Below are 57,671 nucleotides of genomic sequence, written 5' to 3' on the forward strand. Positions count from 1 at the left end.
AGTTACGGCACCGAAAACGCAACGTCAAATCCGCATGTCAGGAGCGGTTTGGCCCTGCATCGCCACAGGTCAGAGAGCTGCGCGACAGCGGGCTTGCCGACGAATTACACGAATGTGACTCACGGCACGCCGATTTTCACGCATCGACGCGACGAACGCCGGCGAAGTTGCGCTTGCCGCGGCGGACCACCAGCCACTGTCCGTGCAGGTAGTCGGCATCCGCCGGCTGCCAATCCTCGGCCGAAACCCGCTGGTTGTTGACCGACGCACCGCCCTCTTTCACCGCGCGACGAGCCGCTCCCTTGCTTTCGCACAGTCCAGTGGTCACCAACAAGTCGACGATCGTCGTGGGTGCGCCGGGCGCGAGCTCGGCGACCGAGGCCTCGCGCAATGCCGCCCCGAGCGTCGGTTCATCGAGGTCGGTGAGTTCGGCGCGGCCGAACAGCGCCTGGCTCGCGAGCTCGACTGCCTTGGTGTTCTGCTCGCCGTGCACCAGCGTCGTCATCTCCGCGGCGAGTCGCCGTTGCGCTTCCCTGGCATGCGGGCGGTCCGTGGTCGCGGTCTCGAGTTCGGCGATCTCCTCGGCCGACAGGAACGTGAACCAGCGCAGGTACCGGATGACGTCGGCGTCGGCGGTGTTCACGAAGTACTGGTACCAGGCGTAGGGGCTGGTCATCTCGGGATCGAGCCACAGGCTGCCGCCACCGGTCGACTTGCCGAACTTCTTGCCGTCCGACGAGGTCACCAGCGGCACCGTGAGCGCGTGCACATGCTCGCCGTCGAGCCGGCGGTTCAACTCCACGCCGGCGATGATGTTGCCCCACTGATCGGAACCGCCCACCTGCAGCGTGCAGCCGTACTCGCGGCGCAGATGCACAAAGTCGTTGGCCTGCAACAACATATAGCTGAATTCCGTGTACGAGATGCCCTCGCCCTCCAGACGGCGGCGCACGGTGTCGCGAGCGAGCATGACGTTGACCGAGAAGTGCTTGCCGATATCGCGCAGGAAGTCGATCGCGCCGAGTTGGCCGGTCCAGTCGAGATTGTTCGCCAGGACCGCGCCCGTGCCCGGACCCGCCGGATCGTCGGCGATGTCGACGAACCGTTCGAGCTGCGATCTGATCCGCGTCGCCCACTCGGCGACCGTGTCCGAAGCGTTCATCGTCCGCTCACCCACATCGCGCGGATCACCGATCAATCCGGTGGCACCGCCGGCCAGCACGATCGGGCGATGACCGGCCCGCTGAAAGCGCCGCAGCGTGAGCAGCGGGACGAGGTGCCCGGCGTGCAGGCTGGGCGCCGTCGGATCGAACCCGGCATACAGCGTCACCCGACCGGCCTTGGTGGCGTCCTGGAGCGCATCGAGGTCCGTGGACTGCGCGATCAGTCCCCGCCAGGTCAGCTCGTCGACGATATCGATGGTGTTGTTGTCGGTCACGTACTCGATTTTCCCGCACCTCCCGCGACGGGTGCACGAGGGCTACGTCGATAGGCAGAAACCGCTCCGGACTCCGGCGACCACAGCCGCCAGGGCCGATCCGCCGCGACACTGATCCCGACCCGTGGGCCGCTGGCCCAGCGCACTTCCCCACCTAGCTCCAGCCGCACCCGCGAATCGGACTCGAACAGTGCGGTCCCATAGTCCGACAACAGGATTCCCAGTGCGCTGCCGAAATTTCCTGGGCCGGATGCGAGCTTCGTGTCGGCACGGCAAGCAGGTCTGCGGCGCCGTACCGTCGCGCCTCCTTCAATGACCTCGCCGGCGCGCAGCAGTACCGCGGCCGCGGTCCCGTCCGGACCACAGGTGACGTTTGCACACAGATGCATGCCATAGCTGAGGTAGACGTACAACCGGCCCGGCGGACCGAACATCACCGCGTTGCGGCGGCTCGGACCGCGATAGGAGTGCGCAGCGGGATCGGGCCACGGGCCGGCCGGATCGGAACCGTAGGCCTCGACCTCGACGATCCGCAGCACCACCTCGTCGACTCGCACGATCGCACCGAGCAGGCGTTGCGCGGCCGTCAGTGGATCGACCGCCAGCAACTCCGCGTCCGACATCTGCCAACCGCGGTTAGGACTCGTCCTCCGGACCGGGAGCCGACCGGCCGCGCGCGAGGTAGTCGTCGTGCTGAACGTCGTCGGTCACGGCACGCGCCTCGTCGGCGAGCAGCGCGGGTATCCCCGACTCGATCGGGTAGGCAACGCGCAGCCGCGGGTTGTACAGGACCGAGTCGCCGCCGTCCGCCACGAGCAGCAGCGGGCCCTTGTCCTGCGGGCACGCGAGAATTCCCAACAACGCGTCGTCGACTACCGTGCCCGATTCCACTGCAGCGTGTCCCTTCGATCGATCGTCTCGATGTCCATCCGACGTCTGCCGTCTGCGACGATCCGCACCTTACGTCAGCCGGCCACACTCCCGGTCATCAGTTGCTTCGCCAAATCCTCGGTGAGCTCGCGATACGCGCCATCGGCCGGGTCGTAGTACCAGCAGTTCGGCCCCGGCTCGGGCAGGCCGAGCGCCTTCAGTGTCGCCGCGGACGGCCGGAACGACGAGCCGACGTAGATGCTGTCGACGACCTGCACGACTCCGGGCCGCTGCGCCGGGATCAGTCCGCGCAACGTCTGGGTCACCAGCTCGGAATCGAGGGAGGCATTTGGTCGCAGGGCCACCGCGGCGACCGCCAGTTCCCGATCCTCCGGGCCCACGCCGTAGGCCACCGAGAGGTCGACCTGCGGCAGCTCGCCGAGCGCGTCGACGATGGGTTGCGTGAACACTGGGCCACGCGGCGACTTGATGACGGTGTCGCGCGCGTCCACCAGCCAGTAGTCACCGTCGGAATCGCGCCAGAACAGGTTCTCGGTCGGCACCCATGCATCGCCAGGCGCGAAGACGCCTGCCATGCCACCGGGCGGCAGCGGAGCATCATTGGGGGCCTTGCCCAGCAGCAGGCCAACCTCGTTGTCCTCGCAGCGGCGCACGAATCCGTTCTCGTCCTCGATGAGCCTGCCGGTCAGCGCGTCGTATGCGGCCAGCGCGACCGCGGCGGTCCCCGGGACGGGTCTGCCCTTGCAGCCGACCTTCGTGCCGCCGACATTCGCCAGTACAACGTCACCCTCGGTGGACGCGTAGAACTCGAGCACCCGGGCAGGCTTGAAACGATCTGTTGTGCGTTGCCACAGTCCGACGGGCATGCCGGAACCGATGAACAGCCGAACCGGATGACTGCGCTCGAGCCGAAACGAATCGGAGTCGATGATCTCGCGCATCATCGTCCACGTGTAGGTCACCACGGTCACCCCGTAGCGATGCACCTCTTCGGAGAACAATGTGGGATCGAGCTTGCGCGACAACGCGATTCGCGAACCGCCTGCGACAGCGCCACCGATGCTGACCAGCAGTCCGGACGAATGGTGCAGCGGCGCAAGGCAGTAGACGGTGTCCGCGCTACCCAGGTTCGCCGAGCTCGCGGTCCCGAAGGCCGAGAGCGCCCAGCGGTAGTTCGTCACGTTCTTCGCCGCCAGCCGGGGGCCGGACCCGCTGACCAGCACGAAGGCGAGATCACGGGCCAGGCCCCGGTCCGGCCGGTACCAGCCGGGTATACGCACCGTTTCGGGATCGATCTGCTCGAGGTCGATCAGCTGCTCGTTCGTCGGCAGGCTCAGTTCACGTTCGTCACCACCGCCGAGCACGAGGACCTTGCGCGCCACTGCCGCCGCGGCCTCGAGATTGTCGGGATCGGAGACGATGGTGTCGATCCCGGTGAGTTCGGTCGCCGCGGCCAGGTCGCTACCGGGTGCCAACAGCACCGACACCGCGCCGAGCCGAGACAGCGCAGCAACCGCGGCGAGTGCGCTTGGACGTGTCTCCATCAGTACGCCGATGTGCTGCGCGGGGCGCACACCGGAATCGATCAGGCCACACACCACATTGTCGATCCGGTCGGCAACCGCCTGATAGCTGTGCGCGCGGTCCTCGAAGAGGAAGCACACGCCCGACGGTGCGCGTTTGGCCTGCTCGGCCAGCATGCTCGCGAACGAGATTCGGGTGCGCGGCTGAATCTGCCCGAGCCGGAACAACCGTGGCAGCGCCCGACTCGCCTCGCCGGTCAGGTCGGCGGTGCCACGGAACGCGCCGCCGGCCAGTCCCGCGATGCCCCGACCGACGTCGGCGCCGACCGCCACTGCCGACGCCGCGGTCTGCATGACGCGCAGCCCCGCCGACAGCGGCGATTCGTTCCGGTTGCTGCGCTTCTTGTAGTCCATTTCGTGAATGTGGACGGGCAACTCGCCCATTCCCTCGCGCCAGCGCACCCACTCGGCGACGCCCGGCCACGTCTGCTGTGCCGCGACACTGCCGACGACGAGCCCGAAATGCCCTGCACGCAAAAGTGATTCATAAACGTCGGCGCGGGGCGCGGCTTCGCGGATACCGCGCACGGCACGTGGCTGACCGATGTCGTCAACCTCGCCGACGAAGGCCAGGATCGGGCAGGTGATGTCGGCGAGGCTGACGAGTTGATCGTTGATCGTGAACCCGCCCGACATCATACGGTTGTGCACGACAAACTGCTTGAGCAGCTCGACGATTGCCGGACCCGCCCACGGCAGCCAGCCCTCGCGCTCGATGAACCGGCGCTGCGCCTCCTTGTGCAGCAGCGCGTCGCGATCGTGCAGCTGCCGGATGAAGTCGATCCGGGACTTGACCGTTTTAACCGGGTCGAGGAGCTGGAACCCGGTGCGGGCCATCCAGTCGGTGACGGCAATGCGATTGAACACGTGATCGGCGAAGAATTCGGCGCCGCGGGTGGCCACGCCGGCGGGTATACCCAGCGGCAGGCCGGCGATGATGTCGACTGGGCTGCCGAACGTGATCACGCTGGCCAGATTCTTGGTGTGCCGGCTGGCGGCAGCTTGGTAGGCGAACATGCCACCCTGCGAATAGCCACCCAGATGCACGTCCCGGCCGGTGATCTTGCGGACGCAGTCCACCGCCTCGTTCACGGCGACCACGTGGTCGGCCAGGGTGCGATCCCAGCCGCCCTCGTCGATGGCAGGCGAGCCGAAATCGACCACCCACAGTTCGATGCCCTGGTCGTGGAGAACACCCGCCGCACCGCGGTCCATGGTGACGTCGAAGACGTCGGCGGACATCATCATCGGCGGAACCATCACGACCGGGGGCCGCTTGCCCGGTGCCTCATCCGGGTAGTAACGGCGCAACCGGTACATCGGCCGGTGCTCGACCAGTTCGAACGGCGATGACGTCTGTCCGGTGTCGAGGCCGCCGAACCTCAGCACCTCCAGGCTGTTCTGTGCTGTAGCAACGATGCGCTGCAACGGCATCGCCAGCGCCGCGGTCCTCAAATCCACCGAAACTCCCCACCATTCGCGCGTTGTCCGGCACCGCCCGTATGTACCGACCGGGCTGCGTTCACCCAAGCTACCCGCTACCGGATCACGCCAACCAGGTTCGCAGGCGTGTTGCTGCGGCCCGCACCTCACCGAGCTGGGCCGCGACCTGCACGCCGGCCGTTCCGCCCCGCGCGTCGCGGGACGCGATCGACCCCGGCACGGTCAGCACCTCGCGAACGGCTCCGGTCAGCGCCGGGTCGATCGCGGCGAACTCGTCGTCGGTGAGCTCGGCGAGCCCAACCCCGCGCTCCTCGGCCTTGCGCACGCACGCACCGGCTGCCTCGTGCGCGACCCGGAACGGTACCCCCGCCCGCACCAGCCATTCGGCGATATCGGTGGCCAGCGTGAACCCGGCCGGCGCCAGCTCGGCCATCCGCGCGGTGTGGAAGGTCAGCGTCGACACCAGCCCCGCGATCGCCGGCAGCAACAGCTCGAGCTGTGCCACCGAATCGAACACCGGCTCCTTGTCCTCCTGCAGGTCACGGTTGTAGGCCAAGGGCTGCGCCTTCAACGTGGCGAGCAGGCCGGTGAGATTGCCGATCAGCCGGCCCGCCTTGCCGCGGGTGAGCTCCGAGACATCCGGGTTCTTCTTCTGCGGCATGATCGACGATCCGGTGGACCAAGCATCGGCGAGCGTGACGTAGCCGAACTCGGGTGTGCTCCAGAGGATGACTTCCTCGGCCATCCGGCTGAGGTCGACGGCGATCATCGCCAGTACGAACGCCGCCTCGGCGGCGAAGTCGCGCGACGAGGTCGCGTCGATCGAGTTCGCGGCAGACCCGTCGAAGCCGAGTTCCGCGGCGATCGCCTCCGGGTCCAACCCGAGCGACGAGCCGGCCAGTGCACCCGAACCGTACGGCGAGACCGCGGCACGTTTGTCGAAGTCCTGCACGCGTTCGACATCGCGCAGCAACGGATGAGCATGCGCGAGCAGGTGGTGCGCGAGCAGCACCGGCTGCGCGGCCTGCAGATGCGTCTTGCCCGGCATGACGGCGTCGGGATGCGATGCCGCCTGGATGGTGATCGCGTCGACGACGTCGAGCACACCCGCGGCGACGCGACGTACCGCGTCGCGCAGCCACATCCGGAACAACGTCGCGACCTGGTCGTTGCGCGACCGACCGGCCCGCAGGCGGCCGCCGAGTTCCGCGCCGACGCGCTCGATCAGTCCACGTTCCAGCGCGCCGTGCACGTCCTCGTCGGATTCCGCCGGCGCGAACGCCCCGGACTCGACATCGGCGGCGAGCCGGTCGAGGCCGTCGAGCATGCCCGTCAACCCCGCGTCATCGAGCAGGCCGGCCTTGTGCAGGACCCGGGCGTGCGCCTTCGACGCACGGATGTCGTACGGCGCGAGGACCCAGTCGAAATGCGTCGACTTGCTCAGCGCGGCCATCGCCGCCGCCGGGCCCGACGCGAACCGCCCACCCCACAGGGCGCCGGTGACGGTCGCGCCGGGCTGCTGCCCGCTCGAACTCACAAGCCCAGGTCCCGCTTCGCAGCGATCTTCGACGACAGGCCGTGCAGCTGCACGAAGCCCTTGGCGAGCGACTGGTCGAAGCTGTCGCCCTCGTCATAGGTCGCGAGGTTGAAGTCGTATAGCGACTGGTTGGAGCGCCGGCCGTTCACGACAGCGCTACCGCCGTGCAGCATCATCCGGATCTCACCGGTGACCCGCTGCTGGGTTTCGGCGAGGAACGCGTCCAGCGCCCGCTTGAGCGGCGAGAACCACAGGCCGTCGTAGACCAGCTCGCCCCAGCGCTGCTCGACCTGGCGCTTGAACCGCGCCAGCTCGCGTTCGACAGTGACGTTCTCCAGCTCCTGGTGCGCGGTGATCAGCGCGATCGCGCCCGGCGCCTCGTAGACCTCGCGGCTCTTGATGCCGACCAGCCGGTCCTCGACCATGTCGAGGCGGCCGATGCCGTGCCGCCCGGCGCGGGCGTTGAGTTCCTGGATCGCCTCCAGCACCGAGACCGGGCGACCGTCGATCGCGACCGGCTTGCCCTTGTCGAAGGTGATGACGACCTCATCGGGCGCCTGCCAGTTCAGCGTGGGATCGGAGGTGTAGTCGTAGACATCCTTGGTCGGGGCGTTCCACAGGTCCTCGAGGAACCCCGTCTCGACGGCGCGACCCCACACGTTCTGGTCGATCGAGAACGGCGACTTCTTGGTGACGTTGATCGGGAGGTTCTCCTCCTCGGCGAATGCGATCGCCTTCTCCCGAGTCCACGCATAATCGCGGACCGGCGCGAGCACCTTCAGGTTCGGCGCGAGCGCACCGATCCCGACCTCGAACCGGACTTGATCGTTGCCCTTGCCGGTGCAACCGTGCGCCACCGTCGTCGCGCCGTGGTGCTTCGCGGCCTCGGCGAGGTGTTTGACGATCAGCGGGCGGCTGATCGCCGAGACCAGCGGATAGCGGTCCATGTAGAGGGCGTTGGCCTGAATCGTCGGCAGGCAGTACTCGTCGGCGAACTCGTCGCGGGCGTCGATCACGACCGACTCCACCGCACCGCAGTCCAACGCACGCTGGCGCACGACGTTCATGTCCTCGCCGCCCTGGCCGAGATCGATCGCGATTGCGACCACCTCCGCGCCGGACTCCTTACCGATCCAGCTGATCGCCACGGAGGTGTCCAAACCGCCCGAGTAGGCGAGGACGACACGTTCGGTCATTATTGCTCCAGCTCCTTCTTCGATGTCCGATGTGCAGACGCACTCAGACGAGTTGTTCGATCTTGGCGGCGAGCTGCGCGCCGCTCAGAGGTTCGCGCGCAATCACCAAAATGGTGTCATCCCCGGCAATCGTGCCGACAACGTCGCGCAACGATGCCCGGTCCAACGCGCTGGCCAGGTAGTGCGCGGCCCCGGGCGGGGTGCGCAAGACGGCGAGATTGCCGCTCGCGTCGGTCGACACGAGCAATTCGCCGAGCAACCGGGAGAGCCGGTCGGTGCCACCCGACACGCCCCGCACCGGACTGCCGTCCTCGGGAACCACGTACACGCCCATTCCACCGTCGGGAGCGCGTAGCTTGACCGCGCCGAGCTCGTCGAGATCCCGCGACAGCGTCGCCTGGGTGGTCTCGATCCCATGCTCGGACAGTAGCCTGGCCAACTCGGTCTGGCTGCGCACCGCGTTGGTGGACAGAATTTCCACGATGCAGGCCTGCCGGCCCGCGCGTGTCGTCGCCGGCTGCGATGCGACGGCGAGCGCGGCCTGCTCGGGTTCCGAGGCCCCCGCTGCGGTGCTCACGACGCGCCCCCGGCCTTGTCCAGCAGCCAGACCAGCAACGCCTTCTGTGCGTGCAGCCGGTTCTCGGCCTCGTCCCAGACGACGCTCTGCGGACCGTCGAGCACCTCGTCGGTGACCTCCTCGCCGCGGTGCGCGGGAAGGCAATGCAGGACAACGGCCTTCGGGTCGGCGCGGGATAGCAAGGCCGCGTCGATCCGGAACGGCCGGAACGGCCGAACACGATCGAGACCGTCGTTCTCCTGTCCCATCGAGGTCCAGGTGTCGGTCACCAGCACATCGGCACCGTCGGCGGCGGCGTCCGGATTATCGGTCAGCACGATCTTCGCGCCCACCTCCGCCGCCCGTTGCCGCGCCGCCGCAAGAATCCCTGGGTGCGGCGCAAATCCCTGCGGCGCCGCGATGGTGACGTCGATCCCAGCCGTTACCCCACCGAGCAGCAACGAGTGCGCCACGTTGTTCGCCCCGTCGCCCAGGTAGGTCAGGCGCAGGCCGCGCAGCTCGCCCTTATGCTCCCGCAGGGTCTGCAGATCGGCGAGGATCTGGCACGGATGGAACTCGTCGGACAACGCATTGATCACCGGAATCGTTGTGGCCGCAGACATCTGGTCCAGCCTGCGCTGACCGAACGTCCGCCACACCACCGCGTCGACATAACGCGAGAGGACCCTGCCGGTATCGGCGAGCGTCTCCTCGCGACCGAGTTGGGTGGTGCGACCATCCACCACGACCGCGTGCCCGCCAAGTTGCACGATGCCCATCTCGAACGAGAACCGAGTACGGGTCGAGTTCTTCTCGAAGATCACTCCGACGCCGCGCGGTCCTTCGAGCGGGCGGCGCGAGAACGGTGCCGCCTTGAGTTCCGCGGCGAGATCGAGGATTTCGGCCTGCTCGGCCGGCGACAGATCGTCGTCGCGGAGGAAGTGCCGCAGCTGCCTCTTACCGGACACGTCACTCACCTTCCTGCAGTGCAACATCGAGTATGGCGGGCAGGGCCGCGACGAAACCCTCGGCCTGTTCGTCGGTGAGCACCAGCGGTGGCGCGAGCCGAATCACGTCCGGCGCCGGCGCATTCACCAGATAGCCGGCCTCACGCGCCGCAGTCTCGACCCGGGCCGCCTTGGCGTCGGTGAGCACGATGCCGAGCAACAGACCCGCCCCGCGGACATGGTCCACAAGTGGATGACCGAGCGCTTCGATCCCGCTGGCGATGGACTTGCCGAGCGAGTCGGCGCGCGAGAGCAGGTCTTCCTTCGCGATCGTGCGCAGCACCGCCAACGCCGCCGCCGCGCACACCGGGTTCCCGCCGAACGTGGTGCCGTGTTTGCCCGGTGCGAACAGTTCCGCCGCGGCGCCGGTCGCGATGCACGCCCCGATCGGCATTCCGCCACCGAGTCCCTTGGCCAGGGTGATCACATCGGGAACGATGCCGACCGCTTGATGGGCGTAGAACCAGCCGGTCCGAGCGATCCCGGTCTGCACTTCGTCGAGGCACAGCAGCGCTCCCCGCTCGGACGTAATCCGTCGCGCCGCAGCGAGGTAGCCCTCCGGCGGCACGATGACGCCACTCTCGCCCATGATCGGCTCGAGGAACACTGCGGCGGTATCGGCGTCGACCGCCGCATCGAGCGCTGCGAGATCGCCGTACGGGATGTGCTGCACGCCGGGCGGCATCGGCTCGAACGGCGCCCGCTTGTCCGGCTGGCCGGTGAGCGCGAGGGCGCCCATCGTCCGGCCGTGGAACGCCTTCTCGGCGGCGACGATCTTCGGGCGACCCGTCAGTCGCGCCAGCTTGAAGGCAGCCTCGTTGGCCTCGGTGCCCGAGTTGCACAGGAACACCCGACCGCTGACCTCCGCGCCCAGATGTCCGAGCAGCTGCTCGGCAAGTTCGATCGCCGGTTCGCTCGCGTAAAGGTTCGACACGTGACCGAGAGTGGTCATCTGCGTGGTCACCGCGTCGACGATCGCGGGATGGCCGTGTCCGAGGATGTTGACCGCGATGCCGCCCAGCAGATCGAGGTATTGCTTGCCGTCCGCGTCGTACAGCACGGCACCCTGGCCGCGGACCAGCGCGACCTTGGGGACGCCGTAGTTGTTCATCAGTGCGCCGGACCAGCGCTGCTGCATGAGTTCGGTGGCGCTCATCGCACGGCTCCCTGTGATTCGATCCGAACCGAAAAGTCTTTTGCTGTAGAGATTTCCGGCTCCGGTGCCGGTTTGACCATGGTGCCGATGCCCTGCCCGGTGAACAATTCGAGCAGCACCGAATGTGCCACCCGGCCGTCCACCACATGGGCGGAAGGGACCCCCGCCTCCACTGCGCGCAGGCAGGCTTCCATCTTGGGCACCATGCCGGCGTCGAGGCGGGGCAGGAGTTGGGTCAGTGCCGCGGTATCGATCTCGGTCACCAGCGACTCGCGGTTCGGCCAGTCGGTGTAGAGGCCTTCGACATCGGTGAGCATCAACAGTTTCGCCGCCCCGATGCCGGCCGCGAGCGCGGCGGCGGCGGTGTCGGCGTTGATGTTGTGCACCACGCCGTCTGCGTCCGGAGCGATTGTGGAGACGACCGGAATACGCCCCGCGGCAATGAGATCAAGCACGGCACCGGGGTTCACGGAGGTGACGTCGCCGACCAGGCCGATGTCGGTCGCCTCGCCGTCGACGAGCACCGTGCGACGGGTCGCGGTGAACAGATGGGCATCTTCACCGGTGATGCCGACGGCATACGGACCATGCGCGTTGATCAGACCGACCAATTCGCGACCGACCTGTCCGAAGAGCACCATCCGCACCACGTCCATCACCTCGGGCGTGGTGACCCGGAATCCGCCGCGGAATTCGCCGGCGAGACCGAGTCGCTGCAGCATCGCGCTGATCTGCGGCCCACCACCGTGCACGACGACGGGATGCACGCCGACCGTGCGCAGCAACGCCATGTCGGCGGCGAAGGCACGCTTGAGTTCGTCGTCGACCATGGCATTGCCGCCGTATTTGACGACCACGATCTTGTCGCGCAACTGTTGCAGCCACGGCAGCGTTTCGGCGAGCACCCCGGCCTTGTCGGCGGGTGTCAGGGCGCCGAGAGCGGTGGGGCCGGTCGACGTCATGACGAGTACGCCGAGTTCTCTTCGACATAGCCGTGCGAAAGATCCGTGGTCCGGATGCTCGCCGAGGCGTCGCCGACGCCGAGATCGATCTCGACGTGAATGTCGGCGCCGGACAGATCCACCTCGCGCGCCCCCGGTGCTCCCATGCCGTCGACACACACTGGAGAACCGTTGAACTGCACGATGATTCGTAGCGGATCCAGTTCGACCGGTGCGATCCCAACGGCGGCGAGCACGCGGCCCCAGTTCGGGTCGGATCCGAACAGTGCCGTCTTGACCAGGCTGTCGCGGGCCACAGTCCGGGCGGCGACCAGGGCGTCGTCTTCGTTGGCGGCGCCGTTCACTGTGATGCGCACCCGCTTGGTGACACCTTCGGCATCGGCCATCAACTGTTCGGCGAGATCGTCACAGACCGCGAACACGGCAGCGTCGAGGTCGTCCTGAGCCGGCGCGATGCCGCTGGCGCCGGACGACATCAGTACCACGGTGTCATTGGTTGAGCAGCTGCCGTCCACGTCGAGCCGGTCGAAGGTCAACCGCGTCGCCGCCCGCAGAGCACGGTCGAGTTGTTCGGCGCTCGCGACTGCGTCGGTGGTGATCACGCACAGCATGGTGGCCAGCGACGGCGCGAGCATGCCTGCGCCCTTGGCCATTCCGCCGACATTCCACTTGCTGTCGTGGTGCAGCGCGGCTTCCTTGGGCACGGTGTCGGTCGTCATGATCGCGTACGCGGCATCGGTTCCGCCGGAGATACCGCCCGCGAGTTCGTGCACGATCTCGGTGAGGCCCGGCACGACCTTGTCCATCGGCAGCCGGTCCCCGATCAGACCGGTCGAGCAGACCACGATCTCGCCGGCTCCGGTCTCGGTTCCCCAATTGCTCAGTGCCGCAGCGAGTTCCTCGGCGGTGCGGTGGGTGTCCTGGAATCCGCCCGGCCCGGTGCATGCGTTCGCGCCACCGGAGTTGAGCACAACGGCGCGCAGCCGCCCCGCTGTGAGCACCTGCTGTGACCACAGCACCGGCGCGGCCTTCACCTTGTTGCTGGTGAACACCCCGGCCGCAGCGTATTCGGGACCCTCGTTCAGCACGAGCGCAAGATCCGGCTTGCCGCTCGCCTTGATGCCGGCCGCGATTCCCGCTGCCCGGAACCCGAGCGGAGCGGTCACGCCCTGGGTGCGCAGCAGCCGTCCACCCGACACCGTGCGCCCCGCCTCGCCGGCCGGATGCTCGGTATTCACTGCGGTCACGGCGCCACTCCTACAGTCGAAAGGCCGTCGGTCTCGGGGTAGCCGAGCGCGATGTTCATCGATTGCACCGCGCCTCCGCCAGTGCCCTTGGTCAGATTGTCGATCGCCGCGATCACGACCAGCAGTCCCGCGTCGGCGTCCACGGTCACGCCGATCGCGGCCGAGTTCGATCCGATCACCGAGCCCGTCCGCGGAAACACCTTCTCCGGCAGCACCTGCACGAACGGCTCATCCGCGTAGGCCTTCTCGTAGACCGCGCGGGCTTCGGACTCGGTCACCGTGGTCGTGGCGGTGCACGTCGCCAGGATGCCGCGCGGCATCGGCGCGAGCACCGGGGTGAACGAGACGGCGACGTCGGTGCCAGCGATCGCGGACAGGTTCTGCCGAATCTCGGGGGTATGCCGGTGTACGCCACCGACCCCATAGGCGCTGACCGAGCCCATTACCTCCGAGCCGAGTAGATGCGGCTTGAGCGACTTGCCCGCTCCGGAGGTGCCGCTCACCGCGACGATGTTCACCCGGGGTTCGATGATCCCGGCGGCCACCGCGGGCGCCAACGCGAGGCTGCATGCGGTCGGGTAGCAACCAGGCACCGCGATCCGCGTTGCGCCGCTGAGCTTCTCGCGCGCACCCGGCAGCTCGGGCAGGCCGTAGGGCCAGCTCCCCGCGTACTCGCCGCCGTACCACCGATCCCACGCGGCGGGATCGGTGAGCCGGAAGTCCGCGCCGCAGTCGATTATCACTGTCGAGTCCGGAAGCTGCTGTGCGATCGCGGCCGAATTCCCGTGCGGCAGCCCGAGGAACACCACGTCGTGACCCAGCAGCTCGTCGATGCTCGTCGGCGCGAGCACCCGGTCGGCGAGCGGTACCAGATGCGGGTGGTGCTCGGCCAGCGTGCTGCCCGCATTCGAGCCCGCAGTCAGTGTGCCGATTTCGAGTCGGCCCTCGCGATAGGCGGGGTGACCGAGGAGCAGACGCAGGACCTCACCACCGGCATAACCACTCGCGCCGGCGACGGCGACGCGCAGCGCACCACTACCATTTCCCATGCGGTTGATTATGCACCATGATGCAAGCTCATTCATAGCCGGTTATCGGTGGCAGCCGCGCCGCATTCAGTCGTCGCGGGTCGCGAGCATCCCGAGCACCTCATCCGAGGCGTAGAACGGTGCGAGCCGCACGCGGATCAATTCGGCGAGGCGCCCATCCGCTTTGGCTGCGGCGACGATCCCCGGCGCGTGCCGCTGCACCTCGGCGACCAGGTCGTCGGATGAAACCCCGGCCTCGCCAAGCAGCGCCGTGACGGTCTTCTCGCCGTACCGGGCGAAGAACACGTCGACCCACTCGACCACGACCGCATCGATATAGGCCGCGTTCCGGCTGGTCACCGCCAACTCGGCGATCAGACCGATCAATTCGGTGAGCTCGGTGCGACTCAGGTACTCACGCAGCACCGACATCGGCTCCTCGGCCTGCAGATCCCAGACCTGCATGGCGGCATCGGCCAGCGGAGCGTCGCGAATCAGTTCGAGCGTCGCGCCGTTGAGGCGGCGCAGCGCGTACTGTGCGCCCTTTCCTGCGACGTCGCCGAGAAACTGGTCCGACACGTTCTTCACCCGCGACACCGCACCCATGCCGAGGGAGAACATCGAGCCCATCCCCGGCACTTTTTCGGCGAGTGCGCGGTTCTGCGCCACGATGTCGCCGACGATCTTGTTGAAGAAGCTCGTCGCCACACTGGCGACCAACGGGCTGTCGGTGAGCCGGTCGAGCGCGTGCTCATGCAGGGTGTGCATGCTCAGCACCGTGGCGACGAGCGCGTCCACCTGTTCGCGATCCACCACGTCACCGAGCCGGTGCTCGTCCGCGGCGTCGAGGTCGTAGAGCGCGCCCGCCCATGCGTCCGCGAGATCGACGGGCAACGCGCTGCCCCCGACGAGATCGATGATGGTGCGCACCGTGGCGACGACGTGTTCGCGGTCGAGTGCCTGTGCCACGGTCACCGTTTCGGCGATCCGCAGGGCCTCGCGCACGTCACGGTCGACCACTGCGGACAGGCGCTCGCCATCGAGTTCGGCGAGGTGGAACGCGACCTGCGCGTCGAGTAGGCGCTCGGCGAGCTTGCGGGTCGAATCGTCGGCAGGAAACGCAACGGATGCGGGCATGGGCGTGAGCCTAGGCAATCGGTCGCCGGTGTGGCGGACCGAGCCGCGCGATCCGGCCCGACCGGTCAGGCCCGGATCGCCGCGCCCACCGCGTCCGCGGCCGCGGCGACGGCCGCGTCGCGGGCGGCGCTTGCCTCGTCCTCGGTCAGCGTCCGGTCGGCCGCGCGGAACCGCAGCGCGAAGGTGAGCGACTTGCGGCCTTCGCCGATCTGCGCGCCCTCGTACACGTCGAACAGCTGCAGATCCTCCAGTAGTTCGCCGGCGCCGCTGCGCAACGCGGCCTCGACCGCCGCGGCAGGCACTGCGCGCTCGACCACCACATTGAGGTCCTGCAGGACCTCCGGGAAACTCGACACCACCGGCGCCGGGCGCGTCGCCGAGATGGGCAGCGCATCCAGATCCAGTTCCATGGCACAGGTCCGTGCGGGCAGGCCGATCCGCTCCAGCACGGCGGGGTGCAATTCGCCGGCGTATCCGACGACCGCGCCGTCGACGACGAGTTCCGCACAGCGGCCCGGATGCCACGGGAGGTGGCTCACGGATCGCAACTCGAGTTCGACGCCGGCAGCACGAGCAACGGTCTGCGCAGCCGCGATCGCGTCGGCGGCGTCGGCGGCGCGGCCGGGGCCCCACGGCCCGCGCGGCTCACGCAGGCCGATCAGCACCGTGCAGACGTGGACAGGCTGGTCGGGCAACGACTCGAGCAGCAGGGCCACCTCGTCGTCGGTCGGTCGACGGTCCACCGGAAGCGGCGGGATCGCGCGCGTCTTGTCGCCCGGCAGGACAACCTGTGCGATGCCGTAGATCCCAAGGTCACGGCGGCCGCGCGCGATATTGCGGGCAGCGACCTCGAGCATTCCGGGCAGCAATGTGGTCGCCAGTTCCGGACGGTCCGCTTCGAGCGGATTCGCCACCGTGGTCGTGCGGCGACGCGGATCCTCGGGGTCGAGTCCCCAGGCGTCGAAAACATCCGTTGGCAGGAACGCCGGCGGCGGAACCTCGGTGAAGCCATCGAACGCCAACGCGCGGGTGACGGCGCGGCGCCGGCGCTGCGCCGGGGTCAGCCCGCGACCGGCGGGTGCCTGCGGGAGGACCGACGGGATCTGCTCCAACCCCTCGAGCCGGAGCACCTCCTCCACGAGGTCGGCGGGCTGGGCGAGGTCGGGACGCCAGCTCGGCGGGGTCACCGACAGCTGACCGTGGCCGCTGTCGCTGACGCTGACCTCCACGGCACAGCCGATCTGGGTAAGCCGGCGCGCCGACGTACCGTTCGGGTAGGCGACACCGGCGATGCGGTCCGGCAGGTCGATATCGATCGCGATCGACCCCACCGGCTCCTGCAGCAGCCGGACGTCGGTCAGCACCGGCTCGACGACACCGCCGGTGATCTCGGCGAGCAGTGTGGCCGCGCGATCCAGGGCGGCGACGTTCACCTCGGGGTCGACGATCCGCTCGAACCGCTTGCTGGCCTCCGAGGTGAGCTTGTGTCTGCGCGCGGTACGGAAGATGGCGAGCGCGTTCCAGGTCGCCGCTTCCAGCAGGATGTCGGTGGACTCGGCGCCCACCTCCGTGCTCGCACCGCCCATCACTCCGGCGAGCGAAATCGCCCCCGAGTCGTCGGCGATCACCACGTCCTCGGGGTCGAGCGCACGCTCGACATCGTCGAGGGTCGTAAGGGTTTCGCCCTCGTTCGCCGGCCGCACGACCAGCTCGCCGCGCACCGCGGCCGCGTCGAAGGCGTGCAAGGGCTGGCCGAGTTCGAGCATCACGTAATTGGTGACATCGACAGCCGGGGAAATCGGCCGCACCCCGGACAGCAGCAGTCGGCGCTGCAGCCACCACGGACTGCGCGCCGCCGGGTCGATGCCAGTCACCTTGCGCATCGCGAACCGCGTCGCACCGGTCTCCGGCTGCAGCCGGACCGGGTACGCCTCGTCCTCGTGTGCGGACAGCAGCGGGTGCGCTGGGTCGGGGTACTCGAGATCGAAGCCGCAGGCGAGTTCGCGGGTCAGCCCGCGCACCGAGAAGCAGTAGCCGCGGTCCGGGGTGATGTTCAGTTCGATGACCGTGTCGTCGAGTCCGAGCAGCGCCAGCGCGTCGGTCCCGGGCTCGGCGATGCCCGGCTCGAGCACGTGGATGCCCGAATGGTCCTTTCCCAGGCCGAGCTCGGACAGTGAGCAGATCATGCCGTCGGAGACGTGCCCGTAGGTCTCGCGCGTGGCAATCTCGAAGCCGCCGGGCAGCACGGCCCCCGGCAGTGCCACGACCACCAGATCACCCTCGGCGAAATTGCGCGCCCCGCAGACGATCCCGCGGGTGGCATCGCCCTCGCCGGACCCGACCATGACCTGGCAGAACCGGATCGGCTTCTTGAACTCGGTGAGCTCGGTGATCTGCTCGACCCGGCCGACGACGAGCGGACCGGTGATCTCGGTGACCGTGTCGATCTCCTCGACCTCGAGGCCCACGCGCACGAACCCGGCGTCGAGTTCCTCGGGCGTCACCTCCCAGTCGGGGGTAGCCCGCTGCAGGATCTCGGTCAGCCAGGATTGCGCTACTCGCACGGGGTTTCGCTCACTCTCGAGTCGGTGGTCGGAAAGGCTCGTATCGGGCCGGAGCTTCGCAGCGGCCGTCAGCCCTGCACGCCGAACGGCAGGGTGAACCGCACGTCACCCTCGACGATGTCGCGCATGTCGGAGATGCCGTTGCGGAACTGCAGGGTGCGTTCCAGGCCCATGCCGAACGCGAAACCGGTGTACTCCTTGTGGTCTACGCCGCAGGCACGCAGCACGTTCGGGTTCACCATCCCGCAGCCGCCCCACTCGACCCAGCCGGGGCCGCCCTTCTTCTGCGGGAACCAGACGTCCACCTCGGCCGAGGGCTCGGTGAACGGGAAGTAGTTGGGCCGCATCCGAGTCCGCGCATCGGGACCGAACATGCCGCGCGCGAACGCATCCAGAGTGCCGCGCAGATGCGCCATGGTCAGACCCTTGTCCACCGCGAGACCCTCGACCTGCGAAAACACCGGAGTGTGCGTCGCGTCGAGTTCGTCGGTGCGGAAGGTACGACCCGGACACACCACATAGATCGGCAACTCACGCGACAACATTGTGCGCACCTGCACCGGCGAGGTATGCGTGCGCAGCACCTGGCGCGAATCCTCCGGCGCGATGTGGAAGGTGTCCTGCATCGTGCGCGCAGGGTGATCGGGCAGGAAGTTCAACGCGTCGAAGTTGAAGTGCTCGGTTTCGACCTCGGGTCCCTCCGCGACCTCCCACCCCATCGCGACGAAGACATCCGCGACCTCCTCGGAGATCACGCTGATCGGATGGCGCGCGCCGAGCGGCCGGCGCTGCGCAGGCAGGGTCACGTCGATCGCCTCGGAGACCAGCACGGCGGCGTCACGTTCGGCGAGCAGCACGACCCGGCGTGCGTCGAAGGCATCGGCGACGCGGCTCCGGGCGACGTTCACCCGTTTGCCTGCATCCGCCTTCTCTGCTTTCGGCAGCGAGCCGAGTGCGCGGCGAGCGAGCGCGATGGGGGCCCGGTCACCGAGGTGTTCGGTCTTCGCGGCGGCGAGCGCGTCGAGCGTGTCGGCCGCCGCGAACGCTTTCTCGGCTGCCTCCGCGGCGGCGGTCAGTGCTTCCTCGGATAGCGCGGAGGAATCGACCTGCTCCACGGGGTCGTTTTGCGCCACGACTACTGCCACTCCTGTCTTCGGCTACCAGCAATCCGAACTCGGTGTCGATGGATTCAAATCCTAGGCGATCGCCTGCTAGCGACCTTCGGGCATTTCCGGTTCTGTCCGCCGGTGCTGCGCCCGGGCGCTTTCGTACAGGCAGATCGCCGCCGCCGTGGCAAGGTTCAGGCTTTCCGCCCGCCCGCGGATGGGGATGCGCACCCGGTGGTCCGCACGCGCAGCGACCTCGGCGGCGAGACCGTGTGCCTCGTTGCCGAACAACCAGGCGGTCGGTGCGTGCAGTAGGTCCTCGGCGTCATCGAGGTCGACCTCACCGTCTGCCGCGGTGGCGAGCAGTTGCAGCCCGCGTTCGGTCAGCGCCGACAGCGCAGTGTCGATCGATCGCTCGCGAGCGATCGGAAGATGGAAGACGCTGCCCGCGGAGGCGCGCACGCACTTGCCGTTGTGCGGGTCGACGCTGTCCCCGGCGAGCAGCACCGCATCCGCACCGACCGCATCCGCGACCCGGATGACGGTGCCCGCGTTGCCCGGCTCGGCGATCTCCACCGGCACCGCGACGAGCGCCGGTGTGCCGGCAAGGGCCGTTGCTATCGAGACGTCGAGTTGCCGGCAGACCGCGACCAGCCCGGCGGGGGTGACGGTGTCGCTGAGACCGCGTGCGGCGCGGTCGGTCACGCGCGAGATCCGGACGCCTGCGGTCGCAGCCTGATCGAGCACCGGCCCATATCGTGCATGCGCATCGCCGGTGCAGAACAGCTCGACGACATGTCCGCCGGCCAGCGCCGCCGTCACCGCGTTGGCGCCCTCGACCAGGAATTCGCCGGTCTTGCGGCGTTGCGCGCCGCGATGCAGCTTTACAGCCGAAACGACCCGTGGCGTGCGCTCGGTGAGCACGTCCACGGGTCGTTCCGAATCGCTGAAGGGGGTCAGGCGGCTTCGCCGTCCTTCGGCGCGTTCACATCGGCGGGCAGGGCGGCCTTGGCAATCGCGACCAGGCCGGCGAACGCCTCGGCGTCGGACACCGCGAGCTCGGCGAGGATCTTGCGGTCGACCTCGACACCCGCGGCCTTCAGACCCTGGATGAAGCGGTTGTAAGTGATGTCGTTGAGCCGGGCCGCGGCGTTGATCCGGGCGATCCACAGCTTGCGGAAGTCACCCTTGCGCGCGCGACGGTCACGGTATGCGTAGCCGAGCGAATGGAGCTGCTGCTCCTTGGCCTTGCGGTACAGCCGCGACCGCTGGCCGCGGTAGCCGCTGGACGCCTCGAGAATCGAACGGCGCTTCTTCTGAGCGTTGACGGCCCTCTTTACGCGTGCCACTGGAAAAGTCCTGTCGTCTCGGGGTGTCCGACACCCCTGGGTTTGCTTGTCGTTTCAGGCGACCGCGCACGCGGTCGGCCGGGTCAGATGCCGAGCAGCTTCTTGATGCGCGGCGTGTCGGCGGCGCTCACGGACTCGGTGCCGTCGAGGCGCCGGGTGCGACGGCTCGACTTGTGCTCGAGCAGGTGGCGGCGGTTGGCCTGCTGACGCAGCAGCTTGCCGCGGCCGGAAACCTTGAAACGCTTCGCGGTGCCGCTGTGGCTCTTCATCTTGGGCATGAGTCCCTCAGTTCTGTCGTGCTTGTCGTACTTCGTACGGGCAAATGGTCAATTGCCGGTCTGGCCTTGCAGATCCGGACCGGTTCAGCCGGCCTGGCTCCCGGGAGTGGGTCCGCCCTGGGCCGCGGTGCCCTCCTGCGCCTTCGCGCGCGTCTTCGCGCCGCGATGCGGTGCGAGCACCATCGTCATGTTGCGGCCGTCCTGCTTCGCGGAGGTCTCGACGAACCCGAGCTCGACGACGTCGGCAGCCAGACGCTGCAGCAGCCGGAAACCGAGTTCGGGACGGGACTGCTCACGACCACGGAACATGATCGTGACCTTCACCTTCGAACCGGCTTCGAGGAAGCGAACAACGTTGCGCTTCTTGGTCTCGTAGTCGTGATCGTCGATCTTCGGGCGGAGCTTCTGCTCCTTGATGACGGTCTGCTGCTGGTTCTTGCGAGATTCACGCGCCTTCTGCGCCGTCTCGTACTTGAACTTGCCGTAGTCCATGATCTTGCAGACCGGCGGACGAGCGTCCGGCGCAACCTCGACCAGGTCGAGATCTGCTTCGAGCGCGACGCGCAGTGCATCCTCAACACGCACGATCCCAACCTGTTCACCGCCGGGTCCGATAAGACGGACTTCGGGGACACGGATGCGATCGTTGATGCGGGTCTCAGTGCTGATGGGGCCTCCTCGGTAGGGCGTTGTCGGTGACCGCATGCAGCAAGCTGGCCATCCTCACCCAACAAGAAGGCCCCGCATCGGTGGTTACCGAGCGAGGCCCGCTGCCGACCGGTCGCTGTGAACAACAGCAAAGTTGCTGTCCACATTCCCTCGGCGCACCGAGAGAAACCCGCAGCTCGGGGCAATGCCCTGCGCGGGTGACCGGACCACTGACCAGCCGTAATATCTGCTGCAGCGGTGGGAGGCGGGCTCCACTTGATGCCCCTAACCGGGAGGTCCGGGGCGGTCGTGCATGCCAGAGTATCAGTTCGCCCCGCCGAAATCCGAATCGATGCTGGTGACGGCCGTCGGAGGGCGGGCTGCCGCCGACGCGTGCGACGGGCAGTGTCATTCTCGATGCCATGACAGACGACGCGTTCTCCGGGAACCCGCTTTCCGAAGACCCGCTTTCCGAAGGCCCGCTTTCCGAAGGCCAGGCCACCGCGAATCAGGTCCGCGAGCTTGCCGACATTCCCGCAGTCGAGGTAATCAGTCGTGCCGCGGTGATGCTGATGAGCTCGGCAGCGGAGAAGCTCGGCCTCTCGGATCAGAATCCGGACGACAGCCCGCACCGCGATCTCGATGAGGCGCGGCGGGTGATCACGGCGCTGGCCGGGCTGGTCACGGCGTCGGTCGAGTACCTCGGACCACATGCAGGTCCGATCCGCGAGGGGCTGCAGTCGCTGCAGCGGGCGTTCCGCGAATCGTCGGCACATCCCGACGAACCGGGCAAGGGGCCGGGCGAGAAGTACACCGGCCCGGTGTACTGACCCGAGGTTGACCCCCTGCCGTCAGCCGTCGCCGAAGGCGCGCACGAGTGCCGCGAAGCGCTCGTTGCCGGAGAGGTCTTCGACCATGACCACGCGCCCCTTCCGGTCCGCGAGCGGGATGCACCAGTTCGGGTACTGGCGCTGGTCGGTGCCCGGCTGATTCTGAATCCGGCGTTCGCCGACTGCGTCGACCAGCGCCATGCCCAACAGCACCGACGGGCTGCGCGCAATGAGCCGATGCACAGCGTCCACCTGCTCGGCAACATTCGCCTCCGGCACGAGTAGCCCGCGCGTTCGTGCCAGTTCGAGCACCGCATCGCGGTCCCGCGCGTCTTCGGCGCGTTCGACAGCCACGTCACGCTCGAGCAATCCGAGCCGGTCGCGCAGATCGATGTGCTCACCGGCGAGATAGCCGGCCGTCGGAGGAAGGTCGTGCGTCGTGACCGAGGTCAGACACAGCTGCCGGTACTCCTCCGGCGGGATCGGCGCGTACTCGCCGTGCTCGAACCAGAGGATCGAGGTACCGAGGACGCCGCGCTCGTACAGGTAGTCCTGCACGGTGGGCTCGAAGACACCGAGGTCCTCGCCGACCACCACTGCGCCGGCCCGTTCGGCCTCGAGCACCAGGATGCCGATCAGTGCCTCGTGGTCGTAGCGCACGTAGGTTCCCGCTGCTGGGCTCTCGCCATCCGGAATCCACCACAGCCGAAACAGCCCGATGATGTGATCCACCCGGATCCCGCCGGCGTGCCGCAGGATCCCGCGCAGCATCTCGCGATACGGCGCATAGCCCTGTTCGGCGAGGCGCTCCGGATGCCACGGCGGTTGATTCCATTGCTGACCTTGCTGATTGAAGTCGTCCGGTGGCGCGCCGACTGTCGCACCGCGCACCACGGCATCGCCGAGCGCCCAGGCGTCGGCGCCCTTACGCTGCACGCCGACGGCGAGGTCGTGCATGACGCCGATCGCCATCCCGGCGTCGAGGGCCGCACGGTGTGCGGCAGCGAGTTGCTCGTCGCAAATCCACTGCAGCCACTTGTGAAACTCGATCCGATCGCCGAGTCGGCGCCGCTGCACCTCGACCGCGTCGGTGCCGGGATGAGCGAACTCGCCGTCCCAGCGCGGGTCGTCGGAGCCGTGCTTCTCGGTGAGCGCGCACCACAGCGCGTAGTCGTCGAGGCTCTGGCCGCCGACCCGGCAGAACTGTTCGAACGCTGCCTGCCGGTGCGCACTGCGCGGCACGCGATGCACCAATCGAAGCGCGCGCAGTTTCGCCCGGAAGGTCCGGTTGCGATCGATCCGCTTCGGATCGCGGTTGCGTTTCACCGCGCGTTCCTCGAACTCCGCGATGCGCGCGTAGTCCTTCGGCCGCAGCTCCGCGGTCTCCGCGATATCGCGCACCCTGATGTAGAGCGGGTTCACGAAGCGGCGGGTGGTGGGCAGGTAGGGCGATTCCTCCAGCGGCAGCACGGGTTCCGCGGCATGGATCGGATTCACCAGCACATAGTCGCCGCCGTGCACGCTCCCGACCGTGGTCGCGATATCGGCGAGGTCACCGAAATCGCCGACTCCCCACGAGCGGGCGGACCGGATCGAATACAGCTGCAACGCCAGCCCCCAGCGTTGCCGGTCGGTGAGTGCAGCGGACCGCGTGAGCCGTGCCGGGGTGACCACGAGGGCACACTCGGCGTACGGACCGCCCGCAATCTCGGCGTGCAGCGTGTGCCAGCCCGGTTCGATATCGCTCGGCACGGCGAAGGTGGCTCGCCCGACGAGGACCCCGTCGACTTCGCGCGGATCCACCCAGACATCGAGTTGCCTTGCTGCCCGGCGACTCCCGTCCTCGGTGCGGATCCAAACTTCGACCGGAGTGCCGTGCGGGACATGGACGACGAACTCGCGCTCGCGGGCCTCGACGGTGACGACAGCGGCGGGCAGCAGCCGCCGCCACGGCGCGATATCGGCCTCGACGAGCGCGGCGGAAACCTGTTCGTCGTCCTCGGCGGGCACGCCGAGTGCGCCGAGGACCGCACGCAGGGTCGCCGCGGAGACGTCGCGGCGCACGTGGTCCCAGCCGTCGTACGCGGTTGCGACGCCGTGCCGCGCGGCAAGTGCACGAAGCTGATCGAGGTTGGTCACGCCGGTGATCGTGCCAGGTATCCGCGGCCCGTGCCGGGTCATCAGCGGGGCGCGCACGGGACCGCGTCGACCGGTTCGTGTCGGAGCCCGATGCGACGATCGTCACATGAACGAGCCCGCGGAAAGTTCACCCGGTTCATCGGCGGTCACCGGTGTTGCCGCCGGCGTCCCCTACCTCGCGATTCCCCCGGATACAGGCCCGCGGGCAGACGCGCCGATAGTCGTCGGCTGGCACCTGCTCGACGCACCGCGCACCGAGTCGGCCTTCGCGGCGGCGCTTCCCTTGCACGGTCTCGACGCATGGCGGATCTACCTCGGTCTGCCGTTGTCCGGGTCCCGTGGGATACCGCAGGAGGAGGTGATGCGACTCGGCTACGAGGATGCGGTGGCGAACCTGCACGGGCCGATCTTCTCGGGCGCGGTCGACGAGTTCCGGGGCGCGCTCACTGCGCTGCGCGAATCCCTACCGATCGGTGCTGGGCCGCTCGGCCTGCTCGGCGGCTCGATGGGCGCAGCCATCGCCCAGGAGGTGGCACTGACGAGTGGTCTCGATATTGCCGCGCTGGTGATCGTCAGCCCGCTCGTCCGGCTTCGCGACGCCGTCGCCGCGGGTGAGCAAATTTTCGGGCAGCGGTATTCGTGGACGGGGGCCACCACGGCGACAGCCGACCGGATGGACTTCGTGGCACGCGCCGAGGAATTCGATGCGGCCGGGCAAGCTCCGGTACAGATCGTGGTGGGGACGGCGGACGACGAAGCCTTCATCGGCTCCGCCCGCGAGCTGTATACGGCACTGGCCCAGCGCTACCGCGACGACCAACGGGTCGTGATCACCGAAATCGACGGCATGGGCCACGCGCTCGCCGAGGAACCCGGATTGGAACCGGCGCCACAGACCGAGCACGCCGCGGCCGCCGACGGAATCGCGACCGAATGGTTCCGCCGGTGGCTGTGTGTGGCGGACGCAACGACACCGACCGAGTAGCCCCATACTCGCCGCAGTTCGGACCGGCCTGGTTCGCGCCGGCCGAATCGCGTAGGGCTGCGCACCCGGCGTCGCATTCGACCGGCCGCCTTCGACATTCGCGTACCGCGCCACTCGCGTTCGACCACCCCGCGCCGGTGACCCTGAATTCGCACAGCCCGCGCCGCACGGCGCGGTGCCCGACGAAAGGGAAAAACCATGCCGGACAACACCGATCTGCACACCTCAGTGGCGAATCTCGGCGGCGAATCGAGCGCACCGGCCGGGATCGAACCCGGCGCGCTCGGCAGCGCACCAAGCGAGCACGTGGAAGACGGGCTCGAGGTCACCAGTGACGTCTTCGACGGACCGGCCATCGAGGCAACCCTCGCCGACCTCGACGACCTTCCCGATATCGCCACCGCGTCCTACGGGGAACTCGGTGGCTCGCTCGAGTCCATCATCGGCACCGACGACCGCGTACAGGTCACGGCGACGGCGAACTATCCCTGGCGCGTGCATGCTTCGCTGTTGATCACCGCGGCGGACGGATCGCGATGGATCGGCACCGGGTGGTTCCTCGGACCACACACGCTCGGCACCGCAGGCCACGTCGTCTTCATCAAGAACAGTGGTGTGCCGGGCCGCGACGGCTGGGTGCGGTCGATCCAGGTGATCCCGGGACGCAACGGCGCCCAGCAGCCGTACGGGTCGGTGACCAGCAACAACTTCCGCAGTGTCACCGGCTGGACGAACAACGGAGACCAGAACTACGACTACGGTGCGATCCTGCTGCCCACCGAACTCGGCCAGCAAACCGGGTGGCTCGGCTTCGGCAACTTCGACGACGCCACGATCCGGTCCTCGGTCGCGAACATCGCCGGCTACCCCGGTGACAAGCCGGCAGGCACGCTGTGGTTCCACGCCTCCGACGTCGTGGACGTCAACGCGCTCGAGGTGTTCTACAAGACCGACACGGTGGGTGGGCAGAGCGGCAGTGCGGTCTACCGCTACGCCAACGGCCAGCGGCACACCTTCGCGGTCCACGCCTATGGCGGTGCTTCCTCGAACTCGGGGACGCGCATCAACGCACAGGTGTTCGCGAACCTGCAAGCATGGAAGGCATGACGGATTCGGATTCGGGCACGCCGGCGCCGTTGATCCTCGGAGCGGTTGCCGGCGCACCGGATACGGTCCCGGGCGGCGTCACGATCCTCGTCACGTCGGCCCCGGGGCCGTATCCGGACATCGCCGCACAGCCGGACGAGGAGGGCCGATTCGTGCTCACGACCGTCGGGCCGGGCGACTACACGATCCTCGCCGTGACCGCCGACGGCAGACGCGCGGAATCCACGGTCCACGTAGCCGATTCGTCGGTCGAGGCGACGATCCGGTTGCCGTGACGGGGATTGTCAGGCGCGCGAGGCGGATTTGGACCGCGCCTTCGTGGCGACCCGCTTGCGCGGCACCCGTTTCGAGGCGGGCTGCGTCTTGCCGTTGGTTTCCTTCGGTTTGAGCACTTGCTGCAGGAACTGCCCGGTATAGCTCTCCGGCAGCGCCGCGACGTCTTCCGGGGTGCCCTGCGCAACGATGGTGCCGCCGCCGGACCCGCCTTCCGGACCCATGTCGATCACCCAGTCCGAGGTCTTGATGACGTCGAGGTTGTGTTCGATGACGATCACCGTATTGCCCTTGTCCACAAGGCCGTTGATCACACCGAGCAACTTGCGGATGTCCTCGAAGTGCAACCCTGTCGTCGGCTCGTCGAGGATGTAGACGGTGCGCCCGGTGGAGCGTTTCTGCAGCTCCGCGGCCAGCTTCACGCGCTGCGCCTCGCCACCGGACAAGGTCGGCGCGGGCTGCCCGAGCCGCACGTACCCGAGCCCCACGTCCGCGAGCGTCTTCAGGTAGCGGTGGATCGAGGTGATCGGCGCGAACAACTCCGCCGCCTCCTCGATCGACATGTCGAGCACCTCGGCGATGCTCTTGCCCTTGTAGTGGACCTCCAAAGTCTCGCGGTTGTACCGCGCGCCGTGGCAGACCTCGCACGGCACGTAGACGTCGGGCAGGAAGTTCATCTCGATCTTCAGCGTCCCGTCGCCGGAGCACGCCTCGCAGCGCCCGCCCTTGACGTTGAAGGAGAATCGCCCCGGCTGATAGCCGCGGACCTTCGCCTCGGTGGTCGCGGCGAACAGCGTACGGATCTTGTCGAAGACGCCGGTGTAGGTCGCCGGGTTGGAGCGCGGCGTGCGTCCGATCGGCGATTGATCCACCTGGACGAGCTTGTCGAGATGGTCGAGGCCGTTGATCCGGGTGTGCCGGCCCGGCACCTGACGGGCACCGTTGAGCTTGTTGGCGAGCACGGTCGCGAGGATGTCGTTGACCAGCGTCGACTTGCCCGACCCGGAGACACCGGTGACCGCGGTGAGCACACCAAGGGGAAAGGCGACGTCGATGCCGGTCAGGTTGTGTTCGCGGGCCCCGACCACGGCCAGTTGGCGCTTGCGGTCCAACGGGCGGCGCACCATCGGCACCTCGATCTCGGACCGGCCGGAAAGGTATGCGCCGGTGAGAGATTCGGGGTCGGTGAGCAGTTCCTCATACGGCCCGCTGTGCACCACCTTGCCACCGTGTTCACCCGCGTAGGGACCGATGTCGACGACCCAGTCCGACGCACGGATGGTGTCCTCGTCGTGCTCGACCACGATGAGCGTGTTACCGAGATCGCGCAATCGGGTGAGCGTCTCGATGAGCCTGCGGTTGTCGCGCTGATGCAGACCGATCGACGGTTCGTCGAGGACGTACAGCACTCCGACGAGACCGGAGCCGATCTGGGTCGCGAGCCGGATCCGTTGTGCCTCTCCGCCGGACAGGGTTCCGGCCGCGCGCGCGAGCGACAGGTACTGCAACCCCACGTCGAGCAGGAAGCCGAGCCGGGCCTGGACCTCTTTGAGCACCTGACCGGCGATCGCTTCCTCGCGCGTGCCGAGGGTGAGTTTGTTCAGGTACTCGGAGCATTCGGAGATGGAGAGGTCGCAGACCTCGGCGATGGATTTGTGTTCGTCGCCCGCGGCGATCGTCACCGAGAGAATCTCCGGCCGCAGCCGAGCCCCATTGCACTCGGGGCAGGGCACATCCCGCATGTAGCCGTCGTAGCGTTCCTTCATCTGCTCGGACTCGGTGTTCTCCATGCGCCGCTGCAGGAACGGCATCACACCTTCGAAATCCGCGTAGTAGGAGCGGACCCGGCCGTAGCGATTCTTGTAGCGCACGTGCACCTGGTCGGTGCTGCCCTCGAGTACGGCCTTGCGCGCCTTCGCCGGGAGGTTCTCCCAAGCCGTGTCCATCGAGAAACCCATGATGTCGGCGAGCCCGGACAGCAGGCGGTTGAAGTACTCGGCCGTCTGTCCCATCGACCACGGCGCGATCGCTCCTTCGCCGAGGCTCAGCCCCGGATCCGGCACCACGAGTTCGGGGTCGACCTCCTTGCGAATGCCGAGGCCGACGCATTCCGGGCAGGCACCATAGGGCGAGTTGAACGAGAACGAGCGCGGCTCGAGGTCATCCACACCGAGCGGGTGGTTGTTCGGGCAGGCGAGTCGCTCGGAGAAACGGCGTTCCCGATCGTGCGCGTGCTCGTCGCGGTCGACGAACTCGAGCACCACGATGCCGTCCGCGAGCCGCAATGCCGTCTCGACCGAATCGGTGAGGCGCTGTTTGGCGCTCCGCTTGACGGTCAACCGGTCGACAACCACCTCGATATCGTGCTTTTCCTGCTTCTTCAGTTTCGGCGGATCGGCGAGCGAATGGACCGTGCCGTCTACTCGCACCCGAGAGTAACCCTGCGTGTTCAACTGATCGAACAGGTCGACGAACTCGCCCTTGCGGGTTCGCACGACCGGGGCGAGCACCTGGAAGCGGGTGCCCTCATCCATCGCGAGCACCTGGTCGACTATCTGCTGCGGAGTCTGCTTCGCGATCCGCTCACCGCAGACCGGGCAGTGCGGTGTGCCCGCGCGCGCGAACAGCAACCGCAGATAGTCGTACACCTCGGTGATCGTGCCGACCGTCGAGCGCGGATTGCGGTTGGTCGACTTCTGGTCGATGGACACCGCAGGCGACAAGCCCTCGATGAAGTCCACGTCCGGCTTGTCCATCTGGCCGAGGAACTGGCGGGCATACGCCGACAGCGACTCGACATACCGGCGTTGCCCCTCGGCGAAGATCGTGTCGAACGCCAGACTCGACTTTCCGGAGCCGGACAGGCCGGTGAACACGATGAGACTGTTCCGCGGCAGATCGAGATCGATCCCCCGCAAATTGTGTTCCCGCGCGCCACGAATTATCAGGCGGTCCGCCACCGACAGTCCCTTCTCGTCTACCTCGATCGAACACGCACGACTCTGCCCCCGAATGCTAGGCCAGGGCACCGACAGGCTTCTTGGATGATTGCGAAGGCACGTTCGATTGCTGTACCCCCGACGGTAGCGCGCCGAATCGGACAACAGCAGGTGGCGGCGAAATAGTCCCGCTACCGCCTGCTCACACCCGAGCGGTCTCGTCGCGCAGGTCACCGTCGCGATCGTGTGGCGGGCGGATGACCGGTCGCATCGTGACCGCGTGCGCGGAGCCGGTGGACACTCCGGGCGCCACCGGACCCGGACCCGCCCCAACGTGCTCGGCGGTGGGACTTGTGCGGGCGTACTTGGCCAGAATCGCCGCCCGGCGGCGCGGACAGACGTTGACGAGCGTGATGTCGCCATCGTGATGAGCAAGTACCCGCTGGTCCATCACCCGCCGCCACAATGCCGGGACGAACGCGAGCAGGATCATCGCGGCATAGCCGCGAGGCAGCTGCGGCGCGCCGTCCAGGCTGCGCAACGTCTGGTAGCGCCGGGCCGGATTCGCGTGGTGGTCGCTGTGCCGCTGCAGATGGAACAGCAGGATGTTGGTGACCAGACTGTCGCTATTCCAGCTGTGCCGCGGCTGCGGGCGCTCGTAGCGTCGGGCGTCGCGGCGCTGCCGGAGCAAACCGTAATGCTCGACATAGTTGACGGTCTCCAGTGTCACGATCGCGACGAGCGCCTGCAGCAGGAGGTACGGCAGGATCGTCACCCCACGGACCGCGACGAACAGACCGAACAGCGCGACCGTCATCGACCAGGATTGCAAGATGTGGTTGCGCGGGCTCCATACCGACCGGTGCCCGCGGCGCAGCCGCTGTCGTTCGAGACGCCACGCGGACACCAGACTGCCGCCGATGCTGCGTGGCAGGAAGCGGTAGAGCGACTCGCCGAATCGCGCGCTCGCCGGGTCGGCCGGGGTCGCGACCCGCACGTGGTGGCCACGGTTGTGCTCGACGAAGAAATGTCCGTAGCCGGACGGTGCCAGAGCGACCTTCGCGAGCCAGCGTTCGTGCCGTTCGACCCGATGACCGAGTTCGTGCGCAGCGTTGATGCCTACCCCGCCCATCAAGCCAACGGTCGCGGCGAGGCCGAGTTTGTCGACCACGCTGAGCGCGGGATCGGCCCACAGATACGCCGCGACGGTCAGCCCGGATAGCAGGATCGGCAGGAACAAGTACGTGCACCAGCGGTAGTAGCGGTCCGACGACAGCTGCCGGTATACCTCGTCCGGCGGGTTGTCGCCGTCGTCACCGAGGAGGATGTCGAGCACGGGAATTATGGCGAACACCACAATCGGCCCGATCCACCAGAACACCCGAAATCCGGTGAGGCCGACCAGCGTCGACGGCAGCAACGCACAACCCGGTGCCACCAAACCAAGGACCCATAGGTGCCGCTTCGAATCCCGCCAGACCACGGAAACGTCCTGGACTTGCATCGCAATTCCCCCACCCGCGCCGATCTGTGGTTTCCCCAGCGGCAGATCCAGGCGCGGCCCCGAGCCCAGCTCCCAACCGCCACTCCCCCAACGGCCCGAGCCGTCGATCGCTGCACAGTAGCCGTATCGCTCGGACACATCAAAAGATAGGTCGCACCTGGAAAACGGCAATTGCGCGCGAATAGCTACTCACGGGTCAGTTCCGCTACGCTGCTCTGTCCCCGCAGCCGTAGCGCCGAATTCGCAGCACTGCGACAACCTCGAACCGGCGCCGGTAACGTCACGGGCATGAGTGAGCAGCACGTGGTTGTCGAAGACGCCTACACCGGTCACGTCTCTCCCGGGTCCGCCGCGCAGCGTCGTGCCGTGCCGGGCGCGACGATCGTGAAGATGGCGGTCGGTCCGATGAACAACAACACCTACGTGGTGAAGTGCGACGCGACCGGTCGCGGCCTGCTGATCGACGCGGCAAACGAAGCCGACCGGCTCGAGCAGTTGCTGAGCCAGGAGGCACCCGACCTCGCCCTGATCGTGACGACACACCAGCACTTCGATCATTGGCAGGCGTTGCAGCAGGTCGCGCAGAGCACCGGCGTTCCGACCGCAGCACATCGACTCGACGCCGACCCGCTGCCGGTGCGTCCGGACCGGCTGCTCGCCGAGGGCGACACCGTGGAGATCGGCGAGCTACGCCTCGAGATCATCCACCTCGTCGGCCACACGCCTGGATCGGTCGCACTCGCACTCACCGACGGCGACGGGCGGGTGCACGTGTTCACCGGCGATTGCCTGTTTCCCGGCGGCGTCGGCAAGACCGGGGATCCGGGCGCGTTCTCGTCTCTCCTGAACGGGGTCGAGGAGAAGCTGTTCGGGCGATTCGGCGACGATTCGGTGGTCTACCCCGGCCACGGTGACGACACCACGCTGGGCGCGGAACGGCCGCAGCTGGCCGAATGGCGCGAGCGCGGCTGGTGACGCAGGTCCGCGCCACCAGCGCCCGCCCGACCGGTTAGCGGGTCAGCCGACTCGCTCGTCGGTCAACTCGTCGAGGTCCAGGCGGCGAATCGGGCCGACCACGACGACGTAGCAGACCACCGCGAGCAGTGCGCTCAAGCCGACGTAGAGCAGCGCGAGTTCGAACGAACCATGCGTGTTGACGAGGTAGCCGATGACGATCGGGGTCGTGATCGCGGCGAGCGACCCGAAGGTGTTGAACACGCCGCCGCTCAGTCCGGCGATTTCCTTCGGAGCGGTATCGGCGACGACGGCCCAGCCGAGCGCGCCGAGTCCCTTGCCGAAGAACGACACCGACATCAGCGCCACCACCAGCCACGAGGCGTCGGTGTAGTTGCAGCCCACGATGAGGGTCGCCAACAGGAGTCCGACGATGATCGGGGTCTTGCGGGCCCACGTCTGCGACCACCCGCGCCGGAGCAGTGCATCCGACAGCACGCCGCCGAGGATTCCGCCTGTGAAGCCGCACAGCGCTGGCAGTGCGGCGACGAACCCGGCCTCGAGGATGGACATGTTGCGGTCCTGCACGAGATAGACCGGGAACCAGGTAAGGAAGAACCAGGTGATGGTGTTGATGAAGTACTGGCCGAAGTAGACCCCGAGCATCATGCGGTTGCGCAGGAGGAACTTGACGCAGCGCAACTGCTCGGCGCCACTGAGGTTGGGCCCGCTGTCCGGCTGATCCATGTCGACCAGCGCGCCGCCGGTCTGGATGTAATCGAACTCGGCCTGCCGCAGGCGCGGGTGCTGGCGCGGGCTGTAGATCACCTTCGTCCAGAGCAGGCCGAGTGCGATGCCGATCGCGCCGACGATGATGAACACGTGCTCCCAGCCGAATGCGACGACGAGCCAGCCCATCAGCGGGGCGAACACCACGGTCGCGAAGTACTGCGCGGAGTTGAAGATGGCGGCCGCGGTGCCGCGCTCGCGCGTCGGGAACCAGGCCGCGACAATGCGCGAGTTACCCGGGAAGGACGGTGCCTCGGCGATACCGACGAGCAGCCGGAGCAGGAACAGCAGACCGACCGCGGTCCCCATGCTGAAGTTGCCGACGAAGGCCTGGCACATCGTGAAGACCGACCAGGTCAGGATCGCGCCGCAGTAGACCTTCTTCGAGCCGTAGCGGTCCAGCAGCCAGCCGCCGGGAATCTGGGCGAACAAGTACGACCAACCGAAGGCGGAGAAGATGTAGCCGAGTGTGACCGAGCTGATGCCGAGCTGGTCTTGCACGGAATCGCCGGCGATCGACATCGTCGCGCGATCGGCGTAGTTGATCACGGTGACCGCGAAAAGCATCGCGAGAATCGTGTAGCGGACCTTGCCGGTTTTCAGGCTCGTGACGATGGCCGATTGTACGGTCGGCGCCTGGGTGAGAGTCATTTCTTTCAGAACTCCTGTCACGCACATCGGCGCGAGGGCTTGGGCGGATATGGTGAGCGTCACGTGACGTGGCACACAGAATCTACCGATGGTCATGCATGCACGTCCAAGCCCAATTCGGCATTGAACAATCCAATATGGATATGGATCGGTGCCCTAAAATTTGTCGGAGTTCTGGCCGTGGTCGATACAGGAACTATATTGATCAATCCACAAGATGTGTTGGACGTGCATCGATCCTCGTTCGTATGGTGGCCGTATCCGCCGGATTCCGGCACAGACGTTCGAGTCAGGAGACCCCCGACATGTCCACCGAGACCCTCGTGAACCGGCCGACCAGCGCACTCTCGGCCCCCGACGCCGCGCTCCGGGCGCTCGCGCCGGGCGACGCGACCCGCGACCGCATCGCCACTGTCGAGCTGTCATCGGTCGTGCTGCCGCTGCAGAGCCCGATCAGCGACGCGAAGGTGCTCACCGGCCGACAGAAGCCGATGACCGAGGTCGTGTTCCTGTTCGCCGAGATCCGGACCGAAGACGGGCACGAGGGCATCGGCTTCAGTTACTCCAAGCGCGCCGGCGGCCCGGCGCAGTTCGCGCATGCGAAGGAGATCGCGCCGGTGATGATCGGTGAGGACCCCAGCGACATCGCCAAGATCTGGACGAAACTGGTGTGGGCGGGCGCCTCGGTCGGGCGCAGCGGCGTCGCGACGCAGGCCATCGCGGCGTTCGACATCGCACTATGGGATCTGAAGGCGAAGCGTGCGAACCTACCGATTGCCAAACTCATCGGCGCGCACCGGGATTCGGTGCAGTGCTACAACACCTCCGGCGGATTCCTGCACACCCCCATCGAACAGGTGCTGGAGAACGCGTCCGCGGCCCTGGCGAGCGGCATCGGCGGCATCAAGATCAAGGTCGGCCAGCCCGATTGGAAGACCGACATTGCCCGACTCGAGCGGGTTCGCGAACACCTCGGAGACGATGTCCCCCTGATGGTCGATGCCAATCAGCAGTGGGACCGGCCGACGGCGATGCGGATGGGGCGCATTCTCGAACGCTTCGACCTGGTCTGGATCGAAGAGCCGCTGGATGCATACGACGCGGAGGGCCACGCCCAGCTTGCCCGCGCCCTGGATACCTCCATCGCGACCGGCGAGATGCTCGCGAGCGTCGGCGAACACGTCCGGCTGATCGAGAACGACGCGGTCGACATCATCCAGCCCGACGCCCCGCGAATCGGTGGCATCACGCAGTTCCTGCAGTTGTCGGCGCTGGCCCAGCATAAGAACCTGCAGCTCGCCCCGCACTTCGCAATGGAGATCCATCTGCACCTGGCCGCGACCTACCCGCACGGCGCCTGGGTTGAGCACTTCGACTGGCTCGACCCGCTGTTCAACGAGCACCTCGAGATCCGCGACGGCCGCATGCACCTGTCGGCACGGACCGGCCTCGGCTTCACCTTGAGCGAGCAGGCGCGTGCGTGGACGGTCGCGACCGCACGGTTCGGTAACTGAGCTACCCCAGCCCGTCCACCCGCGCGGTTGTCGATGCGCGCGGAGCCGCACAACGCAGCGCCGCCGACGCCGCGAACACGTTCGCGGACGAGTCGATCGGGTTGAGCTCGATGTTCGCCCCGCGTGGATTGCCCGCGCCGCCGCGTCGCGCGGCCTCATGCAACTACCCACCGGCCATGCACCCACATTCCCATCGCCTCGAAGGCCGTCGATCCGCGCTCCATGCACGCCCTTCGTGAGTGTCGGACCGGCCGCGTTGACCGTCGTGCCGATCACCGAGCGAATCCCGCCCGTCCAAAGCCCATCGCGCACGGTGATGCCCGCCCGGTGGGTGCCACCGCGTGCCGATAAGGATGCGACGGCTTTCGATGCCGAAGACGTATCGATACGAGGCAATTTTGACTTGGACATGTATCGGTGTGGCGCCCTAGCGTTGCTATCAAGACCCAGGTCACATGCAGATCGTGACGGCGCGTGCGGCCCGGGTCACCAACCTGATCACCGCCTCGAACTTTCGACCCCAAGGACTGCGCATGACTGCCACCGTGAACCGTTCCGCCGTGCTGAGCGGGCAGATGATCATCGCCGGCGAGCCGGTCTACGGATCCGGAGCCACGATCCATGGCATCGACCCGAGCACCAACGCGACCCTCGAACCCGGATACCGGCACGGCGGGCCCGACGAGGTGGACCGCGCCTGCGCCGCCGCAGCCGAGGCTTTCGGCCCCTACCGGCGCACTGACGCGCAGACGCGGGCGCGGTTCATCGAGTCGATCGCGGACAACATCGAGGCGCTCGGTGACACCCTGGTGCATCGCGCGTGCACCGAGAGCGGCCTGCCCGAAGGCCGCATCCGTGGCGAGGTGGGCCGCACCGCCGGCCAGCTCCGGCTGTTCGCCTCGGTGCTGCGCGAGGGCAGCTGGAACGGTGCGCGCATCGATCCCGCCCAGCCCGACCGGACGCCGTTGCCCCGCGCCGACATTCGGCAGCGCAAGGTCCCGCTCGGCCCGGTCGCGGTGTTCGGCGCGAGCAACTTCCCGCTCGCCTTCTCCGTCGCCGGTGGTGACACCGCGTCCGCACTCGCAGCCGGCTGCCCGGTCGTGGTGAAGGCGCACGACGCGCATCCCGGTACCTCCGAGCTCGTTGCCCGAGCCATCACCGAGGCCGTCGCGAGCACCGGCATGCCCGCAGGCACGTTCTCGCTGCTGTTCGGCACGGGCCGCGACCTCGGCACCGCACTGGTCACCGACCCCCGGATCAAGGCGGTCGGATTCACCGGATCACGTTCCGGTGGAACAGCACTCGTGCGGGCTGCCGCGGCACGACCCGAGCCGATCCCGGTGTACGCGGAGATGAGCTCGATCAATCCGGTCTTCCCGCTGCCGCAGGCCCTCGCCGCCCGTGGCGCGGAACTGGGCGCGGCGTTCGCCGGCTCACTCACGCTGGGCTCCGGGCAGTTCTGCACCAACCCCGGTCTCGTCATCGCCGTGGACGGCCCCGGTCTCGATGCCTTCGTCGCAGCCGCCGCGGCCGCCGTCGCCGATGCGACACCGACCGCGATGCTCACGCCGAACATCGCCGAGTCCTACGCCGCGGGCGTGACCGCACTGGCCGAGGAAGCCACCGTCGAATCCCGCGCCACCGCAACGGATGAACCGAATCGGTGCGCCGCGGCACTGTTCAGCACCGACGCCGAGTCCTTCGTGGATTCCGAGGTATTGCAGCAGGAGGTGTTCGGCGCGTCCAGCGTGATCGTGCGCTGCCGCGACACCGCGCAGGTGCGCGACGTCGCCACCCGGCTCGAAGGACAGCTCACCGCCACCGTGCACGCGGACGACACCGACCTCGACGACGCAGGCGAGCTCCTCGACATCCTCGAGCTCAAGGCAGGCCGAATCCTCTTCGGCGGCTGGCCCACCGGCGTCGAAGTGGGCCACGCGATGGTGCACGGCGGCCCCTATCCGTCCACCTCCGATTCCCGCACCACGTCCGTGGGTTCGTTGGCAATCGAGCGCTTCCTGCGGCCGGTCGCGTACCAGGACGTGCCCCCGACCCTGCTGCCCGCCGCCATCGCCGACGGCAACCCCGACCGGATCTGGCGCCGCGTCGACGGCCAGCTCACCAAAGACTGACACCCCCACCGCACCAAGAGGAGTTCCCATGCTCGACGGAGTTCTGTTCTTCCCCGTCACCCCGTTCACCGAATCCGGTGACGTCGACCATGCCCGTCTCGCCGAACACATCGTCAAGGGCGTCGACGCCGGTCCCGGCGGCGTTTTCGTCGCCTGCGGCACCGGCGAATTCCACGCCCTCGCCGTGGGCGAGTTCGGCCGGATCGTTGCGACCGCGGTCGAGGCCGTCGGCGGGCGTGTGCCGGTGTTCGCCGGTGCCGGCGGCTCGGTCGCACAAGCCAAGGAGTTTGCCCAGAGCGCGAAAGCCAATGGTGCCGACGGCATCCTGCTGCTGCCGCCGTATCTGGTGTCCATGCCGCCCGCCGGACTCGTCGCCTACACCAAGGCGGTCGCCGACACGACCGATCTGCCGGTGATCGTGTACAACCGGGGCAACGCACGCTTCGACGCCGCCGCGGCGGCCGAGGTCGCGCAGTTCCCCACCGTGATCGGTTTCAAGGACGGCACCGGCGATCTCGACAACGTCGGCCGCATCGTCCGCGCGGTTCAGGACGCGCTGGCCCCGTCGGGCAAGAACTTCCTGTTCTTCAACGGCATGCCGACCGCGGAAGTCACCCAGCAGGCCTATCACGCCATCGGCGTCACGCTCTACTCGTCGGCGACCTTCGCGTTCGCGCCCGAACTCGCGCTCGCCTTCTACGACGCACTGCAGGAGGGCAACACCGAACTGGTGAATGCGCTGCTGCGCGCGTTCTTCCACCCGCTGGTGCGGCTGCGCGACACCGTGCCCGGCTATTCGGTGGCGCTGATCAAGGCCGGTGTGACGATGGAAGGCATTCCGGCCGGCCCGGTTCGCGCACCGCTCGTCGATGCGAGCCCGGCGGACACCCGGGAACTCGAGCGCATCACGGCCGCGGGACGCGCGGTGCTGGCCGACGCACTCGCCGCGGGAGCGGTGCGGCGATGAGCACGGCGCCGATCCGGATCAGCGGCGCGCGGATCACTCCGGTCGCTTTCGTCGATCCCCCGCTGCTGAACACGGTCGGCGTACACCAGCCCTACGCCCTGCGCGCCATCGTCGTGCTCGACACCGACGCCGGTCTCGTCGGCCTCGGCGAGACCTATGCCGACACCGCGCATCTCGCCCGCCTGGAGGCGGCGGCCGAGGCGATCGTCGGACTGGATGTGTTCGCCCTCAACGCAATCCGGTCCGCGATCGACACCAAGCTCGGCGGGCACTCGATCACCGGCGGCGATGGTGTCGCCGGTATGATCACCACCTCGAGTACCACGGACCGCGTGTTCTCGCCGTTCGAGGTGGCCTGCCTCGACGTGCAGGGCAAGGCGCTCGGCAGGCCGGTCTCGGATCTGCTCGGTGGCGCCGTGCGCGCAGCGGTGCCGTTCAGCGCCTACCTGTTCTACAAGTGGGCCGGACATCCCGGTGCGCAGCCGGACGAGTGGGGCGAGGCGATCGACTCCGACGGACTGGTGCGCCAGGCCCAGAAGATGATCGGCGAGTACGGCTTCGGCGCGATCAAGGTCAAGGGTGGCGTCTTCACACCGGACGAAGAGATCGCGGGCATCAAGGCGCTGAGAGCCGCGTTCCCCGGCCTACCGTTGCGGCTCGACCCGAATGCGGCGTGGACGGTGGAGACCTCGATCCGCGTCGCCACGGAGCTGGACGGCATCGTCGAGTATCTCGAGGACCCGACCCCCGGCCTCGACGGCATGGCAGAGGTCGCACGCGAGGCCAAGATGCCGCTGGCCACCAACATGTGCGTGGTCGCCTTCGATCACCTGAAGCCCGCCGTGCTGCGCGACTCGGTGCAGGTCGTGCTCTCCGATCACCACTACTGGGGCGGGCTGCAACGTTCCCGACTGCTCGCCGGCATCTGCGACACGTTCGGCATGGGCCTGTCCATGCACTCCAACTCGCACCTGGGCATCAGCCTGGCGGCAATGGTGCACCTCGCCGCGGCCACACCCAATCTCACCTACGCCTGCGATACGCACTGGCCGTGGAAGACCGAGGACGTCGTGCTGCCCGGTGCCCTGCGCTTCGTCGATGGTGCGGTGCCGGCGCCGACGGCGCCGGGTCTCGGCGTCGAGCTCGACGAGGACGCGCTCGCCGGCCTGCACGAGCAGTACCTCGACTGCGGCCTGCGTGACCGGGAGGACACCGGCTACATGAAGTCCATCGATCCGAGCTTCGAGAACACCTCACCCCGCTGGTGAGGCGATCTATGATGCATCGAGCGCCGTCGTAACGCGGCCCACGATGCAAGGGGTGGATCGATGTTCTCACTCGCCCGGCTCACCTGTTTCATCGCCGTAGCGGAGGAACTGCACTTCGGACGGGCGGCCGAACGCCTGCACATGACGCAGCCGCCGCTGAGCCGCCAGATTCAGCAGCTGGAGAGCGAGCTCGGCGTGCAGCTCATCGACAGGTCGAGCAGGTCCGTGGCGCTCACCGCGGCGGGCGCGGCCTTTCTGCCGGACGCCCGCCGCATCGTCAGCCTCGCCGAGAGCGCGGCCCTTACCGTGCGCCGGGTGCCGGCGGGCGATCTCGGCACGGTCGCAGTCGGATTCACCGGCGCCTCGGCGCACGCGGTCCTGCCGCGCCTGCTCGAAGCGGCGCGGGAGCGGATCCCGGACGTCAAGCTCGTGCTGCGTGAGATGGTGACCTCCCAGCAGATCGAGGCGCTGACCAACGGCGAACTCGATCTCGGGCTAATCCGACCAATCCTGCCCCGGCCGGGGATCTCGACCCGGCCGATCCATCACGAACGGCTCATCGCCGCACTCCCCCAGCAGCATCCGCTCGCAAGCGAAGAGCACCTCACCGTCGAGGATTTCGACGACCAACCGGTGGTGATGTACTCCCCCGTCGACGCGCGGTACTTCCACGAGTTGCTGATCAGCACCTTCACCATCGTCGGCGCCTCGCCGCGCTACGTGCAGTACGTCACCCAGGTGCACACGATGCTGGTGCTGGTGCGCTCCGGGCTCGGCATGGCGCTCGTGCCGGCGTCGGCCGAGACGATGAAACCGGAAGGTGTGACCTTCCGGCAGGTCACCGCGGTGCGCGACCGGCCGGTGCAGATGAACGCGGCGTGGCGCAGCGACAATAGCAACCCTGCGCTACATCGGATGATGAAAGACGTACTACCGCAGCGGGAATGGATCTGATCCGGCTCAGCGCAGGCGCAGCGGCGGCTTCACGGCCGTGACCGGACAGTGCGCATCGAGCAGGACCTGCTGGGTCATGCTGCCGAGCAGCAGCTTGCCGACCGGCGAGCGCCGGCGCATGCCGACCACCAACAGGTCGACACCCGCCTCGTAGGAGGCGTCGATGAGGTTGTCGGCGTGCGAGCGGTCCGGCACGTTCTCCGCGATCCGCCAGGACACCTCGCCCGCCTCGGCCATCGCCTGCGCCTCCCGCATAGCGGCCTCGAAGTCGGGTCCCGATGCGCTGTCGCCGTCCGCTATCACCACGAGATCGGTTGCGCGCATGCTGGCCTCGGCGAACCCGAAGGCGAGCGCGCCACGGCCCTCCGGGCTGGGCGAGTAGCTGAGTACAACAGTCATCGGACGGCCTCCGGAACCTGCACGACCGGCGTGACGAGCGTTCCGGACGACAGGAATTCATCGAGATTGGACAGGGTGAGCGCCTCCATTGCGGCACGCGTCTCGACGGTACCGCTGCCCACGTGCGGCAGCAGCACGACGTTGTCGAGGCCCAGCAGCCGCTCGGGCACGTTCGGCTCGTCGGCGAACACGTCCAGCCCGGCGCCGGCGAGCCCGCCGGAAAACAGGAGGTCGACCAATGCTTCCTCGTCGACGACGCTGCCGCGGGCGATGTTGACCAGATACCCGCGCGGACCGAGCGCCTCGAGCGCGACGCGGTCGACCAGACGCGCGCTTGCGGGCCCGCCCGCGGCCGCGACGACGAGCACGTCCACCCCACCCGCTAGCTCGACCACCGAGTTCGCATAGCGGTATGGCGAATCGGGAACGCGGCGCCGGTTGTGGTAGGCGATCTCACAGCCGAAACCGTTCAGCCGCTGCGCAATTGCGCGACCGATCCGGCCGAGCCCGACGATCCCGACGCGGGCGCCACTGACCTTGCGGGTCAGCGGAAAGTTACCCTGCGACGTCCAGTTACCGGCACGGACGTACCGGTCGGCAGCGCTGAACCCGCGCAGCGTGTCGATGATCAGCCCCACCGCGGTGTCGGCAACGCAGTCCGACAGCACGTCGGGAGTGTTGCTGACACCGATTCCCCGCTGCGCGGCGAACTCGACATCGGTTGTGTCGTAACCGACGCCAAAATTGACCACCGCGCCGAGGTTCGAAAGTGCGATCATCAGCTCTCGGTCGACGCCGGTGCGGCCGGACGTGACCACGACACGTATCGAATCCCCGTGCGTGGCAAGAAAACTCGACCGAGTCGCGTTCGTCGGCAGCGCGTGTGCGCCGTAGTCTCGGCTGAGCGTATCGGCGAGCGAAGGCTTCAGCGGGCCGACCTGGAGCACTACCGAGTTCGCGTTCGGTGATAAGGGCATGTCACGACGCTACGGCGGCTCGCAATTACGTGTCCAACACGCAAATAACATGGACTAATACCCAAACGGTATTGTCGGCCCGCTGTTCCATCCAGTAAGACCATTCTTGCAGTTCAGAGCGCTGCATGGCCCTGGCGAAGCCGCCATTCCGCGCGGTTTCGCCCGATTTGGCGCGTTGACGGCGTTCCGGGGCCACTCATAGCGTGTGGCTACCGTCACAGCGAAGCAGCGGAACCGGCTCACTTCACACCGTGCAACGCATCCGGATTTCTCATCGCCTGGAGGACCTCAATGACAGCAGCAGGCAAGACGCGGAGCCCGCACCGGCGAACCGCCGCCCGGGCCGCGACAGCCGTCGCGGCGCTCACTTTTTCGGTAGCGACGACCGCCTGCTCGGTGGCCAACTCGAACCACTCCGACGCCGCGAGCCCCGACACGCTGCGCATCGTGCTGCCCCAGGAGCCGCCGTCGTTGGAACCGTGCGACGGCTCACTGACCGCTACCGGCGTAGTGGTGCGCTCCAACATCACCGAGCCGCTGATCGAACGCAACCCGACGTCCGGCGACCTCGAACCCAAGCTCGCAGACACGTGGCAGCAGACCTCGCCGACGCAGTGGACGCTGAACCTGCATCCGGGCATCCGGTTCAGCGACGGCACGCCGTTCGAGGCCGCCGACGCCGCCTTCTCCATCGATCGAACCGTCAACTCGGACCTCTCCTGCGACGTCGACGGCTACGTCTTCGGCGACGACGCGGTCACCGCCACAGCGGTGGACCCGAGCACGGTCGTGGTCGAGACGCAGAGCCCCGACCCGATCATGCCGATGCGACTCTCGTTCATCGAGGTCGTGCCCCGCACGACGTCGATGACCGACCGCACCCGCAAACCGATCGGCACCGGCCCGTACAAGTTCGACTACTGGGACGCCGGCCAGAAGCTGTCCGTGGTGCGCAACGACGACTATTGGGGCGAGGAGCCCGAGTACTCCCGCGCGATCTACCAGTGGCGCAGCGAGGGCAGTGTCCGCGCGTCGATGGTGGTCAACGGCGAGGCCGAACTGGCCACCTCGCTCGGCCCCGAGGACGGTGCGGGCGATCTCGGTGTGTCATACGCGAACAACGAGACGACCGCGCTTCGCATGCACGGCTCCGCCGCGCCACTGAACGACTACCGGGTGCGCGAGGCGATCGATCTGGCGATCAACCGTGCGGGCATCGTCAAGGCCCTGTTCCGTGGGGAGGGCGACCCCGCGGCCCAACTGGTCGGACAGAGCATCATCGGTTACAACGACGCGCTCCAGCCCACCCCATACGACCCGGAACAAGCCGCGCAACTTGTCGCGGCGGCCAAGGCCGACGGAGTCCCGGTCGACCGGCAGATTCGCCTGATCGCACGCACCGGCCAGTTCCCGAAGATCAACGAGACCGTCGAAGTGATCCAACACTCCCTGAGCGAGGCGGGACTCAGTGTGAAGATCGAAATGATGGATACTGCAGGACAATTGCAGTACCAGGTGCGGCCGTTCCCCGGCGGAGACACGCCGACGATGGTGCTGATCCAGCACGGTAACCAGGCCGGCGACGCGCAGTTCACGGTGGATCAGTACATGCGCAGCGACGGCTACCAGAGCGCGTTCGGTACTGCCGCGTTCGACGCGGAGATCGACAGCGCCGAGACGCAGACCGGCGCGGCCCGGCAGGACGCGTTCGCCAAACTGCTCGCCGACGAACCCGGCGCCGTCCGGCAGTTCGCCTACATCGCACACATGAACGGTGTGCTCGCCGAAGCCGCGAGCGTGCACTACCAGCCCAACTCCGCGACCGGCGACGAAATGCGCCTCGCCGAGATGACCCACGCCGACCCAGCCACCAACGGCTGATCGAGAACCCTCAGAAGCCCCGAGGGCTTCGCCCTTATCAGTCCACCGGAGGGCCCGCACATGTTGACCTACCTTCGCAAGCGCGTCGTCACCAGCCTGTTACCGCTGCTGGTCGTGTTGTTCGGCGTGTTCTTCCTCGCCCGCCTCACGGGTGATCCGACCAACCTCTACCTCCCCGTCTCCGCGACCCCGGACCAGCGCGCCGAGTTCGCCGCCGAACACGGTCTCGACCAGCCAGTGCTGAAGCAGATGGTCGACTACCTTTGGGGGATACTGCATCTCGACTTCGGCGAGTCGCTGCGCACCGGCGAATCCGCCGCGGACATGGCACTTCGGGCCTTCCCCGCAACCCTGCAACTGGCGTTCTGCACCATGCTGCTCGCCATCCTCGGCGCCGTGACCATCGGCTGCTGGGCCGCCTATCGACCGAACTCACTTGCCGACCGGGCAGCCAGCCTGCTGTCGATGACCGCAGCCAGCATCCCGGACTTCTGGTTCGCCATCATGGGAATCTGGATCTTCGCGGTCACACTCGGCTGGCTGCCCACCTCCGGCACGAGCAGTCCGCTGGCCTGGGTGCTACCGATCGCGACTCTGCTCATCCGTCCGCTGGGCGTACTCACCCAGGTGGTCCGCGGCGCAATGGTTTCCGCGCTTTCGGCGCCCTACGTCCGGCTGGCCCGCAGCAAGGGCGCCGGTGATCTGCGGGTGGTCACGCACCACGCCCTGCGCAATGCGTCGGCCCCGTCGCTGACCGTCGCGGGCGACCTCGCGGTCGGACTCATCAACGGCGCCGTGGTGGTCGAGGTGATCTTCGGTTGGCCCGGTATCGGAAAGCTGATGATCGACTCGATCCTGCAGCGGGACTTTGCGGTACTGCAGGCCTGCGTGCTGCTGACCGCGATCAGCATCTTCATCCTCAACATTTTCATCGACGCGTGCTACGCGCTGCTCGACGCCCGGGTCCGCGAAACGGCAAAGGTCTAGGAGCCATCATGTCCATCGACGCCATTCCGCATACCGACGACCGGGTTGCCGAACTCGAATTCGTTGCCGACGAAACGCACCCGCCCGTCTCGCCACCCAGGAGCAAGGTTTCGCTGTGGCGGATGCTGCTGCGCGACCGGATGGCCACCGTCGCCGCCGTCATCCTCGTCTTCGTCGCGCTGGTCGCGATATTCGGGCCGGCGCTCGTCGGCGGTGCCGCGACCGAACAGAACCTCGACGAGTCGACGCTGCCCCCGTTCAACCTCGACACCGGCTGGATGAACATCCTGGGGACGGATCCGTTGGGACGCAGCATGCTTGCCCGCCTGGTGGTGGCCTGCCGCACCACGCTCGAGGTGGCACTGCCCGCCGTCGCGCTGTCCTGCCTCATCGGGTCGGTCATCGGGATGTGGGCCGGCTACCACCGCGGGCGCCGCGAGACGATCGCGATGCGGATCGCCGACGTGATCATGAGCTTCCCCTCATTGCTGCTCGCCGTCGTCGTGCTCTACGTCTTCGCGCCGAGCGTGGCGAACATCGTGCTGATCCTGGCCATCACCCGCATCCCGGTGTACCTGCGCACCGCTCGCGCCGAATCCGCCGAGTTGCAGAGTCGGCTGTTCGTCGACGCCGCGCGCACATTCGGCGCCCGCAGCACGGCGATCATTCGCAGGCACGTGTTCCCGATCCTGCTCCCGACCCTGCTCACCGTCGCGACCCTCGACTTCTGTTACGTGATGCTCGCCGAGTCCTCGCTGAGCTTCCTCGGCATCGGCATCCAGCCGCCCGAGATCAGCTGGGGGCTCATGGTGGCGCAGGGCCGCACCTACCTGCAGACCGCATGGTGGCTGGCGTTCTTCCCCGGCCTGGCCATCGTGATCACGACGGTGTCCGCAACGATCCTCGCCGCCTGGGCACGGATCGCGACCGACCCCGGCCAGCGCTGGCGCCTTACGGTGCCGCGTTCGCGCCGCTCCCGTTTCTTCCCCACCCGAAAGGTGGTCGTCAAGTGAGCGCACCGACCATGACACCCGAATCCGAGGCCATCGACACCGGCCGCACCGCCCTCGACGTCTCCGGTCTGACCGTGGACCTGCGGACGCCGTCCGGAGTCCTCCGAGCCGTCGACAACGTCAGCTTCACCGCGCGCCGCGGCGAAACCCTCGCGCTCCTCGGTGAATCCGGTTGCGGCAAATCGATGACCGCACAAGCGATCGTCGGTCTGCTCGAACCGATCGCCGACATCACCGACGGCAGCATCGAAATCACCTCGGGTGACCGGGATCCCGTCGACCTCGTCACCGCGAGCGGTAGGACTCGTCGCGCCCTCGCGTCCACCGAGTTGGCGATCGTGTTCCAGGACGCGCTCACCGCACTCAACCCGGTATACCCGGTCGGCAAGCAGCTCGCCGAGCCATTCCGCATCCATCGCAAGATGTCGGCGAAAAAGGCTCGCCAAGAAGCGATTTCACTCATGCGCCGGGTGGGCATCCCGGAGCCGGAGGCGCGGATCGACTCCTATCCGCACCAGTTCTCCGGCGGCATGCGCCAGCGTCTGCTGATCGCGATGGCCGTCGCCCTCAGTCCGAGCGTGCTACTCGCCGACGAACCGACCACGGCGCTGGACGTGACCGTGCAGGCGCAGATCATGACGCTACTGCGCGATCTGCGCGCCGAACGGGACATGGCGGTCGTGCTGATCACCCACGACCTCGCGCTCGTCGCCGAGGAAGCCGACCGGGTGGCGATCATGTACGCGGGCAACGTCGTGGAGACCGGCCTGGTCGAGGAAGTCTTCGCCAACCCCAAGCATCCGTACACGAAGGGCCTGCTCGACTCCGTGCCGGTGCATGCCGCCCGCGGCGAAGACCTCAAATCGATCGGCGGTACACCGCCGGACCTGCATTCGATCCCGTCCGGCTGCGTGTACCAGGCGCGTTGCCCGCTCGTCCAAGACATCTGCCGACAAACCCGTCCGGCACTCGAAACCGTTGCGGCCGGACGCAAGTCGGCCTGCCATTTTGCCGAGGAGGTTTCCGATGTCCGATAAGGTACTCGAGGTTCGCGGACTCACCAAGACGTTCAAGGTGCCCGCGAACAGCGAAGGGCACAACCAGTTGCGCGCACTCGACGGAATCGACCTCGATCTGTCCCGTGGCGAGACGCTCGGGTTGGTCGGCGAATCAGGCTGCGGCAAATCCACTCTCGCGCGGACGCTGATGATGCTCGGCCGCCCCGACTCGGGCACCGTGCGCTGGGGCGGGGCCGGGGCCGGGGCGAGCGAAGCGACGGGGAAGATGGCCGACCCGTTCACCATGAAGGGCAAGGAGCTGCTGGCCCTGCGCCGCAAGGTGCAGATGGTATTTCAGGATCCGTACGCATCGCTGAACTCCCGGATGACGGCCGGCGATATCATCGCCGAGCCGTGGCGCACCCACAAGGATCTGTTCCGCAGCCGCCGCGACCGGGGCGCCCGAGTGCGGGAACTGCTGCATCTGGTCGGCCTGCGCCCCAGCGACGAGCACCGCTACCCGCAGGAGTTCTCCGGCGGGCAGCGCCAACGTCTCGGCATCGCGAGGGCGCTGGCGCTCAACCCGAGCGTGATCATCTGCGACGAGCCGGTGTCCGCGCTCGACCTGTCCGTGCAGGCGCAGGTACTGAATCTGCTCAACGACCTGCAGCAGCAGCTCGGGCTTTCCTACATCTTCATCTCCCACGACCTGTCCGTGGTGCGGCACGTCGCCGACCGGGTGGCGGTGATGTACCTCGGCAGGATCGTCGAGACCGGCTCCACCGAAGCCGTTTTCGACACACCGGCGCATCCCTACACCGAGGCGTTGATGTCCGCCGCGCCGAAACTCGCCGCCGAAGCGCGGGCGGCCCGGATCATCCTGGAGGGCGAGGTGCCCTCCCCGCTGAATCCGCCGTCCGGCTGCCGGTTCCGCACCAGATGCCGCCACGCCACCGACGTGTGCGCGACCGCTGCGCCGCCCACGATCGTCGGCGCAGGCGGTATGTCGCATATCGCGGAGTGCTATCACCCGCGCGGATCGGTCGGCCTCGGCATGCCGGCAATGGCCGGGTGAGCGTCGCCGCCTTCACCGTCATCGCAGTCGCCGTGTTCGGCGCAGCGTGCATGCAGGCTTCGATCGGCTTCGGCATGGGTATGCTCGCCGCCCCGATCGTCGCACTTATCGATCCTGGCCTGCTGCCCGGCACGCTGATCATGTCCGCAACGGTGGTCACTGCCCTCGTCCTCGCCCGGGAACGCGGAAGTGTCGACCTGACCGGCACCGGTTGGGCCCTCGCCGGGCGAGTACCGGGAACAGTTCTCGGCGCCATGTTGCTCGTGGTCGTGCCCGAACGAGGCCTTGCGCTTATCCTCGCCGGGGTAGTGCTCGGCGGTGTGGTGTTCGCATCCTTCGGGTGGGCGCCGCTGCCGCGGCGGCGCAACATGGCGATGGCCGGCGCCGCGTCCGGATTGCTCGGGACCGCAACCTCGATCGGCGGTCCGCCCATGGCGCTGATGATGCAGCATTCGACCGGGACCCGCCTACGCAGCAACATGAGCGCGTTCTTCCTGGTGGGCTCGCTGCTCTCGCTGGTGGTGCTCACCGCGACCGGTTCGCTGCATCGAAATACCGCGATCGCGTTTTTGTGGCTGATTCCGGCCACGGTGGCCGGCTATGCCGCGTCCCGTTTCGTCAACCGCGTGATGGACGCGAAGCGACTGCGGACGACGTCGATCGCGGTGTCCTCCTTCGGTGCCCTGCTGCTGATCGGGCAGCAGATCGTCGCGCTCGCCTGATACAGAAGCTGCACTGATCAATGCCCTAACAGTCTTGGACGTGCATCAATCCCGCCCGTAGCGTTGTTGTGAGCCGGGGCACGGAGCCGCAGAGGAGACCACACCCCCATGATCGAAACACGCACTCCCACCGTCACCGATTTGCGCGTCGTCCCCATCGCGGGCCACGACAGCATGCTGCTCAACCTGTCCGGTGCGCACGCGCCCTACTTCACCCGGAACCTGGTGATCCTCACCGATTCCACGGGCCATGTCGGCGTCGGCGAGGTGCCCGGCGGCGAGCCGATCCGCCGCACGCTCGAGGATGCACGAGGACTTGTCACCGGTCGCACAATCGGCGAGTACCACGCCGTCCTCGCTCAGATGCGCAGCGTTTTCGGCGACCGGGACGCGGCTGGGCGCGGTAACCAGACGTTCGATCTGCGGGTGACGATCCACGCCGTCACCGCCGTCGAGGCGGCCCTGCTCGACCTGCTCGGGCAACATCTCGAGGTGCCCGTTGCCGCCCTGCTCGGCGACGGGAAACAACGGGATCGGGTGCAGGCACTCGGTTATTTGTTCTTCGTCGGCGATCGGACCAAGACCTCGCTCGATTACCGCTCCCCCGCCGACGAGCCTGCGGACGCGGACGACTGGATGCGCGTGCGTCATCAGGAGGCGCTCACCCCGGACGCGGTCGTGGTACTGGCCGAGGCCGCGCATGCCAGGTACGGGTTCGCCGACTTCAAGCTCAAGGGCGGTGTCCTCGCGCCGGCCGAGGAGGCGGCTGCGGTCACCGCACTCGCCGAGCGCTTCCCCGACGCCCGAATCACGCTGGACCCCAACGGCGGGTGGCTGCTGTCCGAGGCGATCGAGACCTGCCGCGGGCTACGCGACGTGCTCGCGTATGCGGAAGATCCGGTCGGCCCGGAGGGCGGTTTCTCCGGTCGCGAGGTGATGAGCGAATTCAAGCGCGCCACCGGCCTGCCCACCGCGACGAACATGATCGCCACCGACTGGCGAGAACTCGGCCACACCATTCGCTCCGGCGCGGTAGATATTCCGCTCGCCGATCCGCACTTCTGGACGATGGCCGGCTCGGTGCGTGTCGCTCAGCTGTGCGACGCGTGGGGGCTCACCTGGGGATCGCACTCCAATAACCACTTCGACGTCTCGCTCGCGATGTTCACCCAGGTGGCAGCAGCAGCACCGGGCGATATCACCGCGATCGACACACACTGGATCTGGCAGGACGGGCAGCGAATCACCAAGCAGCCGTACCAAATTCGGGACGGCTACCTCGACGTGCCCGCCGCGCCGGGGCTCGGTGTCGAGCTGGACATGGACCGCGTCGAGGCAGCCCATGAGCTGTATCTGCGCGAGGGACTCGGCGCGCGCGACGATGCCATCGGAATGCAGTTCCTCGTCCCGAATTGGACCTTCGACAGCAAGCGTCCGGCGCTGGTCCGCAACCGATGAAGATCGTCGTCGGTGACCGCAATCTCCTTCCGCACCGCGTCCTGTTCGAGTCGCTGTTGCCCGCGGGCAGCGAAGTCAGATGGCTGCCGGACGGTAACGAGCTGGCCGACGCGGATGTCTATGTGGGCGGCCGGTTCACTGCGGCGCAGGCGCAAGCCGCGCCCAAACTACGCCTCGTGCACGTGGCCGGTGCCGGGACGGACAAGGTCGAGTTCGCGGCGCTCGGTCCGGACACGGTGGTGGCCAACACGTTCCACCACGAGAACTCGATTGCCGAATACATCGTCGCTGCGGCGGTGATGATGCGTCGCGGCTTCCTCGCCCAGGATCGCGCGCTGCGCACCGACCGCTGGGCAAGTTCGGTTTACGACGACACCCTCGCTCAACCGCGGTCGCTGGGGGGCGCCAAGGTCGGGTTCGTCGGCTACGGCCACATCGGCCGGCGAGCCTGGGAGCTGCTGCGCGCGTTCGGCGCCGAAGGGCGGGCGGTGACCGGCCGCGGGAACGTCGACGCGGCATCGCACGGACTGTCATGGGCCGAGGACAATTCGGCGCTGACGCGGCTGCTGCGCGAAGTCGATCTGGTTGTGGTCTCGGCCCCGCTGACCGAGTCGACGCGCGGGATGATCGGCGCCGACCAACTGAACGCGCTCGGCGGCGACGGCGTGCTCATCAACGTGGGCCGCGGACCTCTGGTCGATGAGCAGGCGTTGTACGAGGCGCTCACCGACCGCACGATCGCGGGCGCGGCCATCGACGTCTGGTACTCGTACCCCGGAGACGAGGGCCGCGGTGCGCCGAGCGCGTTCCCGTTCGCCGACTTGCCGAACGTGCTGATGACCCCGCACTCCTCGGGCGTCACCGGTGACACCTTCGTCGGCCGGGTGCACGACATCGCCGAGAACATCGGGCGCCTCGACCGCGGCGAGCCGCTGTTGCGGATCGTCGATGGGACCCGCTGAAAACTTCTTGTCGCCCGCTGTCGAAATCACCGGGCGCCCGTTCGACGCGTAGGTGAAGGGCCGGAAATACCGGCCGCGGAGCCCACAGGAGAACGCCATGACCGCCACCATCTCCACCTCGATTCCCGCCGTCACCGTCGCCTCCGTCTCGCCGCGCGCCCGCCGCGCGGGCCGCATCATCGGCGGCCTGCTCGGCGCCTTCCTGACCGTCGACGCGGTAACGCATATCGCGCTCATCGATCCGGTGCGCGAATCGTTTGCCGAACTCGGCCTTGGCACGCAGTACGGACCGGTGATCGGGATCGTGATGCTGGCCTGCCTCGCGCTGTACGCGGTCCCGCGCACCGCGGTGCTGGGTGCGGTCCTGCTCACCGGATACTTCGGCGGTGCGGTGGCCGTGAACATGGTTGCCGACAAGCCCATTGTGGGCACGGTGCTCTTCCCCATCTACGTTGCGATCGCCGTCTGGGCCGCGCTATGGCTGCGCGACGCGCGGGTGCGCGAGCTGTTCGCTCAGCTCTACCGGTAGAGATTCGACGAAGGCGGGGCGCTCACCTTGGGCGCCCCGCTACTCGGCTGCAATCACTCAGCCGACGTAGTCGATGCCTTTGGGCACGAATCCTCGGTCCAGGCCGATGATCCGGCCGACACCGAGCCACGTCGGCGAGTTGTTGGGCGTGCTCAGATACAGACCGCGTGCAGCGGCGACGGTGCGGTCGAACTGTGTCGGCCACTCGATCGCTGCGGCAATATTCTCGAGCGCCGGTCGGTCGCGGCCGAGTGCGCGTTCGGCGTGTTCGACGGCGGGCAACAGCTGCGACTTGCTGGAATTGCATCGGCCGCAGGCTAGTACCAGGTTTGCGAGGCCATCGATGCCAACCCGTGACCACGGCAACACGTGATCGACAGGATTGTCATTGCCGAGCGCGGCGTCGCAGTAGAAGCACCGTGCGCCGAACACCTCCTTCAACGCCAGGCGGGCCGGGCCGAGGGAGATGCGCTGCCGGCCGAACAAATGGCCCGCGACGTCGGGAACATCTTCGTCGAGAAACCGATTCATTCGTCGCACGTCCTCGACCCAGAGGATTTCCAGAGTCGGCTTCAGCAAGCCCGACAATTGCGCAAGGCCCGCGGCGACACCCGGTCGGAGCACGATCTGGTTTCCATGCGCGGCAATCACTCTCGGCCCGACGCCGGAATGCATCCACGAGTCGTCGTAGAGGAAGGTTTCCGACGCCGAACCTGCCGCACCGGGCAGGCGTTGCAACCGATACAACGGCTGCTGCACCAGGGTGAGCACGACCTCGGCCCGCGCAGCCTCGTATACCGCGTGCGGCGCTTGTGCTCGACCAAGCGGGTACGAGACATCGCCGACCACCGCCCGCACCGATTCGACCGCGGCGAGAATACGAGCCCGCGATCCGGTGCTCTGCCGCAGCGCTCGTCCGTCGAACGGCCGCACCTGCCGCCAGTAGATTTCGATGACTCGATCCGCGAGATCGTCGAGCGGAACCGCGATCTCCGCTGTCGGATCGGTGGGCACGTTCTCCACGCAATGGTCGACGAGCGCCGACAGTGTGGCGAGCTTGTATGTGGCTGTGCGCACCCCCGTCTCCAGGATCGCCACAACGCGCTGCCCGAGCGCAAGCGGATCGGTGTCCACCTCCGTAACGTACCGAGGGTGGGCAAGCTCGTACGCGACCGCATTCCGGAACTTATCCGCGCCGACGGACGGACGCCGAGTGTCCGCACCCTCGACGCGGACGATTATCTTGCGGCACTGCTCGACAAACTGGTCGAAGAAGCGACCGAATTGCGTGCAGCGCCACCGGCCCAGCGGGTCGAAGAACTCGCGGACGTGCACGAAGTGCTCGCCGCGATTCTCATCCACCTCGATATCGACATGTCGGGCGTGATCGCCGTCGCGGACGAAAAGCGAGCCGACCGAGGCGCATTCGACGACCGGATCTGGCTGGACTGACCCAGGCGGAGCAGGAGGCCCCGATGGACCAACTCGTGCTGCTGCTCGCGCTGATGTTCGGCGCGTTGATCGCGGTGCCGCTCGGCGATCGGCTCGGGCTGCCGTCTCCGATTCTGGTCACCGTGCTCGGTGTCGTCCTCGCCGCGCTGCCGTTCGTCCCCGATGTCTCGCTGAATCCCGACTACATCCTGCCCCTCGTGCTACCCCCGCTGCTCTACGCCGCCGTGCAGCGCACGTCGTGGCGGCAGTTCGCGACGCACTGGAAACCGATCGTGCTGCTCGCGGTCGCGCTGGTGTTCGCGACGGCCGCCGCGGTGGCCGCAGTCGCGCACGCGATCGTCCCCGGTATGACCATCGCTGCCGCGGTGGCGCTCGGCGCACTGGTCGCGCCGCCCGACCCGGTGGCCGTGAGCGCCGTGGCCGGTTCGCTCAACCTGCCGCGACGGATGGTGTCGATTCTCGAAGGCGAGGGACTGTTCAACGACGTCACCGCGATCGTGCTGTACAACATCGCGATCGCAGCCGCGGTAAGCGGACAGTATTCGCGCGGAACCGCGGTGCGCGACTTCGCGCTGTCCGCCGTCGTCGCCCTCGCGGTCGGAGTTGCCATCGGCTGGTTCGGGTCCCGGATGATGCGCCTGCTCAATGACGCCACCCTCCGGGTCGGCATGAGCCTGCTCGTACCGTTCGCGAGCTATGCGGTGGCGGACCACTATTCGGGATCCGGAGTGCTTGCCGTGCTGGTCACCGCCCTGTACCTCGCGGAATCGGGGGCGGACGCCGACGATATCGAGGGCCGGTTGACCGGCGCGGCGTTTTGGCAGGTGATCGACACGCTGGTTACCGGCGTCGCCTTCGGACTCGTCGGACTCGAACTCATCAACGTCTTCGGCACCGCCGCCGAGAATCTCGGACAGATGCTCGGCTGGGGACTGGCCATCACCGGTGTCGTGATCGGGGTTCGGCTGGCGTGGTTGCTGCCCGCCGCGTGGCTCGCGCGCCACACGCGATGGGATGCCGAAGCCGAGATTCCCGGCTCGGTGCGGGAGACCGTGGTGATGTGGTGGGCCGGTATGCGTGGCGTCGCGTCGGTCGCACTGGCCCTGGCCATTCCGTTCCAAGTGGACAGCGGCGCACCGTTTCCGGATCGCGAGGTCATCATCTTCATTGCCTTCACCGTGATCATGACCACCCTCGTGCTGCAGGGAATGACCCTGCCGTGGCTGATCCGCATCCTGGGCGTCGGCGCCGACACCGCGATCGAGCGCGAACTGGAGCACGAACTCGCGCACGCAGCATCCACCGCGGCGCGCGAACGGCTCGAACTTCTTGCCGAACGCGAAGACGTGCCGGACGAGGTGCTCGACCGGCTCATGCGCCGCACGGTCGACCTCGGGATGCGGATCAGCCCCGATCTCGCCGACGAGGAACGCCGGGAGGCCGCCGCCCAGCGCCTGGAACGGTTGGCGGCCTTCCGGCGAATCCAGGCCGAGATGATGTCGGCCGCACGCGGTGCGGTGCTCGCCAAGCGCAATCAGCCGGGCGTCGATCCCGAGGTGGTCGACCGGGTACTGCACCAGCTCGACGTACGCAGCCCGCGTTGAGGTGATCCCACGCCGAGCGGCGCGTGTGTTTCGGATCCGACACGCCGGGAATCCCGGGGCTAGCCGTGTACGTTTGCCGAGGAGGTTGCATCGCAATGTTGATCCGCCGTATCGCACGCCCGCTGCTCGCAACGACGTTCGTCGTTGGAGGGATCGACGCATTGCGCAATCCGCAGGGCCGGGCATCAGCAGCCGCCCCGCTTGTTGCCAAGGGCGAGGAGACGCTGCCCAGCGAGGTGACCGCGAAGGTACCGACCGATCCGGTAACACTGGTCCGGATCAACGGCGCGGTGCAGGTCGGCAGTGGGGTGCTGCTGGCGTTCGGGAAGGCGCCTCGACTGGCCTCACTGGCACTCGCGGCAACCGTTCTCCCGACCACTGTCACCGAACAGGATTTCTGGAACGAGAGCGATCCCCAGACGAAGGTCACCAAGCGCACCGAGTTTCTCAAGAACCTCAGCCTGCTCGGCGGTGTGATGATCGCGGCGGTCGACACCGAGGGCAAGCCCTCGCTGGGCTGGCGTGGCCGCCGCGCCGCGCGACGCGCCTCGGGCAAGGTGTCCGCAGCCCTGCCCATCGGGGCCGCCGCGGGCGCATCGACGGCCGTGCAGCTGCGGCACGGCGCGCATTTGGCCGCCGAGCGCGGCAAGGAAGTCGCCGAGGTGGCGGCCGAGCGCGGCTCGGACATCGCCGAGCTTGCGCGTGACCACGGACCCGACCTCGCCGCTGCCGCGCGGGAACGCGGCACCGAACTCGCCTCCATCGCTCGCAAACGCGGCGCCGAACTGGCCGAGATCGCCAAGGAGCGCGGGCCGGAGCTGGCTGAGAGCGCCCGGGACTCCAAACTGGCCGAACTCGCCCGTGAGCGCGGCGCCGAACTGGCCGAGGCGGCGCAGAAGCGCGGCAGCAAACTGGCCGACGCCGCGGAGAAGCGCGGCAGCAAGCTCGCCGACGCCGCGGAAAAGCGCGGCAACAAGCTCGCCGACGCCGCGGAAAAGCGCGGCAGCAAGCTGGTGGTCGCGGCCCGCGACCGTGGCAGCGAGCTGGCCGACACCGCACAGCACAGGGCAGCGAAGCTGCGCTCCTGACCGCAGCGAGCGCCGGTCAGCGGGGCCTGCGCGGCCCCGCTGATCTGCGACTTCGGCACAACCTCGGAAAGCGCATTAGACTCCCTTGAGCATTTTTCGAGCGAATTTCCGAGGAGTCTTTGTTGCCCGAAGACGTCGCTGAGCAGGACGCATCGCGTTCGGCCCATCAAATCGACCACGAGCAGCAGTACGTGTCGACGCTTTACACGCGTCTGGACGCGATGCGCGAGTACGCCAACACGCGGTTGAACAGGGTGCTGCTGGAAAGCGGCGGCACCCCGCAGGCACGCTCGGAACGCGAATCGTTCTCGCAGATGTACTCCGAGGACCTCGCCAAATATGACGCGGCCGAGAACGGGTTGTGCTTCGGCCGGATCGACCTCGACGACGAAACGCCGCGTTACGTCGGTCGCATCGGCATCCTCGACGAGGACAACGACTTCGATACGCTGCTGCTCGACTGGCGCGCACCGATGGCACGGCCGTTCTACTTGGCCACCACCGCCGCGCCCGACGGCGTCACCCGGCGTCGGCACATTCGCACCCGCAGCCGGCGGGTGACCGCGGTGAACGACGAGTACCTCGACCTCGATACCGCACGGGCCGAGGGCGCGGTCACCGACAGTGGTGGCGTCGGCGCCGAAAGCGCGCTGCTGGCCGCGCTGAACGCCGCCCGCACGGGCCACATGAACGACATTGTCGAAACAATTCAGAGCGAGCAGGACACCATCATCCGGTCCGAGCACAAGAGTGTGCTCGTCGTCCAGGGTGGGCCCGGCACCGGTAAAACCGCCGTCGCACTGCATCGCGCCGCGTTCCTGCTCTACACCTACCGCCAGCAGCTCGCGAAGTCCGGTGTGCTGATCGTCGGGCCGAACAAGACGTTCCTCGACTACATCGGCCAGGTGTTGCCCTCCCTCGGCGAGACCGGCGTGCTGCTGTCCACGATCGGCGACCTGTATCCCGGCGTGCGCGCCGAGCTGACCGACAGCCTGCGCGCGGGCGAGATCAAGGGCTCGCTGCGCATGCTCGACGTGCTCAAGAATGCGGTGCGGGACCTGCAGAAACTACCGGAGCAGGCACTCACCCTGACCTTCGACAGCTACACGGTGTCGATCGACCGCAAGATCGTCACGCGGGCCCGCGGCCGGGCCAGGTCGTCACGCCGGCCGCACAACCTCGCGCGGCCGATCTTCGTCTCCGCCGTGGTGGACGCGCTCACCGAGCAGGTTGTCGAGACGCTCGGCGCAAACGTCGTCGGCGGCACCAATCTGCTCAGCAAGGAGGACGTCGCCGATATCCGCGACGAGCTCCGCTCGGATCAGGGGGTGCAGCGCGTGATCGCCGGGCTGTGGCCGGAGCTCACGCCGCAGCAGGTGCTCACCGGATTGCTCACCTCACCGGACCGGCTGGCCGTGGCGGCCGCACAGTTCGACGCCGGGGAACGCGCCGCGTTGCTTCGCGAGCCCGATGCGCGCGCGTTCAGCCCCGCCGATGCCCCGCTGCTCGACGAGCTGGCCGAATTGCTGGGCGTCGACGACGCCGCCGATCGGGAACGGGCCCGCCGTCGCTGGCGCGCCCAGATCGAGGATGCGCAGGGCGCGCTCGATATCCTCACCGGGTCCGCGCCGCAGGACATCGAGGACGACCTCGATCCCGAGATCCTGATGGCCTACGACCTGATCGACGCGAGCCAGCTCGCCGAACGCCAGGACGTTCGAAACCAGCAGACAACGGCGGAACGCGCGGCCGGCGATCGCACCTGGACCTACGGGCACGTCATCGTGGATGAGGCACAGGAACTTTCCGAAATGGCGTGGCGAATGGTGATGCGCCGCATCCCGAATCGCTGGGTGACCGCCGTCGGTGACGTTGCCCAAACCGGTGACCCGGCCGGGGCGTCGTCCTGGCAGGAGATCCTCGAGCCCTACGTCGCGCAGCGGTGGAAGCTGACCGAGTTGACGGTCAACTACCGCACGCCCGCCGAGATCATGGCAGTTGCGCACGACGTGCTGCGCGCGATCGACCCGACCGCCACCGAACCCCGTTCGGTTCGCGAATCCGGCTGGGTGCCTTGGTCTCTCGCGGTACCGGCCGAAGAGCTGACGGCGGTCGTGGAGAAGTGCGTGGCCGGCGAGACCGGCCCTGGCACCACGGCGGTGATCGTGCCGCGGGAGTTCCTCGCGGAGGTGGAGCACCTGACATCCGACCGCGTGAAGGTCAGCACGGTTCGGGAGGTGAAGGGCCTGGAGTTCGATGCGGTGTTCATCGCCGAACCGCACCGGATCCTCGCGGAGTCGCCGCGCGGTATGAACGATCTCTACGTCGCGCTCACCCGTGCGACCCAGCGCCTCGGCGTCGTGCACTCCGCACCGTTGCCCGAGGTGCTGCGGG

Annotated in this window: 50 protein-coding genes (1 of these 50 running past the window's edge); 23 read left to right on the forward strand and 27 right to left on the reverse strand. The window is 67.7% G+C overall.

Going from position 1 to position 57,671, the window contains the following annotated elements; genetic code table 11:
• Nucleotides 1-136: 136 nt before the first annotated feature.
• The 19 genes from tyrS to infC form a co-directional block, all read right to left on the reverse strand.
• The gene (tyrS, locus tag OG921_RS25015; protein ID WP_266115253.1) at nucleotides 137-1,438 is read right to left on the reverse strand and encodes a tyrosine--tRNA ligase; all 1,302 of its coding nucleotides are present in this window, start codon (nucleotides 1,436-1,438) and stop codon (nucleotides 137-139) included.
• A complete protein-coding gene (locus tag OG921_RS25020) occupies nucleotides 1,435-2,061 on the reverse strand; it encodes a DNA-3-methyladenine glycosylase (protein WP_266115254.1) in 627 nt (208 codons plus the stop codon). Before OG921_RS25020 ends, tyrS begins: the two co-directional genes overlap by 4 nt.
• Before the next feature lie 13 nt (nucleotides 2,062-2,074).
• The gene (locus tag OG921_RS25025) at nucleotides 2,075-2,329 is read right to left on the reverse strand and encodes a Trm112 family protein (RefSeq protein WP_266115255.1); all 255 of its coding nucleotides are present in this window, start codon (nucleotides 2,327-2,329) and stop codon (nucleotides 2,075-2,077) included.
• A gap of 74 nt (nucleotides 2,330-2,403) precedes the next feature.
• Nucleotides 2,404-5,373: an AMP-binding protein gene (locus tag OG921_RS25030; protein WP_266115256.1), complete on the reverse strand. Its 2,970-nt coding sequence runs from the start codon at nucleotides 5,371-5,373 to the stop codon at nucleotides 2,404-2,406.
• 85 nt (nucleotides 5,374-5,458) lie between these two features.
• On the reverse strand, nucleotides 5,459-6,892 hold the full coding sequence (argH, locus tag OG921_RS25035; RefSeq protein WP_266115257.1) for an argininosuccinate lyase: 1,434 nt from the start codon (nucleotides 6,890-6,892) through the stop codon (nucleotides 5,459-5,461).
• Nucleotides 6,889-8,088: an argininosuccinate synthase gene (locus OG921_RS25040; protein WP_266115258.1), complete on the reverse strand. Its 1,200-nt coding sequence runs from the start codon at nucleotides 8,086-8,088 to the stop codon at nucleotides 6,889-6,891. The genes argH and OG921_RS25040 overlap by 4 nt, the downstream gene beginning before the upstream one ends.
• 43 nt (nucleotides 8,089-8,131) lie before the next feature.
• Nucleotides 8,132-8,665 carry an arginine repressor gene (locus OG921_RS25045; protein WP_266115259.1) on the reverse strand — a complete coding sequence of 178 codons (534 nt, stop codon included), beginning with the start codon at nucleotides 8,663-8,665 and terminating at the stop codon, nucleotides 8,132-8,134.
• Nucleotides 8,662-9,639, reverse strand: a complete 978-nt coding sequence (gene argF / locus OG921_RS25050; RefSeq protein ID WP_266115260.1) for an ornithine carbamoyltransferase — start codon at nucleotides 9,637-9,639, stop codon at nucleotides 8,662-8,664. The genes OG921_RS25045 and argF overlap by 4 nt, the downstream gene beginning before the upstream one ends.
• Nucleotides 9,614-10,807, reverse strand: coding sequence for an acetylornithine transaminase (locus tag OG921_RS25055; protein ID WP_266115261.1), 1,194 nt, complete (start codon nucleotides 10,805-10,807; stop codon nucleotides 9,614-9,616). Before OG921_RS25055 ends, argF begins: the two co-directional genes overlap by 26 nt.
• Complete coding sequence (gene argB, locus OG921_RS25060; protein WP_266115262.1) at nucleotides 10,804-11,769, reverse strand: acetylglutamate kinase; 966 nt, start codon at nucleotides 11,767-11,769, stop codon at nucleotides 10,804-10,806. Before argB ends, OG921_RS25055 begins: the two co-directional genes overlap by 4 nt.
• Nucleotides 11,766-12,968, reverse strand: a complete 1,203-nt coding sequence (argJ, locus tag OG921_RS25065) for a bifunctional glutamate N-acetyltransferase/amino-acid acetyltransferase ArgJ (protein ID WP_266115332.1) — start codon at nucleotides 12,966-12,968, stop codon at nucleotides 11,766-11,768. Before argJ ends, argB begins: the two co-directional genes overlap by 4 nt.
• Before the next feature lie 44 nt (nucleotides 12,969-13,012).
• Nucleotides 13,013-14,065, reverse strand: a complete 1,053-nt coding sequence (gene argC, locus OG921_RS25070) for an N-acetyl-gamma-glutamyl-phosphate reductase (RefSeq protein ID WP_266115263.1) — start codon at nucleotides 14,063-14,065, stop codon at nucleotides 13,013-13,015.
• Nucleotides 14,066-14,131: 66 nt separating this feature from the next.
• Nucleotides 14,132-15,181 carry a hypothetical protein gene (locus tag OG921_RS25075; protein WP_266115264.1) on the reverse strand — a complete coding sequence of 350 codons (1,050 nt, stop codon included), beginning with the start codon at nucleotides 15,179-15,181 and terminating at the stop codon, nucleotides 14,132-14,134.
• Nucleotides 15,182-15,246: 65 nt separating this feature from the next.
• Nucleotides 15,247-17,745, reverse strand: a complete 2,499-nt coding sequence (pheT, locus tag OG921_RS25080; protein WP_266115265.1) for a phenylalanine--tRNA ligase subunit beta — start codon at nucleotides 17,743-17,745, stop codon at nucleotides 15,247-15,249.
• Between the two features lie 68 nt (nucleotides 17,746-17,813).
• Nucleotides 17,814-18,878, reverse strand: coding sequence for a phenylalanine--tRNA ligase subunit alpha (pheS, locus tag OG921_RS25085; protein ID WP_266115266.1), 1,065 nt, complete (start codon nucleotides 18,876-18,878; stop codon nucleotides 17,814-17,816).
• Between the two features lie 78 nt (nucleotides 18,879-18,956).
• Nucleotides 18,957-19,781 (reverse strand): RNA methyltransferase, encoded by an 825-nt coding sequence (locus OG921_RS25090; protein WP_266115267.1) that lies wholly within the window; start codon nucleotides 19,779-19,781, stop codon nucleotides 18,957-18,959.
• 26 nt (nucleotides 19,782-19,807) lie between these two features.
• The gene (gene rplT, locus OG921_RS25095; RefSeq protein ID WP_266115268.1) at nucleotides 19,808-20,200 is read right to left on the reverse strand and encodes a 50S ribosomal protein L20; all 393 of its coding nucleotides are present in this window, start codon (nucleotides 20,198-20,200) and stop codon (nucleotides 19,808-19,810) included.
• 83 nt (nucleotides 20,201-20,283) lie between these two features.
• Nucleotides 20,284-20,478 carry a 50S ribosomal protein L35 gene (gene rpmI / locus OG921_RS25100; protein ID WP_266115269.1) on the reverse strand — a complete coding sequence of 65 codons (195 nt, stop codon included), beginning with the start codon at nucleotides 20,476-20,478 and terminating at the stop codon, nucleotides 20,284-20,286.
• 84 nt (nucleotides 20,479-20,562) lie between these two features.
• Nucleotides 20,563-21,183 (reverse strand): translation initiation factor IF-3, encoded by a 621-nt coding sequence (gene infC, locus OG921_RS25105; protein ID WP_266115270.1) that lies wholly within the window; start codon nucleotides 21,181-21,183, stop codon nucleotides 20,563-20,565.
• A gap of 365 nt (nucleotides 21,184-21,548) precedes the next feature.
• On the opposite strand from infC, the gene OG921_RS25110 reads away from it, so the two are divergent.
• Entirely contained in the window at nucleotides 21,549-21,956 is a 408-nt protein-coding gene (locus OG921_RS25110) for a DUF1844 domain-containing protein (RefSeq protein WP_266115271.1), read from the forward strand.
• Nucleotides 21,957-21,977: 21 nt separating this feature from the next.
• On the opposite strand, the gene malQ is transcribed toward OG921_RS25110, so the two are convergent.
• The gene (malQ, locus tag OG921_RS25115; RefSeq protein ID WP_266115272.1) at nucleotides 21,978-24,095 is read right to left on the reverse strand and encodes a 4-alpha-glucanotransferase; all 2,118 of its coding nucleotides are present in this window, start codon (nucleotides 24,093-24,095) and stop codon (nucleotides 21,978-21,980) included.
• 106 nt (nucleotides 24,096-24,201) lie between these two features.
• Between malQ and OG921_RS25120 the strand changes: the two genes are divergently transcribed.
• The 3 genes from OG921_RS25120 (at nucleotide 24,202) to OG921_RS25130 (ending at nucleotide 26,462) form a co-directional block, all read left to right on the forward strand.
• Nucleotides 24,202-25,080, forward strand: a complete 879-nt coding sequence (locus tag OG921_RS25120; RefSeq protein WP_266115273.1) for an alpha/beta hydrolase fold domain-containing protein — start codon at nucleotides 24,202-24,204, stop codon at nucleotides 25,078-25,080.
• Between the two features lie 198 nt (nucleotides 25,081-25,278).
• A complete protein-coding gene (locus tag OG921_RS25125; protein WP_266115274.1) occupies nucleotides 25,279-26,187 on the forward strand; it encodes a serine protease in 909 nt (302 codons plus the stop codon).
• Nucleotides 26,184-26,462 carry a hypothetical protein gene (locus OG921_RS25130; RefSeq protein WP_266115275.1) on the forward strand — a complete coding sequence of 93 codons (279 nt, stop codon included), beginning with the start codon at nucleotides 26,184-26,186 and terminating at the stop codon, nucleotides 26,460-26,462. The genes OG921_RS25125 and OG921_RS25130 overlap by 4 nt, the downstream gene beginning before the upstream one ends.
• Before the next feature lie 9 nt (nucleotides 26,463-26,471).
• Here the strand turns inward: OG921_RS25130 and uvrA are convergent, their stop codons facing one another.
• Together uvrA and OG921_RS25140 are read right to left on the reverse strand one after the other, a co-directional pair.
• On the reverse strand, nucleotides 26,472-29,420 hold the full coding sequence (uvrA, locus tag OG921_RS25135) for an excinuclease ABC subunit UvrA (RefSeq protein ID WP_266115276.1): 2,949 nt from the start codon (nucleotides 29,418-29,420) through the stop codon (nucleotides 26,472-26,474).
• 181 nt (nucleotides 29,421-29,601) lie between these two features.
• The gene (locus tag OG921_RS25140) at nucleotides 29,602-30,903 is read right to left on the reverse strand and encodes an alkane 1-monooxygenase (RefSeq protein ID WP_266115277.1); all 1,302 of its coding nucleotides are present in this window, start codon (nucleotides 30,901-30,903) and stop codon (nucleotides 29,602-29,604) included.
• A gap of 288 nt (nucleotides 30,904-31,191) precedes the next feature.
• On the opposite strand from OG921_RS25140, the gene OG921_RS25145 reads away from it, so the two are divergent.
• Nucleotides 31,192-31,878, forward strand: coding sequence for an MBL fold metallo-hydrolase (locus OG921_RS25145; protein ID WP_266115278.1), 687 nt, complete (start codon nucleotides 31,192-31,194; stop codon nucleotides 31,876-31,878).
• A gap of 42 nt (nucleotides 31,879-31,920) precedes the next feature.
• Here the strand turns inward: OG921_RS25145 and OG921_RS25150 are convergent, their stop codons facing one another.
• Complete coding sequence (locus OG921_RS25150) at nucleotides 31,921-33,297, reverse strand: MFS transporter (RefSeq protein ID WP_266115279.1); 1,377 nt, start codon at nucleotides 33,295-33,297, stop codon at nucleotides 31,921-31,923.
• A 305-nt stretch (nucleotides 33,298-33,602) separates the two neighbouring features.
• Between OG921_RS25150 and OG921_RS25155 the strand changes: the two genes are divergently transcribed.
• Entirely contained in the window at nucleotides 33,603-34,811 is a 1,209-nt protein-coding gene (locus OG921_RS25155) for a mandelate racemase/muconate lactonizing enzyme family protein (RefSeq protein ID WP_266115280.1), read from the forward strand.
• 1 nt (nucleotide 34,812) lies between these two features.
• On the opposite strand, the gene OG921_RS25160 is transcribed toward OG921_RS25155, so the two are convergent.
• On the reverse strand, nucleotides 34,813-34,974 hold the full coding sequence (locus tag OG921_RS25160) for a hypothetical protein (protein ID WP_266115281.1): 162 nt from the start codon (nucleotides 34,972-34,974) through the stop codon (nucleotides 34,813-34,815).
• Nucleotides 34,975-35,344: 370 nt separating this feature from the next.
• Here OG921_RS25160 and OG921_RS25165 point away from each other — a divergent pair, with 370 nt between their 5' ends.
• The 4 genes from OG921_RS25165 to OG921_RS25180 are packed head-to-tail and all read left to right on the forward strand — an operon-like array spanning nucleotide 35,345 to nucleotide 40,132.
• Nucleotides 35,345-36,943: an aldehyde dehydrogenase (NADP(+)) gene (locus OG921_RS25165; RefSeq protein ID WP_266115282.1), complete on the forward strand. Its 1,599-nt coding sequence runs from the start codon at nucleotides 35,345-35,347 to the stop codon at nucleotides 36,941-36,943.
• Nucleotides 36,944-36,971: 28 nt separating this feature from the next.
• Entirely contained in the window at nucleotides 36,972-37,910 is a 939-nt protein-coding gene (locus OG921_RS25170; protein ID WP_266115283.1) for a 5-dehydro-4-deoxyglucarate dehydratase, read from the forward strand.
• Nucleotides 37,907-39,178, forward strand: a complete 1,272-nt coding sequence (locus OG921_RS25175; RefSeq protein ID WP_266115284.1) for a glucarate dehydratase family protein — start codon at nucleotides 37,907-37,909, stop codon at nucleotides 39,176-39,178. Before OG921_RS25170 ends, OG921_RS25175 begins: the two co-directional genes overlap by 4 nt.
• Before the next feature lie 60 nt (nucleotides 39,179-39,238).
• The gene (locus OG921_RS25180) at nucleotides 39,239-40,132 is read left to right on the forward strand and encodes a LysR substrate-binding domain-containing protein (protein WP_266115285.1); all 894 of its coding nucleotides are present in this window, start codon (nucleotides 39,239-39,241) and stop codon (nucleotides 40,130-40,132) included.
• 6 nt (nucleotides 40,133-40,138) lie between these two features.
• Here the strand turns inward: OG921_RS25180 and OG921_RS25185 are convergent, their stop codons facing one another.
• On the reverse strand, nucleotides 40,139-40,531 hold the full coding sequence (locus OG921_RS25185) for a universal stress protein (protein ID WP_266115286.1): 393 nt from the start codon (nucleotides 40,529-40,531) through the stop codon (nucleotides 40,139-40,141).
• A complete protein-coding gene (locus OG921_RS25190; RefSeq protein WP_266115287.1) occupies nucleotides 40,528-41,508 on the reverse strand; it encodes a 2-hydroxyacid dehydrogenase in 981 nt (326 codons plus the stop codon). The genes OG921_RS25185 and OG921_RS25190 overlap by 4 nt, the downstream gene beginning before the upstream one ends.
• A 291-nt stretch (nucleotides 41,509-41,799) precedes the next feature.
• On the opposite strand from OG921_RS25190, the gene OG921_RS25195 reads away from it, so the two are divergent.
• The 9 genes from OG921_RS25195 (at nucleotide 41,800) to OG921_RS25235 (ending at nucleotide 51,133) form a co-directional block, all read left to right on the forward strand.
• Nucleotides 41,800-43,389, forward strand: a complete 1,590-nt coding sequence (locus OG921_RS25195) for an ABC transporter substrate-binding protein (RefSeq protein WP_266115288.1) — start codon at nucleotides 41,800-41,802, stop codon at nucleotides 43,387-43,389.
• Between the two features lie 60 nt (nucleotides 43,390-43,449).
• A complete protein-coding gene (locus OG921_RS25200) occupies nucleotides 43,450-44,376 on the forward strand; it encodes an ABC transporter permease (protein WP_266115289.1) in 927 nt (308 codons plus the stop codon).
• A gap of 8 nt (nucleotides 44,377-44,384) precedes the next feature.
• A complete protein-coding gene (locus OG921_RS25205) occupies nucleotides 44,385-45,389 on the forward strand; it encodes an ABC transporter permease (RefSeq protein ID WP_266115290.1) in 1,005 nt (334 codons plus the stop codon).
• 11 nt (nucleotides 45,390-45,400) lie between these two features.
• The gene (locus OG921_RS25210; protein WP_266115333.1) at nucleotides 45,401-46,426 is read left to right on the forward strand and encodes an ABC transporter ATP-binding protein; all 1,026 of its coding nucleotides are present in this window, start codon (nucleotides 45,401-45,403) and stop codon (nucleotides 46,424-46,426) included.
• A complete protein-coding gene (locus tag OG921_RS25215; protein WP_266115291.1) occupies nucleotides 46,416-47,462 on the forward strand; it encodes an ABC transporter ATP-binding protein in 1,047 nt (348 codons plus the stop codon). The genes OG921_RS25210 and OG921_RS25215 overlap by 11 nt, the downstream gene beginning before the upstream one ends.
• Nucleotides 47,459-48,184 carry a sulfite exporter TauE/SafE family protein gene (locus OG921_RS25220; protein WP_266115292.1) on the forward strand — a complete coding sequence of 242 codons (726 nt, stop codon included), beginning with the start codon at nucleotides 47,459-47,461 and terminating at the stop codon, nucleotides 48,182-48,184. Before OG921_RS25215 ends, OG921_RS25220 begins: the two co-directional genes overlap by 4 nt.
• Nucleotides 48,185-48,292: 108 nt before the next feature.
• Nucleotides 48,293-49,642, forward strand: a complete 1,350-nt coding sequence (gene gudD / locus OG921_RS25225) for a glucarate dehydratase (RefSeq protein WP_266115293.1) — start codon at nucleotides 48,293-48,295, stop codon at nucleotides 49,640-49,642.
• Entirely contained in the window at nucleotides 49,639-50,604 is a 966-nt protein-coding gene (locus tag OG921_RS25230; protein WP_266115294.1) for a 2-hydroxyacid dehydrogenase, read from the forward strand. Before gudD ends, OG921_RS25230 begins: the two co-directional genes overlap by 4 nt.
• Before the next feature lie 97 nt (nucleotides 50,605-50,701).
• The gene (locus OG921_RS25235) at nucleotides 50,702-51,133 is read left to right on the forward strand and encodes a DoxX family protein (protein WP_266115295.1); all 432 of its coding nucleotides are present in this window, start codon (nucleotides 50,702-50,704) and stop codon (nucleotides 51,131-51,133) included.
• Nucleotides 51,134-51,190: 57 nt separating this feature from the next.
• Here OG921_RS25235 and OG921_RS25240 read toward each other — a convergent pair whose 3' ends face one another.
• Nucleotides 51,191-52,267: an HNH endonuclease gene (locus OG921_RS25240; RefSeq protein ID WP_266115296.1), complete on the reverse strand. Its 1,077-nt coding sequence runs from the start codon at nucleotides 52,265-52,267 to the stop codon at nucleotides 51,191-51,193.
• Nucleotides 52,268-52,285: 18 nt separating this feature from the next.
• Between OG921_RS25240 and OG921_RS25245 the strand changes: the two genes are divergently transcribed.
• From OG921_RS25245 to OG921_RS25260, 4 genes are all read left to right on the forward strand, one after another.
• The gene (locus OG921_RS25245) at nucleotides 52,286-52,585 is read left to right on the forward strand and encodes a nucleoside triphosphate pyrophosphohydrolase (protein ID WP_266115297.1); all 300 of its coding nucleotides are present in this window, start codon (nucleotides 52,286-52,288) and stop codon (nucleotides 52,583-52,585) included.
• Nucleotides 52,586-52,608: 23 nt separating this feature from the next.
• Complete coding sequence (locus OG921_RS25250) at nucleotides 52,609-54,189, forward strand: Na+/H+ antiporter (RefSeq protein ID WP_266115298.1); 1,581 nt, start codon at nucleotides 52,609-52,611, stop codon at nucleotides 54,187-54,189.
• Nucleotides 54,190-54,284: 95 nt separating this feature from the next.
• Nucleotides 54,285-55,277 (forward strand): DoxX family membrane protein, encoded by a 993-nt coding sequence (locus OG921_RS25255; RefSeq protein ID WP_266115299.1) that lies wholly within the window; start codon nucleotides 54,285-54,287, stop codon nucleotides 55,275-55,277.
• 122 nt (nucleotides 55,278-55,399) lie between these two features.
• Nucleotides 55,400-57,671, forward strand: the 5' portion of a protein-coding gene (locus tag OG921_RS25260; RefSeq protein ID WP_266115300.1) for an ATP-binding domain-containing protein. It continues 83 nt past the right edge of the window; only the first 2,272 of its 2,355 coding nucleotides appear in the window; the start codon lies at nucleotides 55,400-55,402; the stop codon falls past the right edge of the window.

Source organism: Aldersonia sp. NBC_00410 (genome assembly GCF_026342035.1).
Classification (GTDB): Bacteria; Actinomycetota; Actinomycetes; order Mycobacteriales; family Mycobacteriaceae; genus Aldersonia.

Excerpts from the sequence above, each read along its gene's own strand:
- OG921_RS25020 (WP_266115254.1), bottom strand. The coding sequence starts at position 2,061 with ATGTCGGACGCGGAGTTGCTGGCGGTCGATCCACTGACGGCCGCGCAA.
- OG921_RS25040 (WP_266115258.1), bottom strand. The coding sequence starts at position 8,088 with ATGACCGAACGTGTCGTCCTCGCCTACTCGGGCGGTTTGGACACCTCC.
- argF (WP_266115260.1), bottom strand. The coding sequence starts at position 9,639 with ATGTTGCACTGCAGGAAGGTGAGTGACGTGTCCGGTAAGAGGCAGCTG.
- OG921_RS25055 (WP_266115261.1), bottom strand. The coding sequence starts at position 10,807 with ATGAGCGCCACCGAACTCATGCAGCAGCGCTGGTCCGGCGCACTGATG.
- argB (WP_266115262.1), bottom strand. The coding sequence starts at position 11,769 with ATGACGTCGACCGGCCCCACCGCTCTCGGCGCCCTGACACCCGCCGAC.
- argC (WP_266115263.1), bottom strand. The coding sequence starts at position 14,065 with ATGGGAAATGGTAGTGGTGCGCTGCGCGTCGCCGTCGCCGGCGCGAGT.
- OG921_RS25075 (WP_266115264.1), bottom strand. The coding sequence starts at position 15,181 with ATGCCCGCATCCGTTGCGTTTCCTGCCGACGATTCGACCCGCAAGCTC.
- rpmI (WP_266115269.1), bottom strand. The coding sequence starts at position 20,478 with ATGCCCAAGATGAAGAGCCACAGCGGCACCGCGAAGCGTTTCAAGGTT.
- infC (WP_266115270.1), bottom strand. The coding sequence starts at position 21,183 with ATGCGGTCACCGACAACGCCCTACCGAGGAGGCCCCATCAGCACTGAG.
- OG921_RS25110 (WP_266115271.1), top strand. The coding sequence starts at position 21,549 with ATGACAGACGACGCGTTCTCCGGGAACCCGCTTTCCGAAGACCCGCTT.
- OG921_RS25120 (WP_266115273.1), top strand. The coding sequence starts at position 24,202 with ATGAACGAGCCCGCGGAAAGTTCACCCGGTTCATCGGCGGTCACCGGT.
- OG921_RS25125 (WP_266115274.1), top strand. The coding sequence starts at position 25,279 with ATGCCGGACAACACCGATCTGCACACCTCAGTGGCGAATCTCGGCGGC.
- OG921_RS25130 (WP_266115275.1), top strand. The coding sequence starts at position 26,184 with ATGACGGATTCGGATTCGGGCACGCCGGCGCCGTTGATCCTCGGAGCG.
- OG921_RS25140 (WP_266115277.1), bottom strand. The coding sequence starts at position 30,903 with ATGCAAGTCCAGGACGTTTCCGTGGTCTGGCGGGATTCGAAGCGGCAC.
- OG921_RS25145 (WP_266115278.1), top strand. The coding sequence starts at position 31,192 with ATGAGTGAGCAGCACGTGGTTGTCGAAGACGCCTACACCGGTCACGTC.
- OG921_RS25150 (WP_266115279.1), bottom strand. The coding sequence starts at position 33,297 with ATGACTCTCACCCAGGCGCCGACCGTACAATCGGCCATCGTCACGAGC.
- OG921_RS25155 (WP_266115280.1), top strand. The coding sequence starts at position 33,603 with ATGTCCACCGAGACCCTCGTGAACCGGCCGACCAGCGCACTCTCGGCC.
- OG921_RS25165 (WP_266115282.1), top strand. The coding sequence starts at position 35,345 with ATGACTGCCACCGTGAACCGTTCCGCCGTGCTGAGCGGGCAGATGATC.
- OG921_RS25170 (WP_266115283.1), top strand. The coding sequence starts at position 36,972 with ATGCTCGACGGAGTTCTGTTCTTCCCCGTCACCCCGTTCACCGAATCC.
- OG921_RS25175 (WP_266115284.1), top strand. The coding sequence starts at position 37,907 with ATGAGCACGGCGCCGATCCGGATCAGCGGCGCGCGGATCACTCCGGTC.
- OG921_RS25180 (WP_266115285.1), top strand. The coding sequence starts at position 39,239 with ATGTTCTCACTCGCCCGGCTCACCTGTTTCATCGCCGTAGCGGAGGAA.
- OG921_RS25185 (WP_266115286.1), bottom strand. The coding sequence starts at position 40,531 with ATGACTGTTGTACTCAGCTACTCGCCCAGCCCGGAGGGCCGTGGCGCG.
- OG921_RS25190 (WP_266115287.1), bottom strand. The coding sequence starts at position 41,508 with ATGCCCTTATCACCGAACGCGAACTCGGTAGTGCTCCAGGTCGGCCCG.
- OG921_RS25195 (WP_266115288.1), top strand. The coding sequence starts at position 41,800 with ATGACAGCAGCAGGCAAGACGCGGAGCCCGCACCGGCGAACCGCCGCC.
- OG921_RS25200 (WP_266115289.1), top strand. The coding sequence starts at position 43,450 with ATGTTGACCTACCTTCGCAAGCGCGTCGTCACCAGCCTGTTACCGCTG.
- OG921_RS25205 (WP_266115290.1), top strand. The coding sequence starts at position 44,385 with ATGTCCATCGACGCCATTCCGCATACCGACGACCGGGTTGCCGAACTC.
- OG921_RS25210 (WP_266115333.1), top strand. The coding sequence starts at position 45,401 with ATGACACCCGAATCCGAGGCCATCGACACCGGCCGCACCGCCCTCGAC.
- OG921_RS25215 (WP_266115291.1), top strand. The coding sequence starts at position 46,416 with ATGTCCGATAAGGTACTCGAGGTTCGCGGACTCACCAAGACGTTCAAG.
- gudD (WP_266115293.1), top strand. The coding sequence starts at position 48,293 with ATGATCGAAACACGCACTCCCACCGTCACCGATTTGCGCGTCGTCCCC.
- OG921_RS25230 (WP_266115294.1), top strand. The coding sequence starts at position 49,639 with ATGAAGATCGTCGTCGGTGACCGCAATCTCCTTCCGCACCGCGTCCTG.
- OG921_RS25235 (WP_266115295.1), top strand. The coding sequence starts at position 50,702 with ATGACCGCCACCATCTCCACCTCGATTCCCGCCGTCACCGTCGCCTCC.
- OG921_RS25250 (WP_266115298.1), top strand. The coding sequence starts at position 52,609 with ATGGACCAACTCGTGCTGCTGCTCGCGCTGATGTTCGGCGCGTTGATC.
- OG921_RS25255 (WP_266115299.1), top strand. The coding sequence starts at position 54,285 with ATGTTGATCCGCCGTATCGCACGCCCGCTGCTCGCAACGACGTTCGTC.